The organism is Micromonospora sp. NPDC051543 (genome assembly GCF_044454415.1).
Lineage (GTDB): Bacteria > Actinomycetota > Actinomycetes > Mycobacteriales > Micromonosporaceae > Micromonospora.
The window spans coordinates 225,014-277,840 of sequence record NZ_JBITDT010000009.1 but is presented as its reverse complement, the minus strand read 5'-3'; the positions used below and the strand labels follow the sequence as shown (position 1 = coordinate 277,840).

Sequence of the window (52,827 nt, the reverse complement as noted above, 5' to 3'; positions counted from 1 at the left end):
CGATCATGGTAGTCATGCGATCTGCTCCGCAGCCGTGGGGGGGGGGGGTCCCCCCGCCGTTGGTTTGGCGGGGGGGGGGGGGAGCGCCGGGGGGGGCCCCCCCGCCCGCCCCCCCGTCTCGGGTGCCGCTCAGGTGGTCTGGCGGCGGGTCTTCAGGGCGGTGTCGATCAGTTCCCACACCGCGATCCCGGCGGTGCTCAGCGCGATGATGACCGCGAGGATCTCGCGATTGTCCGCGACCGCCAGCCAGTCGAACCGCTCGCCGAGGGCCGGGTTGAGCAGTCGGTCGGAGAGCGCCAGCCACACCACCGGCACCGTGAACGCCAGGTTGAGCAGCGCCTTGGTCGCGAACAGCCGCCAGCTCCAGCGCCCGATCCGGTACTTGACGATCTCGAACACCACGTCGAGGGCCAGCACGCCGATCAGCGCCGGCAGCCAGAACGACCAGAGAGCCGGGTCGAGGAGCGGGATGTTGTCACCGTCGGTGTCGCGTACCCAGGACTGGAAGTGCTGCAAGGGCAGGTAGCCGATGAACACCACCAGCATCGCCACCGCCGCGATGGTGTCGACGAGTGAGACGTCCCGGTGCGCGGGGACGTCGGGCAGTTCGTCGACTGTCCATTCGGGCAGGTCGACGGGCGACTGGGACCGCTCGATGAGGACGAAGACCAGGGTGAGCCAGAAGCAGATGTGCACCGCCACGTGCAGGGCGACGACGAGGCCCGGGCCGATGGCGCCGAAGCCCTTGCCCTCGACGACCGCGACCACCGCGACCACCGTGCCGGCGAGCGCCGGGATGAAGCTGAGCAGCAGCTTCAGCAGCCGAAGCCAGACCAGGTAGTAGGTGGGGCCGAGGAGCTGGAGCCGTCGGTCGGCGTAGCGGGCGGCCAGCCGGTCGGGGTTGCCCAGTTCGGTGAGCACCTCCCGTTCGGCGACTGCCGCGTCCGCGCCGCCCCCCGTCCGGTCCTCGATCATGTCCTCGATGGACGCGCGCAGCTCGGTGGCGATCTCGTCACGGCGCGGGGCGGGCACCGAGCGCAGGGTGGCGGCGAGGTAGCGATCGGTCAGGGTGTTCATCGGTCGACTCCTTGGATCAGGCCGTTGATGGAGGTCTGTACGGCGGCGAGGTCGTCCAGGAGCCGGCTCAGCATCGACTCGCCCTCGTCGCTGGTCCGGTAGAACTTGCGCGGCCGGCTCTCCTCGGTGTTCCACTCGCTGGTCAGCAGCCCCTGGTCCTCCAGGCGGCGCAGCAGCGGGTAGAGGGTGTTGGCGTCCACCGGAAAGCCGTGGTCGGTGAGCCGTTGCAGCAGTGCGTAGCCGTAGTCCGGTCGACGCAGCGCGACCAGGCTGGCCACCACGACGGTGCCTCGACGCAACTCCTGTAGGTGCGTCCGTAGAACGTCCTCGCTAACCATGTGTCACACCATACTGTGTGTCACACAGTGTTGTCCACTGCGACATCATCGTGTGTGTCAAGTCCTGCCTCGATCGCTACGACGTGCGGGGCGCCCGGTCGACACCGGACGCCCCGCCACCTGGTCACACTCAGCAGGACACGCCCTGGCGGAAGTTCCGCTCGACGTAGCTGGCCGGGCCGACCTGGAAGTAGCCCACGCCCGGCCGGATCGGGTGCCCGGTGAACAGCTCCACCCGCGACCCGACGCGAACCAGGTACGCCTCGGCGTCCCCCGCGTCGTTACGGATCAGCGACCCGCGCGGGCCGTAGATCGCCTCCAACTCCGCGAAGGACATGCCGACCCGGGCCCCGGCCGGCGACTGCGGCGGCGCGGTGGCCGTACCGACCTCCACCAGTAGTCCGTCGCGGAAGGCCAGCAGGAGGACACCGGCCCAGGAACCGGTCGCACCGGCGTGGACCACCGTGCCGCAGCCCGGCGCGGTCCAGTCGATGTGGCCGGCCGCGGTGAGCGCGGCCAGGCTGGCGCCGATCCGGTACACGCCGGCCCCGGCGACGCTGAGCACCTGCGGGTGGGTGTGCCCGGCGGCGGTGAGCGGGCCGTGCGCCGAGGCGCCGCCGGCCGGGAGCGCTGCCGCCGCCGGGTCGGCGACGGTCATCGGGACGAGCGTGCCGAGCGCCAGCGCGGCAGTGGTGAGAAGGGTCAGCGGACGTCTCATGGTGGGCTCCTTCGGTGATGGGTCTCCTGCCCTGTTAGTCACCGCGTCGGCCGCAGCGGTTCGTCGGGTTTCGGACCGGACCGGTCTACTGTGGAAGGGACCGTGCTGGCCGGGGGTGACACGGTGACGGCTCCGCAGCGGATCGGGCCCTACGCCATCGAGCGACTGCTGGGCGTCGGCTCGTTCGCGACGGTCTGGTTGGGCTACGACGCGGTGCTCGACACGCGGGTGGCGATCAAGGTGCTGGCCGAGAACTGGAGCCACGACCTGCGGGTCCGGGAACGTTTCCTCGACGAGGCCCGACTGCTGCGCCGTCTGGAGCACGAGCGGCTGATCCGGGTGCACACCGTCGGTGAGTTGCCCGACGGCCGGCCGTACGCGGTCCTGGCCTGGGCGGACCGGGGGAGCCTGCGGGACCGCCTCGCCCACGGCGAGATCCCCGCGCCGACCGCGCTGCGGCTGCTCGGCGAGGTCTGCGCCGGGGTCGCCGTACTGCACCGGCACGGTGTCGTGCACCGTGACCTCACCCCGGGCAACGTCCTGTTCCGCTCTGCCGGTCCGGACGCCCCCGATGCCGAACAGGTGCTGATCGCCGACCTCGGGCTCGCCAAGGCGCTCGCCGCCGCCTCGGGACTGACCGCCCGGGCCGGCACCCCCGGTTACATGGCCCCTGAGCAGGACCATCCGGGGGCGGTGGTGGACACCCGCGCCGACGTGTACGGGCTCGGCCGGCTCGGCGTCCGGCTGCTGGCCGCCGACCCGACGGGCGCGCATCCGGACCGACCCGACCCGCCGCGACCTGCCCCGCAGATTCGACTCCGCGACGGCGTGCCGCCGGGAGTCGCGGCGGTGCTCGCCCGGGCCACCGCATACCACCCGGACGACCGCTATCCCGACGCCGCGGCCCTGCACGCCGCCTTGACCCGCGCGGGGCTGGCCGGGTTCACCGGCCCGGTACGGCGACAGCCATCACCTGCCCCGGCCCGCCCGCACCGGCTACGACGGGCCGGCGCGGCGGTCGTGGCTGTTGCCGCCATGGGCGCGCTGGGCGCCGAACCGGGCGGCACCGTGTCGACCCGGGCCGCCGCTGGCACCTACACGGCCGGGCCGCTGACCGTGGCTCTGCCGCCCGGCTGGTCCGCCGCCGGCGCCACCTGGGCCGGTCAGTACGGCACCGACGGCGAACCGGAGCCGGCGCTGGTGATGTCGCCGCAACCCCGCCGGTGGGCCGCCGACCCCCGACTGCCCGGCGCGTTCGTGGGCCTCTCCGCCAGCACGGCGGCACGCGCCACGCCCGCCGGGTTCCTGGCCGAGCGCACGCACGGCGACTGCACGCCCGCGCCGGCCCGCACCACCCGCCAGGCGGGCGTCGAGTGGACGGTGGTGGCGTACCGCTGCGACCGGGGCCGGGCGCTGATCGTCGAGTCGGCCGCCCTGCACCGGGCCGCCCTCGTGTACGCGCAGATCACGCCGCCGCCGAACACTGCCACCGAGTTCGTCGACACCCTGCTCGCCGGGGTGCGGGTGCGGGTGCGGTGACCGGCCGTCCGCTGCCGGAAAAGGCTCCGATGGCAGGTCCGTCGGTGTGAGGCTGTCAGCGTGATGGAGGACCCGCGTCGGCCGCTCACCCGGGGAAAGGGCGGGCCGCAGCGGGCGGACCTGCTGGAGTTGTTCTTCGACCTCGCCTTCATCGCGAGCCTGACGCTGGCCTCGCAGAAGATGGCCGCCGAGCAGACCTGGACAGGCGTCGGTCAGGCGCTGCTCGCCCTGTCGACGCTGTGGGCGGTGTGGGTGACCACGACGCTGATCACCGACACCTACAGCCCGCGGAGGCGTCCGATCCCGTACCTGATCCTCGGCATCATGTTCGGCGTCATGCTGATGTCCGCCGCGCTGCCGACGGCCTTCCGGGACCACGGCCTGGTCTTCGGTGGGGCCCGCTGACGCCGCGGGTCGACGGTCAGCGGACCACCACGGTGATGGTGTGCTCCCGGCCCTCCTCGGGGATCGTGACGTCGACCGTGCCCGGGCGGACGAAGCGAATGTCCACCACGCCCGCCTCGTACTGCTGGGAGACCAGCTCCGGGCGGTCCACGCTGACGAGCCCTGGACCGATGCCCTGGATCCGCAGCACCGCGCCCGTGGCGAAGCAGAGCGACCGCAGCAGCTCCAGCTCGGTCTCGGCGAGCGGCAGGTCGTAGCGGACGGCACCCCGACAGGCCGGGGTCGCGGCCGTCGGCGGGGGAGTCGTTCGGGGCGTACCCCTTGTGCTCGGTGGTGCGGGCGGACGCCCGCGGGTCGGCGGCGGCCGGGACGGCGACCCGGCGGGCGAGGGGATCGCGGAGGTCGCCGAGGGCGTGGGTGTCGCAGGGGTCGGGCCGGGCGGTTGGACGGGCAGCGGCGCGACGGCGTCGGCGCCGCAGGCGGCGACCCCCACGGCGACCGCGAGGACGACGGCGAGCCGGCGGAACGACGCCGCGCTCGTCGCGCGCCGAGCGGTTGCCGGACCCGCCGGGATCATCCGTCGCCGAGCCGTTGCCGGACCTGCCTCCGGGCCAGGTGCAACCGGGACTTCACCGTGCCCACCGGTAGGTCGAGCAGGGTGGCGATCTCGGGGTAGCTCAGCCCGAGCACGTCGCGCAGGGCCACCACCTCGGCGTGGTCGGGGTGGACCGAGTCGAACGCGTCGAGCAGATCGAGGCGGGTGCCCGCGACCACGCTGGTCCGTCGCGGATCGGGCTGATCGGGCACCGGAACACCGCTGGCCTCCAGTCGGCAGCGGCGACGCAGCGTGCGGTACGTGGAGCGGGCCCGATTGGCGGCCAGCCGGTGCAGCCAGGTACGGAACGAGGAGCGACCCTCGAACCGGGTGATGCCGCCGGCCAGCGCCAGGAGCGTGTCCTGGCAGGCTTCCTCGGCGTCCTGGCGGTTGGGCAGGAATCGGGCGCACAGCCGCAGCGCCTCCGGACGCACCGCGACCAGCAGGGCGTCCAGCGCCGCCAGGTCGCCCTGCGCGGCGCGGCGGGCCAGGGCGTCGAGATCAGCGGGGTCGGGCATGCCGGGTGTCCAATGCTCGCCGGTGGCCGATCCCCAAGCGTACGGCCGTCGGCGCTGGTCCGTCCTCGTCCGATCCGGCACCCGACCCGGGCTACTCGAAGCGGGACACGTCTCCGGCGCCTCGGCGCAGGATCTCCGGCTCCGGCCCGGAAAGGTCGATCACCGTCGTCGGCTCCATGCCGCACTCGCCGGCGTCCAGCACCGCGTCGAGCTGGTGGTCGAGCTGTTCCTTGATCTCCCAGCCCTGCGTCATCGGCTCGTCCTCGCCGGGCAGCGTCAGCGTGCTGGACACCAGCGGTTCGCCCAGCTCGGCGAGCAGCGCCTGGGTGACGGTGTGCCGGGGGACCCGCACGCCGACGGTCCGCTTCTTCGGGTGCAGCATCCGGCGGGGCACCTCCTTGGTGGCCGGCAGGATGAACGTGTAGCTGCCCGGCGTGGACGCCTTCACCAGCCGGAACACGGCATTGTTGATCTGGACGAACTGGCCGAGCTGCGCGAAGTCGTGGCAGACAAGCGTGAAGTGGTGCCGATCGTCGAGATGGCGGATCTGGCGGATCCGGTCCAGCCCGTTCTGGTTACCGAGCTGGACGCCGAGCGCGTAGCAGGAGTCCGTCGGATAGGCGACCAGGCCGCCGCCGCGGACCAGGTCGGCCACCTGCCCGATCACGCGGGGCTGCGGGTTCTCCGGGTGTACGTCGTAGTACCTCGCCATCTCCCGAGCCTATTACTCCTCTACGTGCGGCTGGAGTGACAGGTGGCGGGCTCAGTCGCGCCACTCGTCCTTGAAGGTGGATGGGTAGGCCCCCTCGGGCAGCACCGGGCGCAGCGCTGAGTAGACCTGCTCGGCTGCCGCCTCGGTGTAGTCATCGAAGGTTTCGGCTGCCTGCAGCCACCAGCCGCCACCGGCGAGGTGGTCGACCCGCACGAACGCGCCGGTCTTGCGCAGTCGTTCGGCGCCACCCAGGCGCTCTGCGACTGGTTCCGAGATGATGGTGATCCATGAATAGCCGCGCAGGGTGTCCTCCACGGACCGCACCGTCTCACTCGGGTGCAGGTAAAGCGCGTACTCAAGGCCGGTCTTCAAACTCGTGCCGTAGCTGATGCCGACCATGCCGAAGAGCGCACCGTGCTCGGCGGCCCGACGCAGCAACGCGTGCGCCCGCTCGCTGAACCTGACAAAGACGGCCCGGGGCAGCGTGATTCCGAGCACCGCTCGTCGCCGGCCGTCCATCGGGTACTGCCAGAACTCCACCTCGAGTGACCCCTCGTCGAGCACAGCCACCCCAGGGGTCCCTTGACCGTCGGCGGCACCGACACGCAGGTACTGGAAGTCGTGCGTTCGCCAGTCGACCTGCCCGACGAACGACTGCCATTCCTCGTCGCTAAAGAAGGGAAGTTGCCATGAACGCTGCTCGTCGCCGTCCGCCGCCCCGATGACCGCCTCGACCCCACAGGTGCCTCCGCGAGCTGCCCCGGCGAGCGCATCGGATGGCAGGAGTTCGGCAAAGAAGTTCCGAGCTGATTCAAACCATTCCTGGACGACGCGTCCCTTCTCGTTGTCGCCGTCGGGGAGGTCGATGGTGAGCAGGAGGTCAACGCTCTCCGGCCGTTTCCAGGGCCGGCCATCCGAGGTGGCCCGAGGCGAGGACGGCTGGTCGGCAGCGTCTTCGCTTTCGTACTGGAAACCCAGCAACTTCCGGGAGTCACGGTCCGCCTCGTGGGCGTCGCCGAGCGCCAGGTTGATCGCCAGTCGTTCGTTGATGTCATCCTTGCCGTCGATGCCGAACGCCCGGTACAGCTGGATGCCGTCGTCAGGGCCGCTGCGGACCTCGATCCGCCCGTCCACGTCGAAGTAGCTGGACGCCGTTACACAGTCCTGCTCGAAAATGCCGTTGGGACCGGCCACCACGGGCTTGTCCACGATGCGGACCAACTCGTACGGATTCGCGAGGAGTTGCTCCAGCCGGTTCTGGGCACGTCGCGCTCCCGCCGGGTCGTCGGGCTCGAAGATCCACACCCAGATCTCCTGCGGATGCCCGTCCCAACAGATGAGTTCGGGGCCGGGACGCTCGTCGTAAAGGTCACATGTCAGCAGAGCGTCCGGAAAGCGTCTCCGTAGCTCCGCTACGCGTGTGGCGAGCCCGCCCGCATATGCCGCATGAACCGAGATGTCCCAACCGCTCATTGCCGCTCCTCAGCGCAGTTCGCCGACTATACGAACGGATGTGGCCCCTGCCACCCGTACCGACGCAGGTGCTCTGCCACGGTGCCGGGGTCGCACCTTAATCGATCATGGCCGAACGTCTGCCGTCCGGGCCGCGGAGCTGCCCGCGGGTTCGTGCTGGCGAGCCGGGAGCGGTCGTGAAGATTGCTGGACGAGACGCGGACCACGACCCTCGGCGCGGACGGTGGAGCCGCCGAGATCACCTCGGTAGGGTAGGTGCCGGTCGGCTCCGACCACCTAGATCCACACCGCCGGGGGGCGCCACGCATGGCTGATTCGTTCGCGCATCTGCACGTGCACACCGAGTACTCGATGCTCGACGGAGCGGCCCGGTTGAAGGACCTGTTCGCCGAGGCCAACCGGCTGGGCATGCCGGCGGTGGCGATCACCGACCACGGCAACATGCACGGCGCGAACGACTTCTACAACCAGGCGATGGCCGCCGGGATCACCCCGATCCTGGGCGTCGAGGCGTACGTGGCGCCGGAGTCGCGCTACCACAAGGCGCGGGTCAAGTGGGGTCGGCCGGAGCAGAAGAGCGACGACGTGTCGGGTAACGGCGCGATCACCCACAAGACCATGTGGGCGAAGAACGCGCAGGGTCTGAAGAACCTGTTCACCCTCAACTCGCGCGCCTCCATGGAGGGGCACTACGTCAAGTGGCCCCGGATGGACATGGAGCTGATCGCCGAGCACGCCGAGGGGATCATGGCCACGACGGGCTGCCCGTCCGGCGCGGTGCAGACCCGGCTGCGGCTGGGGCAGTTCGACGAGGCGCTCAAGGTCGCCGCGAGCTACCAGGACATCTTCGGCAAGGAGAACTACTTCCTGGAGATCATGGATCACGGCCTCTCCATCGAGAGCCGGGTCCGCGAGGGGCTCACCGAGATCGCCCGCAAGCTGGACATCCCGCCGGTGGTCACCAACGACTCGCACTACACGCACGAGGCGCAGGCCACCGCGCACGACGTGTTGCTGTGCGTGCAGACCGGCAGCAACATCGACGACCCCAACCGGTTCCGGTTCGAGGGCGGCGGCTACTTCGTCAAGAGCGCCGACCAGATGCGCGCGGTCGACTCGTCCGAGCTGTGGCAGCAGGGCTGCCGCAACACCCTGCTGGTCGCCGAGAAGGTCGACCCGAAGGGCATGTTCGAGTTCCACAACCTGATGCCACGCTTCCCGGTGCCCGAGGGCGAGACCGAGGAGTCCTGGTTCCGCAAGGAGACCTTCGCCGGCCTGGCCCGCCGCTACCCGAACGGCATCCCGGAGGGGCACGTCGTCCAGGCCGAGTACGAGCTGGGCGTCATCAACCAGATGGGCTTCCCGTCGTACTTCCTCGTGGTCGCCGACTTCATCCAGTGGGCCAAGAACCAGGGCATCGCGGTGGGCCCGGGCCGTGGTTCGGCGGCCGGCTCGCTCGTCGCGTACGCGTTGGGCATCACCGACCTGGACCCGATCCCGCACGGTCTGATCTTCGAGCGGTTCCTCAACCCCGAGCGTGTCTCGATGCCGGATGTCGACATCGACTTCGACGAGCGTCGGCGCGGCGAGGTGATCAAGTACGTCACCGACAAGTGGGGTGAGGACAAGGTCGCCCAGATCGCCACCTTCGGCACGATCAAGGCGAAGGCCGCGATCAAGGACTCGGCGCGGGTGCTCGGCTTCCCGTACGCGGTCGGTGACCGGATCACCAAGGCGATGCCGCCGGCCGTGATGGGCAAGGACATCCCGCTCACCGGCATCTTCGACCCGAAGCACCCCCGGTACGCCGAGGCGGGCGAGATCCGGGGCCTGTACGACTCCGACCCGGACGTGCGCAAGGTGATCGACACGGCCAAGGGCATCGAGGGGCTGATCCGGCAGACCGGTGTGCACGCCGCCGGTGTCATCATGTCGGCCGAGCCGATCATCGAGCACATCCCGCTGATGCGTCGCGACGCGGACGGGGCGATCATCACGCAGTTCGACTACCCGACCTGCGAGTCGCTCGGGCTGCTGAAGATGGACTTCCTCGGCCTGCGCAACCTGACGATCATCGACGACGCCGTCAAGAACATCGAGCTGAACCACAACCTCAAGCTCGACCTGTTGGCCCTGCCGCTGGACGACCCGGCCGCGTACGAGCTGCTGGCCCGCGGTGACACCCTCGGCGTGTTCCAGCTCGACGGTGGGCCGATGCGCTCGCTGCTGCGGCTGATGAAGCCGGACAACTTCGAGGACATCTCCGCCGTCCTGGCGCTCTACCGGCCCGGTCCGATGGGCGTCGACTCGCACACCAACTACGCGCTACGCAAGAACAACCTCCAGGAGATCACGCCGATCCACCCGGAGCTGGAGGAGCCGCTGCGGGAGATCCTGGCGCCCACGCACGGTCTGATCGTCTACCAGGAGCAGGTGCAGCGCGCCGCGCAGATCCTCGCCGGCTACACGCTCGGCCAGGCGGACCTGCTGCGCCGGGCGATGGGTAAGAAGAAGAAGGAGATCCTCGACAAGGAGTTCATCCCGTTCCGGGACGGCTGCCGCGAGCGCGGCTACTCCGACGAGGCGATCCAGGCCGTGTGGGACGTCCTGGTGCCGTTCGCCGGGTACGCCTTCAACAAGGCGCACTCCGCCGCGTACGGCCTGGTCTCCTACTGGACGGCGTACCTGAAGGCGCACTACCCGGCCGAGTACATGGCCGGGCTGCTCACGTCGGTCGGTGACGACAAGGACAAGATGGCGCTGTACCTGTCCGAGTGCCGCCGGATGCGCATCCAGGTGCTGCCGCCGGACGTGAACACCTCGGCGGGCCCGTTCACCCCGGTCGGCAAGGACATCCGCTTCGGCCTGGCGGCGGTCCGCAACGTGGGCGCGAACGTGGTCGCCTCGATCATGCGGTGCCGCGAGGAGAAGGGCGAGTACGCCGAGTTCTACGACTTCCTGTCCAAGGTGGACGCGGTGGTCTGCAACAAGAAGACCATCGAATCGCTGATCAAGGCGGGCGCGTTCGACTCCATGGAGCACCCCCGCAAGGGGCTGCTCGCGGTGCACGCCGACGCGATCGACGCGTACGCCGACGTCAAGCGCAAGGAGGCCGTCGGCCAGTACGACCTGTTCGGCGCCGGCTTCGGCGACGCGGACACCGGCAGCACGACGGTGATGCCGGTGATCGGCGACAGCGAGTGGGAGAAGCGCGACAAGCTGGCCTTCGAGCGCGAGATGCTCGGCCTGTACGTCTCCGACCACCCGCTGTTCGGCCTGGAACACATCCTGGGCGCGGCCGCCGACACCACCATCGCGTCCCTGGCCGAGGACGGCGCGGTGCCCGACGGGGCGGTCGTCACCCTCGCCGGCATCCTCTCCGGCGTTCAACGGCGGGTCACCAAGCAGGGCCGGGCCTGGGCCTCGGCCACCCTGGAGGACCTGGCCGGCGGCGTGGAGACGTTGTTCTTCCCGAACACCTACGAGGTGATCGGCCAGTACATCGCCGAGGACGCCATCGTGGTGGTCAAGGGCCGGGTGGACCGCCGCGACGACACCCCGCGCATCATGGCGATGGACATGTCCATGCCGGACGTGAGCACCAGCGCCACCAACAAGCCGGTCACCCTCACCATCCCGGTGCACCGGTGCACCCCGCCGCTTGTGGAACGGCTCAAGGAGACCCTGGTGCTGCACCCCGGCGACACCGAGGTGCACGTGAAGCTGCTCAACGGCGGCCGTACCACCACCCTGCGGCTGGGACCGTTCCGGGTGGCGGCGACGACCGCGCTGATGGGTGACCTCAAGAGCGTCCTCGGCCCAGCGAACGTGAGCTGACCCGCCCTCGGTCCGGCCGGCACGCGCCGGCCGGGCCGTCGGGCTCAGCCCTGGTCGGGGGCGGCGATCTCGCGTAGCTGGCCGTCGGTCAAGCGCAGCCACCGCTGCACGCCGATCTCGGCCAGGAACCGTTCGTCGTGGCTCACCACCACGAACGCCCCCTGGTACGCGGACAGCGCGCTCTCCAACTGGGCGACGCTGACCAGGTCCAGGTTGTTCGTCGGCTCGTCGAGCAGCAGCAGTTGCGGCGCCGGCTCCGCGCACAGCACACAGGCCAGGGTGGCGCGCAGCCGTTCCCCGCCGGAGAGCACCCCGACGGGCAGGTTCACCCGGGCGCCCCGGAACAGGAACCGGGCCAGCAGGTTCATCCGCTTGGCGTCCGGCAGGCTCGGCGCGTACGCGGCGAAGTTCTCCGCCACCGTCCGGTCGGGATCCAGCAGGTCGAGCCGCTGCGACAGGTACGCGATCCGCCCGTCGGCCCGGCGGATCTCGCCGCCGGCCGGTTCGAGGTCGCCGTTGACGAGGCGCAGCAGCGTCGACTTGCCGACGCCGTTCGCCCCGGTGAGCGCGATCCGCTCCGGCCCCCGGATCACCAGGTCGGCGCCGTCGCCGCCGAACAGGTCCCGGTCGTCGAACCGGGCCCGCATCCCCTGGCCGGAGAAGACCGTCCGTCCGGACGGGACTGTGGTGTCGGACAGGTCGACGGTGATCGTGTCCTCGTCGCGGACCGCGCGACCGGCCTCGTCGAGTCGGGCCTTGGCCGAGCCGAGCCGGGCGGAGTGGGTTTCCTGCGACTTGCCCGCCGACTCCTGCGCGCTGCGCTTCAGCCCACCGGCGACGATCCGTGCCAGCCCGGCGTTCTTCAGGTTCTTCGAGGCGTTGCTGGCCCGCCGGTCGGCCCGTTCCCGGGCCTGCTGCATCTCCCGCTTCTCCCGCTTGACCTCCTGCTCGGCGTTGCGCAGGTTGCTCTCGGCCACCTCGCGTGCCGCCCGTACCGCCTCCGTGTACGCGGTGAAGTTGCCCCCGTACCAGTTGATCTCGCCTCGTTCGAGGTCGGCGATGCGGTCCATCCGGTCCAGCAGCTCCCGGTCGTGGCTGACCAGCAGCAGACACCCGGACCAGTCGGTGAGCACGTCGTAGAGCTTGTGCCGGGCCGCCAGGTCCAGGTTGTTGGTCGGCTCGTCGAGCAGCAGGACGTCCGGACGGCGCAGCAGCTGCGCCGCCAGCCCGAGGGAGACCACCTGGCCGCCGCTGAGCGTGCGCAGCGGCCGGTCGAGCGCCAGGTCGCCCAGACCGAGGCGATCCAGCTCGGAGCGGGTGCGCTCCTCGATGTCCCAGTCGTCGCCGATGGTGGCGAAGTGCGTCTCGCTGGCGTCCCCGGCCTCGATGGCGTGCAGCGCCGCGATGCGTTCGGCGACGCCGAGCACCTGCGCCACGGCCAGGTTCCCGGCGAGCGGCAGGGTCTGCGGCAGGTACCCGAGCAGACCGTCGACGGTGACGCTGCCGCCGCTGGGCCGCAGCTCTCCGGCGATCAGCCGTAGCAGGGTGCTCTTGCCGGCGCCGTTGGGCGCGACCAGGCCGGTGCGACCGCCGGGCACGCTGAAGGACAGATCAGAGAAGACCGGGGTGTCGTCCGGCCAGGAGAAGGACAGGTTGGAGCAGACGATGAAAGCGTCAGACATGGTGCGTGACCTCAAGGGTGGGCTGGGCGTGCGTAAGCCGCCCGACGACGAACCGGGACCGGTGGAGCGACGAATGGCCACCTCGGCCGCGCACACGCGCGCCGAACCGATGGCCGAACATGTCCGGTCTCACCCGGAGATGTCGTCGTCACCCGCCATGTCTGGTCTCCCTGCTCGTACCGCTGACCCAACGGCCCGAGTCTAACAACGGATCACCGCCGCGCCACGGAGTTCCCGCCCACGCCCGTGGGGTGAAGTCAGGTAACGTCGAAGAGGCGCAGCCCGTCATACTCGGCGAAGTCGGCGTAAACCTTGCCGTTGAACGTCGCCAGCGGCAGCCGGTCGACGAGGCAACACGCCGCGATCCACGAGTCGTTGGTCGGCCGTGGCCGCCCACGGTGCTGAGCCCTCGCCTGGAGATGCCCCCAGGTCACCGCGACCGCCTCGTCGAACGGAAGCAGGACGATCCCTGACCGCCATTCGGCGAGATCAGCCAGCTTGCGCGGCCCCCAACTCCGCAGCGCCGTCCATTTGGTCAGCTCTCCGAGCGTCACGAAAGTGATGCACAGGGTCTTACCGGCCAATCGTGCCCGGAGGCGGTCAGGCAGCCGCCCTCGGAGAATTGCTGATGCCACATCGGTGTCGAGGACGACGAGGCTCACGCGGCACCGGCCCGCCGAGAGGTGTACAGGTCGGTGAGAAATTCGTCCAACTCGTCGTCCGACTCGAAAAGATCGGGGCGCGCCAGGTCGTCGACGGAGGTGACGGGCCGAATGCCCTGACGGCGGGCCAACTCCTCGGCCGGCACGTGCTCAGCCTCCGGCCATTGTGGCATCCGTTCGGCGTTACTCGACGTCACGGGCACACCTCCTGGATATCGGCCTGTCGTCGATTCTTCCACCTATCCCATCGGTGGACCGCATTTCAGGGCTGGTGTCGTCGGCTCAGCGGGGGCGGTACTCGACCTCGGGGCGGCCGGGGGTGCCGTAGCGCGGGTGGCGGACGGCGCTGTCGATCGTCACCAGGTACTCCAGGTAGCGGCGGGCGGTCACCCGGGAGATGCCGGTCGCCGCGCTCACCTCGGTCGCGGAGAGCCCCGTTCCGGGAGTGGAGCCGTCGGCCAGCGCGGCGCGTACCCGGGTGAGGGTCTGCGCGTCGAGCCCCTTGGGCAGGCTGTGCCCGGTCGCGCCGCGCAGCGTGGCGAACATCCGGTCCACGTCGTGCTGGGCGGCCACCTCGCCGTCGGCGAGCGCCTGTGCCCGGTAGTCCGCGTAGCGGTCCAGCTTGTCGCGGAACGCCGCGAACGTGAACGGCTTGAGCAGGTAGTGCGTCACCCCGAGGGAGACCGCGGTCCGCACCACCGCGAGGTCCCGCGCGGACGTCACCGCGAGGACGTCGACGCTGCTGCCGGCCGCGCGCAGCGCCCGGCAGACGTCCAGGCCGTGCAGGTCGGGCAGCCGAAAATCCAGGAGTACGAGGTCCACGTCGCCGCCGTCGTTGGCGCGCAGGGCCGCCATCGCCGCCCGTGCCGTGTGTGCCACCCCGACCACCGCGAAACCGGGCACCCGCTCGGTGTACGCGGCGTGCGCCTCGGCCAGCAGCGGCTCGTCCTCGACCACGAGCACCCGGATGTCGTTCACGGCCGTGTCCCTGGGAGCCGGACGGTGAACAGGCTGCCGCCGGCGTCCGAGCGGGTCACCTCGGCGCTTCCGCCGTGACGGCGGACCACCTGCCCGATCAGCGCCAGCCCGAGCCCCCGCCCGGTGCTCTTGGTGGACCAGCCGCGCCGGAAGGCGTCCGCCACCCGCTCCTTCGCCAGCCCGGGTCCGCTGTCGGCGACCCGAACCACCAGTTCGTCGTCGATGGTGCCGACGAAGACCCGCACGGTGCGCGGCGGGGGCGTACCGGCGACGGCCTCCAGGGCGTTGTCGACGAGGTTGCCGACGACGGTGAGCAGGTCGTTGGTCGGCAGCGGGCTGTCGTCGAGGCGGCAGTCCGGCTCGATCACCAGGTCCACGCCGCGCTCGCCGGCCTGCGCAGACTTGCCGAGCAGCAGCGCGGCGAGCGCCGGTTCGGTCACCGCGTCGACCACCCGGTCGGTCAGTTGCTGGGCGAGGGCCAGGTCCCGGGTGCCGAGTCGGACGGCCTCGTCGGCGCGGCCCAGCTCCACCAGCGTGAGGACGGTGTGCAGCCGGTTGGCCGACTCGTGCGTCTGCGCCTGCAACGCCTGGGTGAGCGCACGCACCGAGTCCAGCTCGCTGGCCAGGGTCCGTAGCTCGGTCTGGTCGCGCAGGGTCAGCACGGTGCCGAGCGCCGCCCCCTCGAAGCGGGCGGTCCGCTGGTTGGCCACCAGCACCCGGTCACCGGCCAGCAGGGGCTCGTCGAGGGCGTCGCGGCCGGCCGCGAGCAGCTCGGCCACCGCCGGTGGCAGGTCGATGTCGGCCACCGGCTGGTCGGTGACCGGCTCGTCGGCGTCGAGGCCCAGCAGTCGCCGGCCCTCGTCGTTGATCAAGGCCACCCGCCGGTCGGTGGTCAGCACCACGAGCCCCTCGCGCACCGAGTGCAGGACCGCGTCGTAGTACTCGTACATCCGGGTCATCTGTGTCGGTCCCAGGCCGTGGGTCTGGCGGCGCAGCCGGCGGCTGAGCAGCCAGGAACCGGTCGCGGCGAGCGCGAGGGCCGGTGCCGCGACACCGAGCAGCACGGGGAGTTGGCCCAGGAGCTTCCGGTTGATCGCGCGGGTGGTGATGCCCACCGAGACCAGGCCGACGATGCGCCGCTGCTGGTCGTACACCGGAACGACCGCGCGCACCGACTCGCCGAGCGTCCCGACGTTGGTGGTGGTGAACGCGTGGCCCGCCAGGGCGGGCCCGATCTCGCCGACGAACGGCTTGCCGATCTCCTGCGGCGTGGGATGGGAGAAGCGCGTGCGGTCGGGGGCCATCACGACCACGAAGTCGGTGCCCGTGCCCTTGCGCGTCGACTCGGCGTACGGCTGGAGGGTGCGGGCGGGATCGGCGGTCGTGAGGGCGGCGCGGACGTCGGGCGAGTTGGCCACGGTCTGCGCCACCGCGAGCACCTCCTCCTGAGCGGCCTGACGGGAGTCGGCGCGGGCCAGCCAGACGGCGCCCGCCGCGCCGGCCAGCACGAGCAACGTCACCACCACCGCCTGGAGGGCGAAGAGTTGCCCCGCGATGCTCCACTGCCGTCGGGCCACCTCGGGCACCTCCTCGGACTTCTCCCGGTCAGCGGTGAACAGAATGACCGCAAGGCTGTCAACGGGTGAGACGCGCTTCACATTGTCGACATGGACACCACCGCATCCACCACCACGGCGGAACCGTCGGTCCGCCGGGACCGTACCCGTTACCTGTACCTGGCCGTCATCGTGGCCGTGCTCGCCGGCATCGTGGTCGGCCTGGTCGCCCCCGATTTCGGCAAGGAACTCAAGCCCATCGGCACGGGCTTCGTCAACCTCATCAAGATGATGATCAGCCCGGTCATCTTCTGCACCATCGTGCTCGGCGTCGGCTCGGTCCGGCAGGCCGCGAAGGTCGGCAAGGTCGGCGGCCTGGCCCTCGGCTACTTCCTGACCATGTCGACCGTGGCGCTCGCCATCGGCCTGGTCGTCGGCAACCTCATCCACCCCGGCTCCGGCCTCAACCTGGGCCAGGACCTCGCGGGGGCCGGCAAGGCCGCCGCCGGAGACGAGGCCGGCGGTACGACGGAGTTCCTCCTCGGGATCATTCCGACGACGCTGCTCTCCGCGCTCACCGAGGGCGAGGTGCTCCAGACGCTGCTGGTCGCGCTGCTCGTCGGGTTCGCCGTCCAGGCGCTGGGCCGACGCGGTGAGCCCGTCCTCGGCGCGATCGCCGTCATCCAACGGGTCGTCTTCAAGGTCCTCGCGATGATCATGTGGTTGGCGCCGGTCGGCGCGTTCGGCGCGATGGCCGCCGTGGTCGGCGCTACCGGCGTCGACGCCCTCAAGAGCCTCGCCCAGATCATGGTCGGCTTCTACGCCACCTGCCTGATCTTCGTGCTCGTGATCCTGGGCGCGCTGCTCTGGTTCATCGCCCGGATCTCGATCTTCTCGCTGCTGCGCTACCTGGGCCGGGAGTTCCTGCTGATCCTGTCGACGTCGTCGTCGGAGTCGGCGCTGCCCCGGCTGATCGCCAAGATGGAGCACTTCGGCGTCAGCAAGCCGGTCGTCGGCATCACCGTGCCGACCGGGTACTCCTTCAACCTCGACGGCACGGCCATCTACCTCACCATGGCGTCGCTGTTCATCGCCGACGCGCTGGGCAAGCCCCTCGCGGTCGGGGAGCAGATCTCGCTGCTGCTGTTCATGGTGATCGCGTCCAAGGGCGCCGCCGGTGTCACCGGCGCCGGGCTGGCCACGCTGGCCGGTGGCCTCCAGTCGCACCGCCCGGACCTCGTCGACGGGGTCGGCCTGATCGTCGGCATCGACCGTTTCATGTCCGAGGCGCGGGCGCTGACCAACTTCGCCGGCAACGCGGTGGCGACCGTGCTGGTGGGCACCTGGACCGGTGAGTTCGATCGGGAGCGGGCGGCCGAGGTCCTCCGCGGCGACGACCCGTTCGACGAGGCGACAATGCTCGACGACCACGACGACGAGGAGTCCGAGCCGCGGCGGTCCGACGACGACGAGGCGATTACCGCAGGTGTGAGAGCCTGATCCGGAGCTTGGAAGCCCTCTGCGGTCGCCTGCTCATCGCTGACGAGGTCGTGTCCGCGTTGCGTGGCGGGTGGCGCGACCGCAGGGGGTTCCACCGAAGCCGACCACTATCGGGAAGGCCGGTCCGGGAGCGCGAACGGATCCGCCAGGCCGAGCATCCGGTGTAGGTGAGTGACCTGCTCACGCGCGGGCGCGACCGGTTCGCTGGGCACACCGCGCTGAACAGCGCGCAGCAGTCCTGCTGCGAGCGTTGGCCCATCATCCTCGCGCGCTGCCACCGTGATGACAATCCGTTCGCTCTCCGTCGGGTTGCTCACGAGGTCGTCCATGGTGAGGCGTCCGAAGATCTTCCTCAGGTTCGCCGCGGAGAAACCCGGAGCATCGTCAGCCAGTTGCCGGATGAGCAGGCTCCGCTGCCGTGGCAGAGGCGTGAGGGCGAAGGCCCAGGTGTACTGGTCGGCCCGCGTGTCGCGCCGTTGCGGATCCGCTGGCGACAGCAGTAGTTGCAGAAAGAGCGCCGCCTCGGACACCAGGAACGGCTCACCGTCGATCTCATGCAGACCGGGAACGCCAGCTTCTTGCCAGTACGGCATCAGGTCGTAGAGGCACTCCCGAACGTCGTGTCCGGTCTGCACGAACGCCGACCGACGCAGGGACCGCCCGATGCGGCTGTCCGCCGCGACGAACACGTCCGGCGCCATGGCAGATACCCGACCATCAAGCGGCTGGGTGCCCGGACGGGCATCCGGTGGCCAGGGCAGCGACTCGTAGACGCTGATATCGGCGCCGTCCTCGGGGCGTACCTCCAGACGGGTGGGAGACACATCAAGCCGCCATGCCACGCGAAGTGTCTGCCACATCCGCTTGCGGTCCTCGGCGTCGAGTTGGCTCTGCCACAGCAGCGCCAGCCGTCGCCAGCTGTCGACGACCGGCTCCCCGACCAACTCGACCGCGTCCACGGGGCCGTCCGACACCAACAGCACGAAGCAGGCCAGGTTAGCCGAGAACGCCGCCTGCCGTACGGCGGCCGGTGTCCGCCGAGGTTCGTATTCGCCTCTCGTCCAGGTGGGGTGCGGATATCCGACGTCAGGCAGGAGCTCCAGAGCCAGCTCGCGGCACATCCCACGCTGCCGTGGGTCCATTCGCGCGAACATTCCCCGGCAGAATTCCCACAACGGAGTTCGCCGGGTGATAGTGACGAATGATGTCGCCCCGTACAAGGGGCCGGGATCGATCACACCCTGACGCCGTCGTTGGTGGACGCGTTCTTCGGCGAGATCGACAAGGGCGGAGACAATCTGTCGGGCGGCCAGAAAATCGCCGAAGGTGGCGTGCAGGAATTCGAAGCTGCGTTCCGGTCCGCTGGTGTCCCGGGTCGCTCGCGACTCGTGGATGAAGAAGAACCGACCGACCATCAGCTGGCTCATGGTGAGCGCCCGGTCGGCAGACTCGGCCGACGGCGAGCGGAGGTCTTCATTCCACAGCAGGTGCGGGATGTCAGCATCCAGCTCGGCCTCCAGGATCACATCACCGCCCCGGTTCAGGATGGCGATGGCGACCGCCATCAGACGGCGCCACTCCGCAGCGATCTCGTGAGCGCGTTGGTCGTCGGTGTAGCCGCGCTCCTGTTTGTCGACCTCGCGTTCGACGAAATCAGCGAAGAGTCGTTCGTAGAGTTCCACGCGGCGCATGTCGCCCTCGGCGTTCTGCAAGCCGTTGTCACCTGCGTCATAGAGCGCCAGCAGGAGAAGCAGCAGTGGCTGACTCGCCAACTCGCCATGTGCGAGGGCTGTTTCGGCGGACAACGGCCGCAATCCCCGGGCGGTGAGGCTGGCACCGTTGTGGTCGTTCCACACGTCGAGCCACGCCCGGATCTGCGGTTCTCCGAACGGTTCGAGTCGCAGCACCACGGAGTTGTCCGGGAACCGCGCTCGGTCGGCGACCACGGTACGGCTGGTGACGAGCACGGCGACCGGGCGGTCAAGTTCCTCCTCGCGCTGCTGAAACAGCCGGATCTGGTCGAGGTAGTCCGCGTGGTTGATCCCGGTGGCTTGCAGCAACTCGTCGAAGCCGTCCAGGACGACGACGGGCAGCGCGTCGCCCGCGCGGCGGGCGAGGTCGGGCCAAAAGACCCGTTCGCCGAGCATCTGCACGAGCGCCTCTTCGATCTGCCCCTGGATCGAGGAGTCAGCGGGAACGTTGCGTAGTTCGACTCGGATGACCAGGAAGTCGGCCGGAGGAAGCCGGGCGGCGAGAACCCTCGTCATCGCGGATTTGCCCGAGCCGGGCTGACCCAGTACGACGAGCGGGCTCTCGACGGCGTGCGGTCCGGTCAGGTGCGCCAGCAGGAAGGCATGGACGTCATCGAGGCGGGTGGCCCGTGACCACCACGTCTCGGTGGCGGGAAGATCGTAGGGCCCGGCCACCGCGACCCGGCCGTGCGGGTTGACGTAACCCTTGCCCAGGCTGGGAAGCACGACGTGGCGAGGCGCATGCGCGGAGGCCAGGATGGCTCGGTCCAATCCGGCCCGGTACCGCCGGCCGAGACCGGCCAGGACGGCGTCGACGGCGGTCGCAGCCGACACCGCGCGCAGATCGGCAAGTTGTCTGGACAGGCCGGCGACCGAGTCTCGTAGCAGCGCGCGGGTGGCCTCGGTATCGACCATGCTCGCCCAGACCCCGAACTCGGGGGCCTGCGTGATGAGTGCCCGATACGCCTGCGTGTACCGGTCGATCGCGATCCGGCGTACGTCTCCTTCGATGGCCGCGATGGTCTCGGTGACCCGATCGTCGCGTCCCTCGAATGCGTTGAGGCCGTGCAGGAAGTCCCGCAAGGCTGCTGCCGCTGATCCGAAGTAGGCGCCGAGTGCGCCGATGGTCGTCTCGAAGGGTTGGTGCGGCGCGGGCATCGGAGGCGGTGTATCGATGAGAACCCGCACCAGGTCGGCGTAGCGGTCGACGACCGCGGTTGAGGTGGTGATGGCGACCTGTTCGCCGGCGGTCAGTGCGGCATCTGCCAGGTCGACCTCTGGATGGTCGGCCAAGGCGATCTCAAGTGCCTCGTAGAAGGCGGTGACGACGATGATCGCGTGGGCGGCTACGAGACGTTGCGTGCGGTCGAAACGCCGGAGGCCGGCGATCCGCTCGTGCAGGCCGGCCATTGCCGCGTTGCCCCAGGTGATCACTTCGCGGCCCAGGGAAAGGAAGTCGGCTCCGCCGAGGCCAGCCGCGGTCAGGCCGGCGGCAATCATGCCGCTTGTCGCGCCGACTGCTCGTATCACGGGATTTTCCGGGCTGCCAAGCAGACGGGCCGCGTCGGCATAACAGAGCGGGCGAGAGCGCATGTGCCGCACGGTAGTGCAGCGACTACGGGCGGGCAACGCTGGCCTTCTCCGCTTTGGGATGTTCGAATATGTTTTGGGGCCTGGCAGGCAACCGAATTCCCATCGGTAATCGATGCCGATACCCTCGTCTCCATCCAGTCGGGAGTTGAGCTGCCACATCCTCACAAAATTGGTATTCATGACTGATTCACCGCGCCGCCGATATCTGACGTGCCTAATGCTCCCCAACAGTTGATCGCCGATCATTACCGACTGGTCCGTCCCCCCGGGTAAAGCGGGATGGTGCTCGGCTCGCCGGCATTCCTCGTGCCTGAGCGAGCCGCCGACGGGACCTATCCCGACATGGACTCGGAATCGAAGGTCGCCTTGCCTCGGTGGCGCAGCGGTATCGGCCGGCGGACCAGCTAACCCCAGTGCGCCCGGAAACCCCTCGTCGCGCGGAGGCGGCGTGGAGAATGGGATGCCGGGGAGGGGCGCCGCGACGACTCGGGGGAGTTAGGCGTGCGCGGACCGAGCCTCGTGGGCCGGCTTCGTCGCCGTGACCCGAACGGCGCCGTCCTGCGACGCGCGGCCCGGCTGACCCTCGTCGCGTCCGTTCTCTTCTACGCCTGCCGCTACGGCGTGGGCAGCCCACTGCTCGCCACGTACGCGCTGTTCGGCACGATCGCCGCCGGGGCGTTCGCGCAACTGCCCGGCCCGGCGTCACAACGGGCGCGGATCCTCGTCACGTCACTGCCGGCGGTCTGGGCGCTGATCGCCGCCGGCACGCTGCTGGCGTGGAGCACCTGGGCGGCGGCCGGCGGGATGCTGGTCATCGGGTTCGTCGTGACGTTCGGCGGCGTCGGCAGCCCGCGCCTCGTGGGTCTGGCCAGCGCGTTCCAACTCTTCTACATCCTGGCGTCGTTCCCGCCGTACCAGCCCGGCAGCCTGCCGCAGCGCCTCGGCGGGGTCACCCTCGCGATCGTGCTGCTCGCCGCGGCCGAGGTGGTGCTCTGGCCCGACCCGGTGCCCGTCTCCTACCGGCAACTGCTCGCCCGAGCGGCGGACAGTGTCGCGGCCTTCGTCGACGCCACCGCCGACGTGCTGACCGCCCCCGGCCACGGGGCTCCGGACGGGCGGCGCGAGCGGGCGTACGACCTGGTGGCCGTGCTCGGCTTGGCCCGCAACCCCCGGGAGTCGTCACCCACGGCGGCCGGGGCCCAGGACCGGGCGCTGCGGATCGCCGCGGCGGCGCTGCGGGAGGTGCTGGCCACGGCGGACCGGCTCGCGACGGACGCCCCGTCGACGCCGATCCCGGACCTGGCGGCGGCGCGGCTGCTGCGCCCGTGCGCCGACGCGACCCGGGCCGCCAGCCGCAGCCTGCTCTCCGACGCGCCCCAGGTGGACCTGCGGGACCTGGACGTCGCGATCGGTACGGCGGAGGCGTCGGTGGGATCGGGCCCGGCGGACGTACCCCGGATGTGCCGGGACGCGACCGCGCTGGCCCTCGCCGACCAGGTCCGGATCTTCGCCGTCGGCACCCGGATCGCCGCCGGGGCGCGCGCCGCCGACGTCGACGCCTACCCCCGGCTCTTCGAGTACGCGCGACACAGCGCGTGGACGCTGTACTGGCGACAGTTCCGCGCCCACCTGGCACCCCGCTCCGCGCACCTGCACAGCGCGCTGCGACTGGCGGTGGCGCTGGCGGTCGCCCGGGTGGCGGCCGGGGTGCTGCACCTCAACCACGGCTTCTGGGTGCTCCTGGCGACCCTCACCGTCCTGCGCACCTCGGCCGCCGACACCCGCACCGCGCTACGACCCGCAGTGCTCGGCACCATCGCGGGCGTGGTCGCGAGCGGCCTGCTGGTGCTCGTCGTGCAGGAGCCGGTCGTGTACGCCGTCGTACTGCCGGTCTCGTTGCTGCTGGCGTTCGGTGTCGGTCGCCTGCTCGGCCCGGTGTGGCAGCAGGCGCTGTTCACCCTGCTGCTGACCGTCGTGTTCACCCAGCTCAGCCCCGAGGGGTGGCGGCTGGCCGAGGCGCGGCTGGTCGACGTCGGGCTCGGCGCGGTGATCGGCGTGCTCGCCGGTGTGGCCATGTGGCCGCGCGGTGCCGGCCACGATCTACGGCACAACGCCGCCCGCTACCTGGCGGTCAGTGGGGCGGCGGTCGAGCGGACCGTCGAGGCGGTGCTCGGCGACGGGCGGGCCCCCGAGCACGACTTCGACCGGGTCGGCCGGCGGATGATCCTGGTCGACTCGTCCTACTGCCAGTACCACTCCGAGCGCCACGACCCACGGCGCGCCCAGCTGAACTGGGACGCCGCCCTGAGCGCCGGACACCACGTGGTGCCCGGGGCCGAGTCGTTGCTGCGCCGGAACCCGCCCGGCTGCCTGGCCGGCTGGCCGGCGGCAGCGGAAATGCTGCGGGACACGGCCGGGCAGCTGCGGTCGGCGTACGACGACCTGGCCGGCGAGGTGACGCACGGTCGGGCGGCCGGGCCGATGCCCGTACCGATCGACTGCGTCGACGAGGTGGATCGGCTCGGCCCCCTGCTCGGCGACGTCGACTCCGCCGCGGTGCGGCACCTGGTGGAGGTCGACAGGTGGCTCGCCGGGCTCGCCGACAGCCTCACCCGGATCCACCCGGACTCCGACGCCACCCGACGACCCTGAGCCGGTCCGGTCAGGGGATGACGGGCAGGCCGCTGTGGTACAGGTGCTCGAACTCCCGGTGAATCCAGAGGATGCGGCCGTCCGGGCGGACGACCTTGCGCAGATCGGCGATGGTGACGTCCTGGGCGCGCAGCGCGGCGTGCAGCGTCCGGAGGGTGGCGCCCTCGGCGATGATCGGCGCCGGCGGTGCGCCCGGGGCCTGCTCCGCCAGGCCTGCGCTGTGGTCGTCGGCGGTGAGGTGGTCGGCGGCCTCCGCCGCAGCGTTCAGTGTTTCGTTGGCCAGCGAGACCTGCTCTTCCACGGCCTTCCACTGCTCGTCGCTGAACTCCAGTTTGAGCTCGGCCACGCCAACGCCGAGCAGAGGCTTCAGGAGCATGGAGGTGGCCTGCAGGAGCGGGACGGCCCGGACCCACCATTCCCGGGCGACGTCGATGGAGTAGACGCCGGCATCGCGTCGGGAGGGCTCCAGGACGTGCACGGGCTGAAGCGAGTGCTCGCAGTACAACGTCAGCCGCATCCGGATGGAGGTCCACTGCGGATTGCGTAGGGAGGACTCGACGGGAGTGAGGGTGAAGAGGCGCGGCCCGTCCGTAGCCTCGTCGTTGAGCTGCCACATCAGGGCCGTCAGCCGGGCGTTCACGCCCGCGAGGTTGGCCTTGACCGTGTCGCTGAGTTCGGTGACCCGTCGACTCAACCCGCGGACGTGCCGGTCTACCAGGGCAACGCCGTCCTGCAGCACCGCGAGCGCGTCGTGGCCGGCGTGCGACCCGCCCAGCAGCGCGTCGATGGCCGGGAAGGCGTCGCAGCTGGAGACGGGACACTGCGCCACGCTCTGCCCGTGCACGTCGCGCAGCTTGACGAGCTTGTCGACGTCGAACAGTCCCGCGCCGGGTGTGGGCAGGCCACACCCGTCACGGCAGGAGACGAGGGCGACGGTGGTCAGGCCGGGCCAGAACCGTTCGATGCAGTAGCGGATCTCGTCGGTGACCTGTCGCAGGTAGGTGACGGCATCCGGGCCACGGACCTGGACCTGGACACCGACTCCGGTACGCACCGTGAGGAGCGCGCGGGCGCCGTACCGGCTCTCCAGGACCACGCCCTGCTGCCAGTGCACGCCCTGCATCGAGTCGGGCTCCGTGTAGCGCTGGTGGTGCAGCCGGACGATGAGCCGGTACATCAGCGATTCGGGAATGACCACGGGACCCGCCGGGCCCTCCGAGATCCGGCACACCTCCAGGTACTCGCGGTCCCCGGGACGGAAGTCGACCCACGCTCCGCGCAGGCCCGGCTGGGCGGCGGGGACGAGCTGCGCGATGAGGCTCACCGGCTCGCGTGAGGCGTCCGATGAGACCTGGTACGTCAGCTCGAAGCGGCCCATGAGCGCCAGGAACAGTCGCTGCTGCTCCCTGGTGTAGCGCGTTCCGTCGGGCGCCTGCGCGGCACCCCAGAGGCGGCCGAGCATGCGGTGCGGGACGAGACCGAGGGCGTCGACGGCGTCCCGACTGTCGAGGACGGCGGCGATCGCGACGTTGAGCCAGTCCGGTTGGAGGATCACGAACGCGGCCAACGCGTCGTCGTCCGCGTAGTAGATCCACTTTCCCAGGTGGTGGGCGTTGCCGGCCAACGCCCGGGCCTGGGCGGCGGTCAGCCCCTGCGCCTCGGCCACCGTCTCGAAGTCGCGGTAGTCGATCACCTGCTGACCGTCGGCGATGACCACCTCGATCGTCCGCTGCCAGCTCGCCGGATAGTTGCGGTGCACGTGCGGGAGCGTGCCGGCGGCGACGGAGATCGCCTCCCGCAGCGCCTCCAGCCGGTCGTCCGGGACGGCGCTGTCGACCTCGTGGAAGCCGATGATCAGATCGCCGAAGCGCTGCTTGAGGTGCTGTTCGTCGATGGCGTCCGCCCGCGAGGTCGGTCCGCCGTGCGACGCGACCACGAGCACCCGGGCGTCCGGGGCCCGGTGGGCGATCATGGCGATCCAGGACTCCACCATGCCGGCCGCGACACCCGGACGTGGCTTCCAGACGACGACGTAGACGGCCGGGGCGCTGAAGAACAACTGGTGCGCCGGCTGGTAGGCCTGCTGGCCGCCGAAGTCCCACCCGTTCAGGGTGATCTCCCGGCCGGCGTGGGTCACCACCAGCGACTTGATGTCCATGCCCTGCGTCTGGTGGCGATCCCGCCAGGGCTCGCCCCGCAGCGCTCCGAGCAGGGAACTCTTTCCCGCCTCGCCGGCGCCCACGAACAGGAGCTTCGCCTCCGAGATCGGGATCCCGTCGGTGGCGACATTCCGGAGAAACGCCAGGAGAGCCTCCATGCCCTCCGCCTCGGCGGCCAGCACCTCGGGCGGGAGTGGGTTGTCGCCCACGACGAGCGTCCGGAGCTCTGCGAGCCGACCGATGGCGTCGGGTAAGGCGGTGAGCTCGTTGTCCTGCAGGTACAGGCCGGTGAGGCTGGTCCAGGCCGGGACGGCATCGGGCAAGGTGGTGAGCTGATTTCTGCCCAGGTGAAGGTCGGCGAGGGCGGTCCAGGCGGCAACGGCGTCGGGTAGGGCGGTGAGCCTGTTGTCGTACAGGTCCAGATTGACGAGGGCGGTCCAGCCCGCGACGGCGTCGGGCAGGGCGATGAGGCGATTGGTTCTCATATGCAGGTCGGCTAGGGCGGTCCAGGCGGCGACGGTGTCGGGTAGGGCGGTGAGCTGGTTGCCGTTCAGGTACAGGACCGCAAGGCGGGTCCAGGCGGCAACGGCGTCGGGTAGCGCGGTGAGCTGGTTGTTGTCCAGGTGCAGCTGAGTGAGGGCGGTCCAGCCCGCGACGGCGTCGGGCAGTGCGAAAAGCTGGTTGCCATCCAGGAACAGGATCTCAAGGCGGGTCCAGGCGGCAACGGCGTCGGGCAGCGTGGTGAGCTGGCTGTGGTCCATGTCGAGCCGTTCCAGGGCGGTCCAGCCCGCCACGGCGTCCGGCAGCTCGCCGAGTTCGTTCCGATCCATGTTGAGGTGCGTCAGGGCGGTCCAGCCCGCGACGGCGTCGGGCAGCGTGGTGAGCTGGTTGCGGTCGAGGTCGAGCTGTTCCAGGGTGGTCCACGCGGCGACGGCGTCCGGCAGCGTGGTGAGCCCGTTGTCGCTCAGGAAAAGCCGTTCCAGGGTGGTCCAGGCGGCGACGGCGTCCGGCAGCTCGCCGAGTTCGTTGTGATTCATGTTGAGGTACGTCAGGGCGGTCCAGCCCGCGACGGCGTCGGGCAGCGTGGTGAGCTGGTTGCGGTCCAGGTCGAGCTGTTCCAGGGCGCTCCACGCGGCGACGGCGTCCGGCAGCGTGGTGAGCCGGTTGTCGCTCAGGATGAGCTGTTCCAGGGCGCTCCACGCGGCGACGGCGTCGGGCAGCGTGGTGAGCCGGTTGTCGCTCAGGGTGAGCTGTTCCAGGGTGGTCCAGGCGGCGACGGCGTCCGGCAGCGTGGTGAGCTGGTTGTCGTTCAGGTCGAGCACGGTGAGAGACGTCCAGGCGGTGACGGCGTCCGGCAGGGTGTCCAGCTTGTTGTTGGCCAGATCGAGGCTGACGACCTCGGCGAAGGCCCGAGTGTCGCGCAGCAACTCGGTGACGTCTTCTGAGGTGAGATCGAGACCGCTCAGGTCGACATGCCCGGTGGTGGAGGCATCAATACGTTGCCGGGCCTCGACAAGCCTGCCGTCGTTCATGCCCCAGCAGCGTAGTCCCTCGTGCACAGTCGGTATCGCCGGTCGGGTCGGCCCCACTGCCTCGGTGCCACGACTGGAGACCACTGGCAGGCCGCCGCTTGCCGATTGGCCGTGGTTCACCGCCGGTGACCAGGCCTAACGTCGGTGGCATGGAGATCGCGCAGGCGCAGCAGTTGTGGAAGCCGGAGCCCGGCTGGTTGAACACCGCCTCGTACGGGCTGCCGCCCGAGCCGGGCTGGACGGCGTTGCAGGACTCCTTGGCCCAGTGGCGTGTCGGCAGCACCTCCTGGGAGGGCTGGGGCGAGTCGGTGCAGCGGTCCCGGACGGCGTTCGCCGGTCTGATCGGGGTGCCCGACGTCGACGTGGCCGTCGGGGCGACGGTCTCCCAGATGCTCGCGCCGGTGGCGGCGTCCCTGCCGGCCGGCGCCACCGTGGTCGTTCCGGACATCGAGTTCACCTCGAACCTGTTCCCCTGGCTGGTGCAGCAGGAGCGCGGCATCACGGTCCGCACCGTGCCGGTGGACGGGCTCGTCGACGCGATCGACGCCGATACGGACGTGGTCGCGTTCAGCCTGGTGCAGTCGTCCGACGGCGCCGTCGCCGCGTACGACGAGATCGTGGCCGCCGCCCGCGCGCAGGGCGCGCTGGTGGTGGTGGACGCGACCCAGGCGTGCGGGTGGCTGCCGTTCGACGGTAGCCGGGCCGACGTGGTGGCCGTGGGCGGCTACAAGTGGTTGATGAACCCGCGTGGCACCGCGTACGCCTATCTGGCCCCCGCCCTGCGCGAGCGGCTGCGTCCGGACGCGGCCGGCTGGTTCGCCGGTCAGGACCCGCACGCCTCCTACTACGGGCTGCCGTTGCGGCTGGCGGACGATGCCCGCCGGTTCGACATCTCGCCGGCCTGGTTCAGCTGGGTGGGCGCGGCCCCCGCCATGGACCTGGTCGCCGAGATCGGCGTGCCGGCGATCCAGGCGCACAACGTTGCGCTGGCCAACCGGTTCCTGACCGGCCTGGGCCGGCCGGCGGGGGACAGCGCCATCGTCGCCGTCGACGTGCCGGACGCGGAACAGCGCCTCGCGGCGGCTGGCATCCGGGCGGCGGTCCGCGCCGGCCGGGTCCGCGCCTCGTTCCACCTCTACTCGACCGAGGCGGACGTGGACGCGGCGCTGACGGCGCTCGTCGGCTGAGGCCGCAAGGGCCGGCCGCGCCCCGCTGCGGGGCACGGCCGGCCGGTGTTCAGGAGCAGACGCTGAAGCTCGCGTACGTGTACGCGAGGGGCTTCCACTCCAGATCAGGCCCGAGGCTCATGTCCCACTTGCCGTCGGCAAGGCGCCCGAAGTAGACGAAGTTGCTGCCGAGCCCGTCGTAGTAGAACCAGTCGTCACCCTCGTACGTGGTGAGGCGGGTTGCCGCCTTGGCGAAGGTTCTGGAGCCGACGATGCCGTCGCTCACGAGTCCCCGGTCGGTCTGCCACCGTTTGGTCGCAGCCGTCGTCGCCGGCCCGAACCGGCAGTCGACTCCGGAGGCGGCGAGGTAGCCGTCGGCCACCAGGATCTTCTGCCACATCGCGACCACGTTGTTGTACGAGCGGGTCGACGCGGAGATCGGGCCCTCGTCGCCCCAGTCGTCGGTCCAGGTTCCCGAGCCCATGACGTAGCCCTGACTGACGTTGGCCGACGCCGGCGCGGCCGGAACCGCGACGGCGCCGATCGTGGCGACGACCATCGCCGTCGCGACGGCCCTGATTCGTAGGTGCATGAGCATTCCCCTCTTGGCTGGCGGGCAGCTGTCAAAGGGGTAGATGCTCGGCCGGGTCAGGGAGTTCACGGCGGGCTGACATTCGGGCTCAGGCCAGGTGACCGCCGATCTTCGTGTACCCGCGCAGCAGGTCCCGGGAGATGATGAGCCGCTGCATCTCGTCGGTGCCCTCGAAGATGCGGTAGAGCCGGACCTGCCGGTACCAGCGTTCGATGGGCAACTCCCGGGTGTAGCCCATGCCGCCGTGGATCTGGAGCACCCGGTCGACGACCCGGTTGACCATCTGCGCGCCGTAGAGCTTGCCCATGGAGGAGGCGTGTCGGGCGTCGAGGCCCTGATCGACGGTCCACGCCGAGCGCAGGATCAGCCAGCGGGCCGCCTCCAGTTCGGTCTCCGAGTCGGCGATCATCCACTGGATGGCCTGGTTGGTGCCGATCTTCGCGCCGAACGTCTCCCGGGTGTTGGCGTACTCGATGGCCATCTGCAGGACCCGCTCGGCGATGCCGACGGCGTGCGACGGGATGGTGTAGCGGCCCTTGCCGATCCACTCCATGCCGAGGGCGAAGCCCTGCCCGATCTCGCCGAGGATGTTGCGGTGCGGCACGCGTACGCCGTCGAAGATGAGTGACGCGGGGCCGCCCTCGCCCATGGTCTGGATGAACTCCGAGCGCCAGCCCATGGCCCGGTCCACCAGGAACGCGGTCGCGCCGCCGTTGCGGGCGCCCTTCTCCCGGTCGGTCACCGCGACGACGATGGCGAAGTCGGCGTCGTGACCGCCGGTGATGAAGGTCTTCTCGCCGTCGAGGATCCAGTCGTCGCCGTCCCGGCGGGCGGAGAACCGGATGTTGGCGGCGTCCGAGCCGGCGCCCGGTTCGGTGATGGCGAAGCAGGACCGGCGCTCACCCTCGATCGTCGGGACGAGGAACTCCTGCTTCTGCTCCTCGGTGGCGCGGAACAGGATGTTGTCGGCCTCGCCGCCGAAGCGGAACGGCACGAACGTGTGGCCCAGCTCGGTCCAGATCAGCGACTGGAGGACGGCCGGCAGGTTCATCCCGCCGTACTCCTCGGGGGTCGCGAGACCCCAGAAGCCGAACTTGCGGGCCTTGAGTTGCAGCTCGCGGACCTCGGAATGGTCCAGACTCGGCTGGTGGGCCCGCTCCCGGCGAAGCACCTCCGCCTCCAGCGGCATCACCTCGCGTTGGATGAACGACCGGGCGGTGTCCCGCACCGCCCGCTCCTCGTCGGTGAGCGAAAAGTCCACGATGGTCCTCCTGGCGTCGGCGCGGCCGGTCACCACTAAACTAGCGGTGTAAGTTTTGGTGCGTCCAGACCTACCGCCCAGACCGAACGAGGAGCGCAGTGCCCCGACCCCGCCAGCCCCGGCTCACCCGGCAGCTGATCGTCGAGACAGCCACCGCGCTGATCGACGCCGAGGGCCTGCCCGCCTTCTCCACCCGCCGGCTCGCCGCCGCGCTGGACGTTCAGGGGCCCTCGCTCTACAACCACTTCGCCACCAAGGACGAGATCCTCGACGCGGTCGCCGACGGGGTCACCGGCACCGTCGACACCAGCGGATTCGCCAGCCGCGACTGGGCCGCCGCGCTGCGCGAGTGGGCGTGGTCGTACCGGCGGGCGCTCACCGCGCACCCGAACATCGTGCCGTACCTGGCGCAGGGGCCGGGTCGACGTCCGGCCGCGCTCGCCATGGCCGACGCGGTCTACGGCGGTCTCGTCCGCGCCGGCTGGCCACCGGCCCGGGCCACCCACGTCGGCGCGGCGCTGCGCTACTTCGTGGCCGGGTCGGCGCTCGGCTCGTTCGCCCGCGGCTTCGTCGAGGACCCCGAGCTGTACGCCGCGCACTACCCGCACCTGCGCCAGGCGCACCGGCTCGCCGAGCACCAGCAGAGCGTCGACGAGGGCGCCTTCGCCCTCGGCCTGGACGCGCTGCTGCACGGGCTGGCCGCTGAGTACGACCGCGCCGTCGGTCCCCTCGGGGCGGTGGAGTCCGGCCAGTCCAGCGGGTAGCGTCCAAACTCCCAGCGCTAGTTTCATCGTCCGTCCGCCGCTGAGCCGTCCGCCGCTGAGCCGCCCGCCGCCCACCTCCGAAGGGACGCCATGGACCTCGCCGCACCGCCGTCGACGCTCCCCGACATCCTGCGCCTCCGGCGTCACCTGCACATCGGCGGCGAGTGGACGCCTCCCGCCGGCACCGACGTGCTCGACGTGGAGAATCCGAGCACCGGCGACACCGTCGGCCAGGTCCCCGCCGGCACGGCCGCCGACGTGGACGCCGCCGTCGCCGCCGCCCGCGCCGCCTTCGCGGGCTGGGCGGCCACCGCGCCCGCGGAACGCTCCGCGCACCTCGACCGGCTGCACACCGCGCTCGCCGCCCGTGCCGACGACCTCGCCCGCACCATCGCCGTGGAGCAGGGCTCGCCGCTCAAGCTCGCCACCCGCGTGCAGGTCGGGCTCCCGCTGACGGTGCTGCGCGAGCACGTCGCGCTCGCCGCCCGTCCGCCGGTCGAGGAGAGCATCGGCAACTCCCTCGTCGTCCGCGAGCCGATCGGCGTGGTCGGCGCGATCACCCCGTGGAACTACCCCCTGCACCAGGTGATGGCCAAGGTGGCGTCCGCGCTCGCCGCCGGCTGCACGGTCGTGCTCAAGCCGAGCGAGCTGACCCCGCTGACCGCGTACCTGCTCTTCGACGCGGTCACCGAGGCCGGCCTGCCGCCGGGCGTGCTCAACCTGGTCCCCGGCACCGGCGCGGTGGCGGGCGAGGCGCTCGCCGGGCACCCGGACGTCGACCTGCTGTCGTTCACCGGCAGCACCGCCACCGGCAGCCGGATCATGCGACTCGCCGCCGACCGGATCACCCGGGTCGCGCTGGAGCTGGGCGGCAAGTCCGCCAACGTGATCCTCGGCGACGCCGACCTGACCGCCGCGGTCAAGGTGGGCGTGGGCAACGCCCTGCTCAACTCCGGGCAGACCTGCACGGCGTGGACCAGGATGCTGGTGCACCGCGACCGGTACGACGAGGCGCTCGATCTGGTCGCGGCGGCGGTCTCCGGTTACCGCCTCGGCGACCCGTTCGACCCGGCCACCCGGCTCGGCCCGCTGGTCTCCGACGCGCAGGCGCAGCGGGTACGCGGTCACGTCGACCGGGCGCTCGCCGACGGCGCGCGGCTGGTCGTCGGCGGCCCGGACGCCCCGGTGCCGGCGCGCGGGCACTTCGTCGCCCCGACCGTCTTCGCCGACGTGCACCCGGACAGCGCGCTCGCCCAGGAGGAGGTCTTCGGCCCGGTCCTCGCGGTCATCCCCTTCGACGACACCGACGAGGCTGTGGCCATCGCCAACAACTCGCGGTACGGGTTGGCCGGCGCGGTCTGGTCCGCCGACACCGACGCGGCGCTCGCGGTGGCGCGACGCCTGCGCACCGGGGCCGTCGACATCAACGGCGCGCCGTTCAACCCGCTCGCCCCCTTCGGCGGCTACAAGCAGTCCGGCCTCGGCCGGGAGCTGGGCACGCACGGGCTCGCCGAGTTCTGCGAGCTGAAGGCGATCCAGCGATGACCGGCCCCGAGCTGACGTCGGCCGCGCCGGGCGGTGCCGCCGAGCCGGCGTCCGCGCCGGTCGTCGTCCGCGCGCTGGTCGCCCGCGAACGCGGGGCCGAGCTGCGGATCGAGCGGGTACGACTGCCCGCGCCCGGCCCCGGCGAGGTGCGGGTGACGATCCGGGCGGCGGGTGTCTGCCACTCCGACCTGTCCATGGTGAACGGCACGATCGCCGCGAGGTTCCCGCTGGTGCTCGGGCACGAGGCGACCGGGGTGGTGGCCGAGGTCGGGCCGGGTGGCGCGCTGACGGTCGGCACACCGGTGGTGCTCAACTGGGCGCCCGCCTGCCGGGCCTGCTGGTGGTGCCGACGCGGCGAGCCGTGGCTCTGCGCGGACACGACGGCCCCGACGGTGCCGCGGGGCGAGACCGAAGACGGGGTTCCGCTGCACCTGACGCTCGGTCTCGGCGCGCTCGCCGAGGCGGTGGTGGTGCCGGAGAGCGCCGTCGTACCGATCCCCGTCGGCCTGCCGGTCGACCAGGCCGCGCTGCTCGGCTGCGCGGTACTCACCGGCCTCGGAGCGGTCCGGAACACCGCCCGGGTGTCGTCCGGCGAGTCGGTCGCCGTCGTCGGGCTCGGCGGGGTCGGGCTGGCCGTGCTCAGCGCGGCACGCCGCGCGGGTGCCACGACGATCCTCGCCGTGGACGTGGCCGAGGCGAAGCGTGACCTGGCCCTGGCCGCCGGAGCCACCGACTTCCTGCTCTCCGACGACCGGCTCTCCAAGGAGGTGCGGGCTCGCACCGAGGGGCGGGGCGTCGACCACGCCTTCGAGTGCGTGGGCCGGGCCGCCACCATCCGTGCGGCCTGGCGGCTCACCCGGCGCGGGGGCTCGGTCACCGTGGTCGGCATGGGCGCGAAGGACGACATGGTCAGCCTCGGCGCGCTCGACATCTTCCACTCCGCCCGTACGCTGCGCTCCTCGGTGTACGGCTCGTCCGACCCGGACCGCGAGGTGCCGGTGCTGGCCGCCGAGTTGGCCGACGGCACGCTGGACCTGGGGGTGCTGGTGAGCGGCACGATGTCGCTGGACGAGGCGCCGGTCGCGTTCGAGAAGTTGGCGCGGGGCGAGGGTGCCCGCTGGGTCGTCACGCTGGACCAAGCCGTGGTGTGATCAACGTGTCGACGCCAAGGAGGGCACGGTGGGACGGAACGCGATCATCTTCCACGGCACCGGCGGTAACCCGGACGTCGTCTGGTACCGCTGGCTGGCCCGGCGGCTGGAGGCCCGGGGTTACGCCGTCGAGGTGCCGTACCTGCCGGGCGTCAACGTCGAGCCGATCGCGACGTTCCTGCCGACGGTGCTGGCCGGGCACCACTTCGACGAGGACACCGTCCTGGTGGGCCACTCCGGCGGCGCGGCCCTGCTCCTGGCGCTCCTCGAGCATGTCGACGTGACGGTGGCCCAGGCGATCCTGGTCGCCGGCTACTGCACCCGGCCGAACACGAGCGACGAGCCCGTCCTGCAGGAGCGCTACGACTGGGCCGCGATCCGGTCGCACGTGCGCGACATCTACTTCGTCAACTCGCGCAAGGATCCGTACGGCTGCGACGACCGGCAGGGACGCGCGATGTTCGAGCGGCTCGGCGGCACCCAGATCGTGCGCGACGACGGCCACTTCGGCGACTACGACCAGCCGTACGAGCGGTTCGAGCTGCTCGACCGCCTCATCCCCTGACGCTCGTCACATCCGCGCCCGCAGCACGTCGACCTCGCAGCCGGGTGCCGACGGGTCGAAGCCGTGCTCAGCCAGCCAACGGATCACCACCAGGCTGCGCCACGACCACCACCCCCGGATCACGTCGAGGTCGACATCGGCGCCGTAGCCGGCCACGACGTCGCCGAGGTGCTCCTCGTGCCCGAGGGTCAGGATGGCGAGGTCGAACAGGGCGTCGCCCCGGCTCGCCTCGGACCAGTCGAGCACGCCGGTTACCTCGTCACCGTCGACGAACACGTGGTCCGCCTGCAGGTCGCCGTGCGTGAAGACAGGTGTCCACGGGCGGAGCGCCGCCTCGGCGATGTGCCGGTTGCGGGTGACCAGGTCGGCGGGGAGAACGTCGTTCGCGACGAGCCACCCGCACTCGCGGTCGAGCCGCGTGGCCAGCTCGTCGAGGCTCGGACCGGACCAGGGCGGCAGCGGCGCGTCGTGCAGCGTCCGTACGGCGGCGCCCGCCGCGGCCCACGCCGTCGCCGGCGCGGTCGACGGCTCGCCCAGACGGCCGAGCGCCCGCCCGCGCAGGGCGGCGAGCGCGAGCACGGGCGGATTGCGCCAGAGGACCTCCGGGGTCGGCACGGGTGCCAGCGCCATCGCCGCCACCTCGACGTCCGCGTGATCCGGATCAGCGTCGATCTTGAGAAACACGTCCCCGGCACGTACGGTCGCCCGCTCGGAGTGGGCGACGACGACCTCGATCTCCGGCACGTCGGCCATTGTCGCGGGATCGACCGCGATCTTCGACGGGTTTTCGTGTCGGAGTCGTTGCGGCGGGCAAATACCTAGCAGTACTATGCATCGTACTTCTAGGGTTGGACGGGAGGTCCCGTGAAGGTCGCCAAGGACCTGGTCGCCGCGTCGGCGACGCCGATGGTGCTCGGCATCCTGGCCGAGGGGGACAGCTACGGCTACGCCATCCTGCGGCGGATCAACGAGCTGTCCGGGGGTGAGCTGGACTGGACCGAGGGGCTGCTCTATCCGTTGCTGCACCGTCTCGAACGGCTCGGCTCCGTGGAGTCGAGCTGGCAGGCGGTCGCCGGCGAGCGCAGACGCAAGTACTACCGGATCACCGACCGGGGCCGGGCCGAGCTGGCCGAGCAGCGCCGGCAGTGGGACACGGTCGTGGGCGCGCTCAAGGCGGTCTGGCACGACCGCGCGCCGCTGACGCCGCGTCCGCTGGAGGGTCTCGCGTGACGGCGTACGACGGTCCACAGGAGTTGGAGGCGCAGGTGACGCAGTGGCGTCGGTACGTGCTGCGCCGCGGGACGCTGAGCCCGGCCGACGCCGACGAGCTGGAGGACCACCTCCGCGGTTCCGTCGACACGCTCGTCGCGGCGGGCCTCAGCGCGGACGAGGCGTTCCTGGTCGCCGTGAAACGGATGGGCAGCCTCGACGAGCTGTCCCGGGAGTTCGCCCGGGAACACTCGGAGCGGCTCTGGAAGCAGCTCGTGCTCACCGGCGACTCCGGCGCCCCGGACGCCGGCACGCGTTCCCGACGGGACCTCTGGGTGATGCTCGCCGCGGCGGCCGGTGCGGTGGCGTCGGTCAAGGCGCCGGCGCTGTTCGGGCTGAGCTTCGACGACGACGGCTCGTTCTACACGCGCAACTTCACCCTGTTCGCGCTGCCCTGGTTGGCGGCCTTCCTCGCCTGGCGTCGCCGAGCCCGGCCGGCGGTGGTCGTGGCGCTGGTGGCGCTGTTCGTCCTCGGCGCGCTGGCGGCAAACGTCTACCCCCTGGCGGGCGACTCGCAGTCCCTGGTCGTCACCAGCGTCCACCTGCCGATCGCGCTGTGGCTCGTGGTCGGCCTGGCCTACGTCGCCGACGACTGGCGTTCGACCCGTCGACGCATGGACTTCATCCGCTTCACCGGTGAGTGGTTCATCTACTTCGTACTGATGGCCCTCGGTGGCGGGGTGCTCGCCGCCTTCCTGTTCAACACCTTCGAGGCCATCGGCATCGTCCCGGAGGCGTTCGTCTCGCAGTGGCTCCTACCCTGCGGTGCGGCGGCCGCGGCCGTCGTGGCCGGGTGGCTGGTCGAGGCCAAGCAGAGTGTCGTCGAGAACATCGCGCCGGTCCTCACCCGGCTGTTCACCCCGCTCTTCACGGCCGCGCTCCTCGCCTTCCTCGTGGCCGTCGTCTGGACCAGCCACGGCATCGACGTCGAGCGCGAGGCGCTGATCCTGTTCGACCTGCTGCTGGTCGTGGTGCTGGGGCTGCTGCTCTACTCGCTGTCGGCCCGCGACCCGCTGGCCCCGCCCGGCGCGTTCGACAAGCTCCAGCTGGCGCTCGTGCTCAGCGCGCTGGCCATCGACGTGCTGGTGCTGTTCGAGATCACCGGGCGCATCACCGACGACTACGGGGGCACGCCCAACCGGGCGGCGGCCCTCGGCGAGAACGTGGTCCTGCTGGTCAACCTCGCGTGGTCGGCCTGGCTCCTACTGAGCTTCGTGCGTCGGCGTACGCCGTTCGCGGCCCTCGAGCGCTGGCAGACCGGCTACCTGCCGGTCTACGCCGGCTGGGCCTGGATCGTGGTCCTCGTCTTCCCGCCCCTGTTCCGCTACGCCTAGCGAGCTGCGGGACAGGAGGCGTCCGACCAGCGCGGCGGCCAGGCCGGCGAGCCCGGCCGCCGCGAAGCCGCCGGCCGGCACCCAGAGGTCGATCGCCACGCCGACGAGCGGGGACCCCAGGGCGAACCCGGCGCTCTGCGCCGACGACTGCAGACCTGTCGCCTCCCCGCGTACGCCGGGCGGTGCCAACCGGCTCACCGCGTCGGCCACCGTGGCAAGGGTCGGCGCGGTGAGGAGCCCGCTGCCGACGACGGCGACACACAGCCAGGGCCAGGTGTCGGCGAGCCCGGCGGGAATCGTCACGAGTCCGAGCGCGCCGAGGAGGAGCCACGTGGGCAGCGGCCGGGCCCGCGCCCCGTAGACCAGGCCACCGACGACGGAGGACACCCCGAACACCACGACCACCACGGCGGCCCAGGACACCTGCCCGGCCTCTCGAAGCGTGGCGATGATGGCGAGGTCGACACCGCTGAGCAGCGTCGTCGTGCCGAGCGCCATCGTCAACGCGGCGATCATGTCGCCGTTCAGCCACTGCCGCCGGGCAAGCCGTCCGGTGGTGGCGGCGTCCCCTTCGCCGTAAGGACGCATCGGCGGGTCGAGCAGCGCGATGCCGGACCCGCCGGCCAGGATCGCGCCGCCGACCCCCCACGCCACCACCTCGGGGGACACGGTCGCCGCACCCAGGATCACGACCGCCGGCCCCACGATGTACGACAGCTCGCCCTGCACCGATTCCAGCGCGAAGGCGGTCCGGCGCAGCTCCGCTGTCGTCATCGCGGCGATCGCCTGCCTGGTCACCGCCTGTACGGGAACCATCAGCAGACCCGCCACGACGCTGGCCGCCAGCAGCAGCTCGTAGCGCAGGAGCGGCACACTCAGCCAGAACGCGACCTGCGCCAGGAGGGTGACCAGCAGTACGGCGCGCAGGCCCCGCGAGTCGATCAGGCGACCGAGCAGCGGCCCGCCCAGTGCCACCCCGGCCGTCAGGGCCGCCGCGACACCGCCCGCCGCCACATAGCCCAGCTTCAGGCTCAGCACGACGTACAGCGTCAGAGCGGTCACGTCGGCCGTGATCGCGGTGCGGGCCAGCAGCGAGACGCCCAGCAGGGGCGCCATGCCGGGCACCCCGAGCACCTGCCGATAGCTGGTCACCTGTCCGACGCTAGGCCGGTGCCCAGCCCATAAGAAGTGGTCATCTGCTTGGGTAAGGCATAATGAGGCCTTATGGCGAGGGACTTGGAAACGGGCCTGCTGCGGTCGTTCGTCACCGCCGTACGGGCTGGCAGCATCAGCCGCGCCGCGAGCGCCCTCGGCCAGACCCAACCCGCTCTCAGTCAGCAGGTGCGCAGGCTGGAGAGCGTCGTCGGCCATCCACTGCTGCACCGGTCCCCGTCCGGCGTCTCTCCCACTAGGGCGGGTGAGCAGCTCCTGCCGTACGCCGAACGCATCCTCGCGCTCTCCGGACAGGCCCTGACCGAGACCGGGCGTGCGCTCACCGGCCACTGTGGCGTCGGGTTGCTCGAAGACCTCGCCGCGTCCCAGCTGCCGCAGGCGCTCGCCGACCTCGCCCGACTGCACCCCCGCGCGACGCTGGAGGTCCTCAGTCTGTCCAACTCCGCCATGCGGGAGGCCTACGACGCGGGTCGCGTCCAGCTCGTGCTCGACGCCGTACCGGACATCCCCGGTCCGCCGCGCTGGACCGTACGCCGATCGCTGGTGTGGGCGGTCGGTCAGGGTGTGGACGTAACCGCCGATCCGCTGCCCGTCGTGCTGTTCTCGACCCCGTGCTCCTGGCGTACGGCCGTGCTCGACGCGATGGGGCGTGCCGATCGGCCTTGGCGGGTGGCCTTCGAGAGCAACAGCCTGGTCGGGGTGCTCGCGGCGGTCCGGGCCGGGCTCGGCGTGGCCGCGCTCATGCCGGCGAACCTCGAACCGGGCATGTCGTCCCACCACGCCGACGCCCTACCCGCCCTGCCGGACGTCGAGTTCGGGCTGACCCGGCATCCGGCGACGGAGGGTGATCCGTTGACGGACGCCGTGGAGAACGCGCTGCGTCGGATGGTCTGAGCTCCGCCCCGGGTCACTTGCCGGTGACGATGCCCGGGTTGATGCACAGGCCCGGGTTCGCGCCGTTCTTCTCGGCGATCTCCAGGCACCGGGTCACCTTGTCGACCTTCGCGTTGGTCTCGGTGATCTGCTTGGAGATCTCGGCGTTCTTACGGTCCTGCTCCAGGTTGCGGGTCTGCGCCAGCTTGTCCTGGAACGCCTTGATGTTGCCCTCGGTCTTGTCGTCGTGGTTGACCCGGGTGATGGTCACCGACAGGATGTCGACGTCCGTGGCGAGGCGGCTCTCCGCGCTGGTCTTGATGTTCGCCGCGAACGGTTTGAGGTCGACGTTGAGGTCGCCGGTGCGCGCGTCGATCTTCTCCAGCGGGTTGTACGCGGCGAACGCGTCGTTGACCGCGCTGTCGAGCTGCACGCCCACCCGCTGTCCCCGGAAGCTGTCGAAGTCTCCCTTGTAGTCCATGAACTGCTTGGGGGCGTTCTCCGGTTTGACCTGCCACTCGATGAGCACCTCGACGCAGGCGTCGGCGAGCGTTCCGGTACGGACCCGGACGCAGTCGTTGCCGCCGATGTGGTCGTACTTCTGCCGGCCCGCGTCCCACTCACCGACCTTCTGCCAGGGGGCCACCCACTTCAGGCCCGAGCCGGTCACCTCGCCGGTCGGCTTGCCGAAGCTGGTCACGATGCCCACCGAGCGGATCGGCACCGAGTGGGCGCTGGAGGCGATGCCGACCACCAGGCTGAGGGTGAGGAAGCCGAGCGCGGCGAGGGCGGCCACCCGCTTCAGCGAGCGGGCGGGGGCGAGGAGCGCGGCGACGGCGCTGACGACCAGGGCGACGGCGAGGACGATCGCCATGGTGAAGCCGACGGGCATGGGGTGGGGGCCTTCCGCTGGGCTGTGTGGATCTTCAAGTTAGGCGATCCGGTCAAGTCGGGCCGCGCCGGTCGGCGTCGGTCCTCCGCCGGTAAATTCCGCGCCGGGCGCATCCGCCGCGCCCGGTCGCGGCGAACCCTGGGTAGAGAACACCGACCCGGGGGTACGTCTGTGCTGACCGATCCGATGCCGGCAGACGCCGTGCAGACCGCGCTCAAGCGGGTCTCGCTGGCGGCCGAGGACCTGGACGGTAACCGTGTCGCCGCGCTGATGCTGGAGTTGGCGGCCGAGTGGGGCGTGCCGGCGCTCTGGGAGCAGGTCTGCCAGCCGCTGCTGGCGCCTCTGTCGGGGCGCGACGCCGGGGAGATCGCCGTGGAACACGCCCTGTCCGAGGGCGTCCGCGTCGGGCTGGACGTGTATCGCCGGGATCCCGGGCGGTCCCTGCCGACCGGCGGGGTGTTGCTGGCCGGCGCCGAGCGGGAGGCGCACTCGCTCGGTCTACACGCCCTCGCCGCGGCCCTGCGGGAGCGCGGGCGTGGCTGCCTGCACCTGGGGCCGGCCCTGCCGTGGTCCGCGTTGGGCAGCGCCGTGCGCCGCGCTCGCCCGTACACCGTCGTGGTGTGGTCGCAGACGCCGGTCACCGGCCGGGCGTACCGCCTGGTGCGTTTCGCCCGCGATTTTCCCGGCCTGCGCGTCTACGGCGCGGGGCCGGGCTGGATCGAACCGCTCACCGCGCCCGCGGTCCACCTGAGCGCGCTGCCGGCGGCCGTGGCCGCCTGTCTGAGCGTGCCGGAGCCGGGGGAGCGGCGTCGCGCCGAGACGTGACGCCGACCACTTCCAATACGAAACAGTTCCGTATCGTTAATGGCGGTCGTAGTCTGTTCGCCGTTACGAGTCTGGCCCGTATCGTATTGCGGACGGGTGCAACCGGGGGGAGAACCGGGCATGGAGCTGCACGACAACACAGGACACCCGAGGAGGTGGGCGATCCTCGGGGTGCTGGTGATCAGCCTCCTCGTCGTCGTCCTCGACAACACGATCCTCAACGTCGCCCTACGCACCCTGGCCGACCCGGTACACGGTCTCGGCGCCAGCCAGGGCGAGCTGGAGTGGGCGATCAACTCCTACACGCTGGTCTTCGCCGGCCTGCTGTTCACCTTCGGCGTGCTCGGCGACCGCGCCGGCCGCAAGCGCTTCCTGATGATCGGATTGGCGCTGTTCGGCCTGGCGTCGCTGCTCTCGGCGTACGCCGACAGCCCCGCGCAGCTCATCGCGGCCCGCGCCCTGATGGGGGTCGGCGGCGCGGCCATCATGCCGGTGACGCTCTCGATCATCTCCAACGTCTTCGATCCCCGCGAGCGCGGCCGGGCCATCGGCATCTGGGCCGGCGCGGTCGGCCTGGCCGTGGCGATCGGCCCGATCCTCGGCGGCACGCTGCTGGAGCACTTCTGGTGGGGCTCGGTCTTCCTGATCAACGTCCCGGTGGTCGTCGCCGGCGTGATCCTGGTGGCGCTGCTCGTCCCCGAGTCGCGTGACCCGCGCCCCGGCCGCGTCGACCTGCTCGGCGTCCTGCTCTCCGTGGTCGGCCTGGTGGCCCTCTCCTACGGCATCATCGACGGCGGCGAGCACGGCTTCGACCGTCCGGTGGCCTGGGGTTCGATCCTGGTGGGCATCGCCGTGCTGGCCTGGTTCGTGCGGCACGAGCTCCGCTCCGACCACCCGTCGCTGGACGTCCGCCTGTTCAAGGTGCCCCGTTTCGCAGCGCCGGTGGCCATCGTCGGCCTGGTGTTCTTCGCCGCGATGGGCGTGATGTTCTTCAGCTCCTTCTATCTGCAGCTGGTTCGCGACTACAGCCCGCTGCAGACCGGTCTGCTCTTCCTGCCCTTCGCCGGGGCCCAGCTGATCTTCGCGCCGCGCAGCGCCGCGATGGTCCGCCGCTACGGCGGCCGGGCGGTCGCCGCCGTCGGGCTGGGGCTGACCGTGGTGGCGCTGGCCGCGTTCGCCTTCATCGACGCCTCCACCCCGATCTGGATGGTGCTGGTCGTCTTCTTCCTCCAGGGCGTCGGAATGGCCAACATCATGCCGCCGGCCACCGAGTCCATCATGTCGGCGCTGCCGCGCGAGAAGGCCGGCGTCGGCTCTGCGGTGAGCAACACCGTCCGCCAGGTGGCCGGCGCGCTCGGCGTGGCGGTCCTCGGTTCGGTGCTCAGCGCGGTCTACCGCAGCGACGTGGGCGACGCGCTGACCGGCCTGCCCGCCCAGGCGCAGGACGCGGCCAACGAGTCGATCTCCGGGGCGTACGCGGCGGCCGGGCAACTCGGCCCGGCGGCGCCCACGCTGATCTCGGCGGCCAACGACGCCTTCGTCACGGCCATGCACTGGGCGGCGGCGCTGTCCGCGATCGTCGCGGCCCTCGGCATGGTGGTGGTGCTGCGGTGGATGCCGGGCCGCGACGCCCTGCCGCCCGCGTCGGCCGCACCCGCCACCGAGCCCGAGTTGGCCGGGACGGCTTAGGTTCGGGGACATGTCCGACATGAGGTCCACCGCCGATGCTCCGCGGTCGCCCGGGCGACCGCGGAGCATCCGCGCCGACGAGGCGATCGTCGAGGCCACCCTCGACCTGCTCGCCGAGGGCAGCACCGTCGAGGCGCTCTCGATCGAGGCGATCGCCACCCGCGCCGGCGTCGGCAAGGCCACCATCTACCGCCGCTGGGCCGGCAAGGACGCGCTGCTGCTCGATGCGCTGCGCCGACTCAAGGGCATCATGCCCCAGCCGGCCGGGCACTCCGTGCGTGACGACCTGCTCCTGCTGGTCGGCGCGGTCGGGCAGAACGTCGACCCGCGCGCGGCGAAGATCATGCCGTGCCTGGTGCCGGCGGTGAACCGCAGCCCGGACCAGTTCCAGCTCTACCAGAACATCATCGCGCCCCGGCGGCAGCTCATGCGCGAGGTGCTGCGACGCGGCATCGACGAGGGCCTGCTGCGGCCCGACATCGACGTCGAGGTGACCATGGCGCTGCTCACCGGGCCGATGCTGATCCAACGCGTACTCCAGTGGAACCCGGAGCTGGACGACCGCAAACTGCCGGCGCAGGTCGTCGACGCCGTCCTCGACGGCATCCGCGCCCGCTGACCCGACCCCGCCCTGGCCGGGCTCTCTCGACCGTGTGTCGGGTCAGCCCGCCGGGGCGCGCAGCCGGTGCAGGCGCAGCGCCAACTGCACCTCCAACGCCCGCTCGGGCCGCTGCCAGTCCGCGCCGAGCAACTGCCCGACCCGCTCCAGCCGCTGGGTGACCGTGTTGACGTGCACGTGCAGCTGCTCGGCGGCCCGGGCCAGACTGCCGCCCACCCCGAAGTACGCCTCCAGCGTCTTCACCAGCGCCGTCCCGCGCCGGGCGTCGTAGTCGACGACCGGCCCGACCGTCGTGGTGAGGAACCGCGCCACGTCCTTGTCGCCCTGGTCACCCACCGTGCCCAGCAGCAGCCCGACGAAGCCCAACTCGGCGGTGCTCGCCCCCTGACCGGCGCGGCCCAGCGCGCCGAGGGCGGTGAGGCAGCGGTCCGCCTCGTGGAACGTCCCCGCCAGCGCCCCCGGCCCGGTCGCCGGGCCACTCGCCCCGGCGGTCACCGGCCGGCCCGTCACCCGCGACAGGTCCCGCGCCACCGCGCGGGCGCTGCCGCCGGCGTCCTGGCCCGGCAGCATCAGGACCACCCGACCGTCGCGCGCCGCCGCCAGGCCACCCCGCGTCGAGGCGTACGTGGTGGCCCAGGAGAGCACCCGTTGCCGCGCCGAGCCGGTCGCGGCGATCGCGTCGTCGCCCACCGTCACCAGCACGTGCGGCGCGTCCAGGTCCACCCCGAGCCGACGGGCCCGGCTGCGCAGCGCGTCGGTGTCGCGCAGCGGCCGGGCGATCAGGTCGTCCAGCAACTCGCCACGAACCCGACCCTCCGCCTCGGCGACCGTCCGGCGGAACAGCAGCAGCAGGGCGGTCACCAGCGCGGCCCGCTCCAGGATGCGCTGGTCCGCGTCGACCAACTCGTCGTTGGGACGCAACACCAGCGCGCCCAGGTTCTCCGTACCGGCGACCACCGCCGCGTACCACAGTGGACCACGGCGGACGCTGCGCCCCTCGGTCCGGGACGCGGCCACCGCCTCGACGATGTCCGCCCGCTCCGGCTCGTCGATCTCGCCGACCCGGGCCAGCAGGCGACCCTCGGCGTCCAACGCCAGCAGCGCCCCGCCCAGCACGTCGGTCACCGCCGCCGCCACGTCCTCCACGCCACCGCCGCGCAGCACCAGCGCCGTCATCCGGTCGTGCGCCGCCGCGGCCCGCTCCACCGAGCTGCTGTGCGCCCGGATTGTCGTGTTCGCCGCCGACAACTCGGCCAGCGCCGAACGGGTCTCGGCCAGCAGCCGGGCCGTGTCGATCGCCACCGCGGCGTGCGCGGCCAGGGAGACCAGCAGCGCGACCTCCTCCCGGGCGAACGGCCGGGCCGAGCGGTTGGCCGAGTAGAGCACCCCGATCGAGGTGGAGCCGAGGCGCAGCGGCACTCCGAGGATCGCCACCAGGCCCTCCTCGCCCACGCCGGCGTCGATCTCGCCGGTGTGGTGGAAGCGCGCGTCCTCGCCGTAGTTGGCCGTGACGTACGGCGCGCCGGACTGGGCCACCAGACCACCCAGGCCGGCGCCCATCGGCAGCCGCAACCGCTGGAAGCGGGCCGACACGGACCCGTCGGTCACCCGCATGTACGTGTCGCCGCGCTCGTCGTCGTTCAACGTCATGTACGCCACGTCCGCGCCGAGCAGGTTGCGCGCCCGGTGCACGATCGCCCGCAGCACGTCGTCCAGGTCGCGCAGCCCGGCCAGGTCACTGACCGTGTCGTACAGGCCGGACAGCTCGGTCTCCCGGCGACGACGGCGCTCCAGCAGCGCGCGGACCCGCAACGCCACCGTCTTGGCCTGCTCCAACTCGGCAAGCCGGGCCGGCGGCACACCCGCGGCCCGCGCGGCCACCAGCGGGCCTTCGAACTCCACCGCGGCGGCCTCGCGGGCGAGCAGCTCCAGGAACTCCACCGGCGACGACATGGTCGACATTGTGCGCGGACCCACTAGTTGGCCGTCCAGCCCCCGTCGAGCGCGATCGACGCGCCGGTGATGAAGGCCGCCGGCGGCGAGCAGAGGTACGCCAGCAACTCGGCCACCTCCTCCGGTTCGATCAGCCGTTTCACGGCCGCCCGGGCCAGCATGATCTTCTCGATGACCTCGGCCTCCTCGATACCGTGGCTGGCCGCCTGGTCGGCGATCTGGCTCTCGACCAGGGCGGTCCGCACGTACGCGGGGTTGATGCAGTTGGCGGTCACCCCGTGTGCGGCACCCTCCAGCGCCACCACCTTCGAGAGCCCTTCGAGGGCGTGCTTCGCCGAGACGTACGCCGCCTTGTACGGCGAGGCGCGCAGACCGTGCACCGACGAGATGTTGACGATCCGACCCCAGCCCCGGGCGTACATGTGCGGCAGCGCCCGGCGGATCAGCAGGAACGGCGCCTCCACCATCACCCGCTGGATGTACTCGAAACGCTCGACGGGAAAGTCCTGCACCGGCGCCACGTGCTGGAGCCCCGCGTTGTTCACCACGATGTCGACGTCCACGTCGAGGGCGTCCACGGCAGCCGCGTCGGCCAGGTCCACGCCCTCAGCGCGTCCGCCGGCCTGGGCGGCCACGGCCTTGGCCGCCTCCAGGTTGCGGTCCACCACGAGCACCTTCGCGCCGGCCGCGCCGAGACGCAGGGCGCACGCCCGCCCGATGCCGCTGCCGCCGCCGGTGACCAGGGCGGTCCGACCGGCGAGGTCGAGCTGTACGACGTGGGGGACCGCCACGGGTTCTGCCGTCATGGCGCAAGAAGTTACGAGCTGTGTGTCCGTCGGCACATGGGCCGGAGCCACATACTCCCGGGCAAAGGTGTGTGCCCCTCCGTCCACCGCCGTTGCCCGCTGGCCCGCCGCGCTGCCCGCTGGGGTGCCGGCCCGTCCGCTGAGGTGCCGGCCCGTCCGCTGGAAGGCCGCCCCGCCCGCTGGGCCGCCGGTCCGGCCGCTGGGCCGCCGGTCCGCCCGCTGGGCCGCCGGTCCGCCCGCTGGGCCGCCGGTCCGCCCGCTGGGCCGCCGCGCCGGCCGCAAGATCGCGCTGCATCCAGGATGTAGTGGCGTCAGCGGGGCGAGAGGCCACTACATCCAGGATCGAGCGTGACCTTGGGCCGTGCAGGCCCGGCCGGTCCGCCCGCCAGGCAGCCCGCAAGATCGTGCTGCATCCAGGATGTAGTGGTGTGGGCGAGGTGAGAGGCCACTACATCCAGGATCGAGCGTGACCTTGGGCCGTGTAGGCCCGCCCGCGCCGCTGCCCTGCTGGCCCGCAGATCGGCGCCGGGCGGTGATCGTGGGTGGCACGCGCCGTCAAGATCCGCGCAACTTCGGGGATGTTGCTGTCTCCGGCGCGGCTGAGGCAGCAACTTCGGGGATCTTGTGAGGATCTTGGGCGCGGGCGCGGGCGCGGGCGCGGGCGCGGGGCGCGGGGCGCGGGGCGCGGGGCGCGGGGCGCGGGGCGCGGGGCGCGGGGCGCGGGGCGCGGGGCGCGGGGCGTGAGGCGTGTCCCGTGGGGGCGGTGGGGAGGGTGGGGGTTAGGGTGTCGAACACACGTACTGGGGGAGGGGGCGGCGTGCGGGTGCTGGGGGTCGACCCGGGGTTGACGCGCTGTGGGGTGGGCGTCGTCGAGGGCGTGCCCGGCCGGCCCTGCACGCTGGTCGCCTACTACGTGGTCTACACCGATCCGGCCGACGACCTGGCGTTGCGGCTGCTGCACCTGGACCGGTCGCTGACGGAGTTGGTGGCCAAGCACGAACCGGAGAGTGTCGCCGTCGAGCGGGTGTTCAGTCAGCACAACGTCCGTACGGTGATGGGCACCGCCCAGGCCAGCGGCATCGCGGTGCTGGCCGGGGCGCGGGCCGGGTTGCCGGTGCAGACGTACACCCCGAGCGAGGTGAAGGCGGCGGTGACCGGTTCCGGTTCGGCCGACAAGGCGCAGATGACCGCGATGGTGACCCGGCTGCTGCGGTTGGCCGAGCCGCCGAAACCGGCGGACGCCGCCGACGCGCTCGCCCTGGCCATCTGTCACGTGTGGCGTGGCGGCACCCGCTCCAAGCTGGCCGCCGCTGCCGACCGGGCACGACGAGGAGGAGCACGATGATCGCCAGCGTGCGCGGCACGGTGACCGCGACGGGTCCGGATCTGGCCGTGATCGAGGTCGGCGGGGTCGGTCTGGCCGTGCACTGCGCTCCCGGGACGCTCGCCGAGCTGCGGGTGGGGCAGCCGGCGCGGCTGGCGACCAGCCTGGTGGTCCGGGAGGACTCGCTGACCCTGTACGGGTTCGCCGACGACGATGCCCGGGCGCTGTTCGAGCTGTTGCAGACCGCCAGCGGGGTCGGCCCGCGGCTGGCCCAGGCCGTGCTGGCGGTGCACACGCCGGACGCGGTGCGCAAGGCCATCGCCAACGCCGACACCGCCGCGCTGACCCGGGTGCCCGGTATCGGTAAGAAGGGCGCCGAGCGCCTGGTGCTGGAGTTGCGCGACCGCATCGGCCCGGTCTCGATCGGCGCCGACGGGGCCGGTGGCGTGACCGGTGGCGCGTGGCCCGACCAGGTCCGGCAGGCGCTTGTCGGGCTGGGCTGGACGGCCGGGCAGGCGGACCAGGCGGTGGCCGCCGTGGCGGAGACGATCGACGGGGCCACCCCGCCCGTGCCGGTCCTGCTCAAGCAGGCCATCCGGCTGCTGGGCCGGACCCGATGAGCGAGACCGACGGGCTCGTCTCGGCGTACGTCAGCGATGCCGAGCGGGACGCGGAGGCGACCGTACGGCCTCGGCGGCTGGCGGAGTTCATCGCCCAGGACCGGGTGCGTGACCAGCTCGACCTGCTGTTGCAGGGCGCCATGCGGCGGGGGTCGCCGCCGGACCACATCCTGCTCTCCGGGCCGCCCGGGTTGGGCAAGACGAGCCTCGCCAACATCGTCGCCGCCGAGCTGGGCGCGGGCATCCGGGTGACCAGTGGCCCGGCGATCGAACGGTCGGGTGACCTGGCGGCGATCCTGACCAGCCTCGCCGAGGGCGACGTGCTCTTCATCGACGAGATCCACCGGATCGCCCGACCGGCGGAGGAGCTGCTCTACAGCGCGATGGAGGACTTCCGGGTCGACGTGGTGGTCGGCAAGGGGCCGGGCGCGACCGCGATCCCGCTGGACGTCGAGCCGTTCACCCTGGTCGGCGCGACCACCCGCTCGGGTCTGCTGACCGGGCCCATGCGGGACCGGTTCGGCTTCGTCGCGCACCTCGACTTCTACGCCCCGGCGGATCTGGAGACGTTGCTGCACCGTTCGGCGCGCATCCTCGGGGTGCCGATCACTCCGGACGGCGCGGCCGAGATCGCCGGCCGCTCCCGGGGCACGCCCCGGATCGCCAACCGGCTGTTGCGCCGGGTCCGTGACTACGCGGAGGTCCGCGCCGACGGTGTGGTCACCCTCGGCACCGCCCGCAAGGCCCTGACGGTGTACGACGTCGACGCGCTGGGCCTGGACCGGTTGGACAAAGCGGTGCTGAGGGCCCTGGTGGACTCGTTCCGGGGTGGTCCGGTCGGGTTGTCCACCCTCGCCGTGGCGGTGGGGGAGCAGCCGGACACGGTCGAGGAGGTCTGCGAGCCGTTCCTGGTGCGTGCCGGCCTGTTGGCGCGTACGCCCCGAGGGCGGGTGGCCACGGAGGCCGCCTGGCTGCATCTGGGGCGTACTCCACCGAATGGTACATTTGGGGCGGATGTCCCGCCAGCACCCGATCTGTTCTCCGTGGATACCGATCAGCCGTAATGTGAACGTGATCTGTGCCGCATTCGGTGTTCTCAGGTGCAGGGATTAGACTTCGCCGCGGTCTGTACAGGACGTGAGAATCCGCCTCCGCTCCGGCACCCCCCGTGCCGGTCAGGAGACCAATCGGAAGGCAGTAACCGTGCAATACCTTGCAGCGGGTGGTGGGGCCGGCGGCTTCACGCCGATCCTGATGATCGCTCTGCTCTTCGGCGTCATGTACTTCATGATGATCCGTCCCCAGCAGAAGCGTCGTCGCGAAGCCGAGTCCATGCAGTCCGCGCTCGGCCCGGGCGACGAGGTCGTCACCATCGGAGGGCTCTACGGCACGGTCACCGGCGTCGAGGACGACGCGGTCCTGCTCGAGATCGCTCCGGGCGTCCAGACCCGGTACGCCCGCCCGGCCATCGCCCGGGTGGTCACCCGCGCCGAGCTGCCGAGCGAGCCGGTCACCGAGGACGCGGACACCGTCAAGGAGTGACCTTCCCGCGGGGGTCGACGGTTTCGGCGGTACGGCCGGCCGACCGGCTCCCCGGGGCGCCGCGCCCGACGGGGCAGCGGACGTGACGTGAAAACTGGATAGTTGGGTCGACGCCGGGCGTCGGCACGTTCCCGTGGCCGTCGGCGTCCCCGTGCCGGCGTGTCCGGCCACTGTGTCGGCACCCCGCCGACTCAGGTCAGATCGTTGGCCGGGACCCCCGGCCCGACACTCGCCGCCGCCGCCGAGCGCAGCGGCGCGACCGTACAGGGAGACAGGACAACCGTGGCACCACCTCAGGGACAGATGCGCCCCGGCCGGCAACTCGCCGTGCTCGGGCTCATCTTCGTCGTCCTCTACCTTCTGGTGTTCTTCGCGGGCGGTGCCAGCGGCAGCTTCAAGGACCGGCTGGAGCCACGGCTCGGCCTGGACCTGATCGGCGGCACCCGGGTCACGCTGGAGGCGACCAACTCCGTCGACGGTAAGCCCCCGACGGCGGAGAACCTCGAGGAGGCCCGCCAGATCATCGAGAGCCGGGTCAACGCGTTCGGCGTGGCCGAGGCCGAGGTGGTCACCGAGGGCAACCGGAACATCGTCATCTCCCTGCCCGGTGAGAACCGGGACCTCACCGACGTGGGCAGCGCCGCCGAGCTGCGCTTCCGCAAGGTGCTCAAGGCCGCCGACGGCAGCGGGGCGGCCACCGCGCCGCCGGCCGCCGCGCCGACCGCGAGCGCCGCGCCGCCGTCCGGCGCCCCGTCGGGCAGCGCCGCGCCGAAGGTGACCCCGTCGGCGACCGGCGAAGCGAAGGTGAGCCCGTCGGCCAGCGGAGGACAGGGCGGGATGGCTCCCGCGCCGTCCGCCAGCGCCACGCCGACCCCGTCGGCCTCCCCGAGTGCGAGCGCCGCGCCCTCCGCGAGCGCCAGCGCCGAGCCGGTGCCGGCGAGCATCGAGGAGCAGCGCAAGGCCGTCGAGCAGAAGGTCGGGGCCGCCGCCTGGCAGGCCGCGAGTGGCCTGCAGGCCCCCGCCGACCTGAGCGCCGACCCGTCACTGGGCGACAAGCTCAAGCCGTTCAGCACGCTCACCCCGCAAGAGGTGGCCGTGCTGCCGGCGCAGATGCAGTTCAACGTGCCGACGATCGGCTGCGCGCAGCTCGACAAGCGCCCGCCGGCGTCGATCTCCGACCCGAAGCAGCAGGTCGTGTCCTGCGAGGACGGCGCATCGAAGTACCTGCTCGACCAGGCCAAGGTGCTGGGTACCGACGTGGACGACGCCGACGCGGTGCTCGACCAGTCCAACTCCTGGGTGGTCAGCCTCGACTTCACGGGCGACGGCCAGGGCAAGTGGACGGCGCTGACCCGCGAGTCGTTCAACAACGAGGGTCAGGCGTGCGACGCCACGGCGCTCGGCCAGGACGGCAAGTGCCGGGTCGCCGTCGTGCTGGACAACGAGATCGTGTCCTCGCCGGAGATCCAGGGTGTGCTCACCGGCAACTCGCAGATCACCGGCCAGTTCACCCAGAAGGACGCCAGCACCCTCGCCAGCCAGCTCCGCTACGGCGCGCTGCCGGTGACCTTCGAGCAGCAGGAGGCGCAGAACGTCACCGCGACCCTGGGTGCCAGCCACCTGCGCGCCGGTCTGCTCGCGGCCGGCATCGGCATGCTGCTGGTCATCATCTACGCGTTCTTCTACTACCGGCTGCTCGGCTCGGTCATCTTCCTGAGCCTGATCCTCTCCGCGCTGCTCGTCTTCGGCGCGCTGGTGGTGCTCGGCCGGCAGATCGGCTTCACGCTCACCCTCGCCGGCATCGCCGGCATGATCGTCTCGCTCGGTGTGGCGGCGGACTCGTTCGTCATCTACTTCGAGCGACTCAAGGACGAGATCAGAGAGGGTCGCAGCCCACGCAGCGCGGTGCCCCGCGCCTGGATCCGGGCCCGCCGGACGATCATCTCGGCCAACGCGATCACGTTGCTCTCCGCGGTGGTGCTCTACGTGGTCTCGGTCGGCACGGTCAAGGGCTTCGCGTTCGCGCTCGGCCTGGCCACGGTGCTGGACCTGGTCGTGGTCTTCCTCTTCCGGCACCCGATCATGACGATGTTCGCCCGGACCCGGGCGTTCCTGTCCCCGCGGGTCAGCGGCCTGGGCCGGGCTCTTCCGGCCCGCAGCCAGCAGACTCAGCCCCGCAACCCGCGCGCCAAGGAGGCCTGAGATGGCTCAAAACGGTTTGGCGAGCCGCCTCTACAACGGCGAGGCCGGTCTCAACATCGTCGGCCGCCGCAAGCTGTGGTTCGGTGTCGCCGGTGCTTTGATCCTGGTCGCGATCCTCAGCTTCGCGCTCCGCGGTTTCAGCCTCGGCATCGAGTTCGCCGGCGGTAACTCGTTCCAGGTGCCGGCCAGCGTCGGCACCCTGGACGACGCCGAGCGTGAGGTCAACTCGGCCCTTGCTGCCGAGAACACCGGCGTCAAGGTCGCCACCACCCAGAAGGTCGGCGGCCCGGGCGGGGACTCGTACGAGCTGCGGACGCCGCAGCTCACCGTCGAGCAGGCCAACGCGGTCAAGGCCCAGATCGCCGAAGACCTCAACATCAACGTCAACGAGATCAGCGGCAACCAGGTCAGCGAGGCGTGGGGCAGCCAGGTCACCGAGCGGGCCGTGCTGGGTCTGATCATCTTCATCGCGCTGGTGATGGTCTACCTGATCCTGCGCTTCGAGTGGCGGATGGCCGTCGCCGCGGTCTCGTCGCTGTTCATGAACCTGATCCTGACCGCCGGCATCTACTCGCTGGTCGGCTTCGAGGTCACCCCGTCGACGATCATCGGCTTCCTGACGATCCTGGGCTTCGCGCTCTACGACGTGGTGGTGGTCTTCGACAAGGTGCAGGAGAACACGCGGGGCATCACCGCCAACAACAACATGACGTACGGCGAGGCGGCCAACCTGGCCGTCAACCAGAGCCTCATGCGGTCGCTGAACACCTCCGTGGTGGCGCTGCTGCCCGTCGGTGGTCTGCTCTTCATCGGTGCCGGCCTGCTCGGCGCGGGCACCCTGAAGGACCTCGGCCTGGTGCTGTTCGTCGGTATGGCGGTGGCGTTCCTGACCTCAATCCTGGTGGCGACGCCGCTGCTGGCGCTGCTGAAGAACTACGACCCGCGTATCCAGGCGCACAACAAGCGGGTGCAGACCCGCCGAGGTGCGTTGGGCCGTGGTGAGGCCACCGGCAAGGTCACGCCGACGCCGGTCGACGGTGACGCGGTCGACGTGATCGACCCGGACTCGGCGGCGCTGGCCGGCGCGGCCCCGAAGGTGGGTTCGCGGCCGGCGGGCAAGCGGCCGACCGGCGCGCGGGGCGGTCGCCCCGGCGGCGGCGGTAACCGGCCCGGTGGCGCGAAGCGTCGCTGACAAGCCCGGCACCCGAGCGCCAAGCGGCGCTGACAAGCCCGGCACCCGAGCGCCAAGCGGCGCTGAACGCCCCCGGGGCTGACCCGGGAGGAAACGCCCGAACGGCGGGGGGGCGGGGGGGGGGGGGGCGAGAGGCGTGGGGCCGGCGGCGGGTGGGCGTGGAGAGCGCGCGGGCACTCGCGACCACACCCCG

The 52,827-nt window shown here is 71.4% G+C and carries 42 protein-coding genes and 1 pseudogene; 22 read left to right on the top strand and 21 right to left on the bottom strand.

Going from position 1 to position 52,827, the window contains the following annotated elements; all coding sequences use genetic code 11:
* Positions 1-129 precede the first annotated feature (129 nt).
* From ACIA3K_RS18640 to ACIA3K_RS18630, 3 genes are all read right to left on the bottom strand, one after another.
* Complete coding sequence (locus tag ACIA3K_RS18640; protein WP_396802447.1) at positions 130-1,077, bottom strand: permease prefix domain 1-containing protein; 948 nt, start codon at positions 1,075-1,077, stop codon at positions 130-132.
* Complete coding sequence (locus ACIA3K_RS18635) at positions 1,074-1,415, bottom strand: PadR family transcriptional regulator (RefSeq protein WP_396802445.1); 342 nt, start codon at positions 1,413-1,415, stop codon at positions 1,074-1,076. The genes ACIA3K_RS18640 and ACIA3K_RS18635 overlap by 4 nt, the downstream gene beginning before the upstream one ends.
* 130 nt (positions 1,416-1,545) lie before the next feature.
* Positions 1,546-2,133, bottom strand: coding sequence for a hypothetical protein (locus tag ACIA3K_RS18630; protein WP_396802444.1), 588 nt, complete (start codon positions 2,131-2,133; stop codon positions 1,546-1,548).
* 123 nt (positions 2,134-2,256) lie between these two features.
* Here ACIA3K_RS18630 and ACIA3K_RS18625 point away from each other — a divergent pair, with 123 nt between their 5' ends.
* Together ACIA3K_RS18625 and ACIA3K_RS18620 are read left to right on the top strand one after the other, a co-directional pair.
* Positions 2,257-3,672: a serine/threonine-protein kinase gene (locus tag ACIA3K_RS18625; protein ID WP_396802443.1), complete on the top strand. Its 1,416-nt coding sequence runs from the start codon at positions 2,257-2,259 to the stop codon at positions 3,670-3,672.
* Positions 3,673-3,735: 63 nt separating this feature from the next.
* On the top strand, positions 3,736-4,077 hold the full coding sequence (locus ACIA3K_RS18620; protein ID WP_396802526.1) for a low temperature requirement protein A: 342 nt from the start codon (positions 3,736-3,738) through the stop codon (positions 4,075-4,077).
* A gap of 16 nt (positions 4,078-4,093) precedes the next feature.
* Here the strand turns inward: ACIA3K_RS18620 and ACIA3K_RS18615 are convergent, their stop codons facing one another.
* The 4 genes from ACIA3K_RS18615 to ACIA3K_RS18600 form a co-directional block, all read right to left on the bottom strand.
* Positions 4,094-4,654, bottom strand: coding sequence for a hypothetical protein (locus ACIA3K_RS18615; protein ID WP_396802441.1), 561 nt, complete (start codon positions 4,652-4,654; stop codon positions 4,094-4,096).
* A complete protein-coding gene (locus tag ACIA3K_RS18610; protein WP_396802439.1) occupies positions 4,651-5,190 on the bottom strand; it encodes an RNA polymerase sigma factor in 540 nt (179 codons plus the stop codon). The genes ACIA3K_RS18615 and ACIA3K_RS18610 overlap by 4 nt, the downstream gene beginning before the upstream one ends.
* 91 nt (positions 5,191-5,281) lie before the next feature.
* Complete coding sequence (locus ACIA3K_RS18605; protein WP_396802438.1) at positions 5,282-5,902, bottom strand: L-threonylcarbamoyladenylate synthase; 621 nt, start codon at positions 5,900-5,902, stop codon at positions 5,282-5,284.
* A 51-nt stretch (positions 5,903-5,953) separates the two neighbouring features.
* The gene (locus tag ACIA3K_RS18600) at positions 5,954-7,375 is read right to left on the bottom strand and encodes a hypothetical protein (RefSeq protein WP_396802437.1); all 1,422 of its coding nucleotides are present in this window, start codon (positions 7,373-7,375) and stop codon (positions 5,954-5,956) included.
* A gap of 306 nt (positions 7,376-7,681) precedes the next feature.
* Between ACIA3K_RS18600 and dnaE the strand changes: the two genes are divergently transcribed.
* Positions 7,682-11,212 (top strand): DNA polymerase III subunit alpha, encoded by a 3,531-nt coding sequence (gene dnaE, locus ACIA3K_RS18595; protein ID WP_396802435.1) that lies wholly within the window; start codon positions 7,682-7,684, stop codon positions 11,210-11,212.
* 44 nt (positions 11,213-11,256) lie between these two features.
* On the opposite strand, the gene abc-f is transcribed toward dnaE, so the two are convergent.
* The 5 genes from abc-f to ACIA3K_RS18570 form a co-directional block, all read right to left on the bottom strand.
* Complete coding sequence (gene abc-f, locus ACIA3K_RS18590) at positions 11,257-12,894, bottom strand: ribosomal protection-like ABC-F family protein (RefSeq protein WP_396802433.1); 1,638 nt, start codon at positions 12,892-12,894, stop codon at positions 11,257-11,259.
* Between the two features lie 257 nt (positions 12,895-13,151).
* Entirely contained in the window at positions 13,152-13,556 is a 405-nt protein-coding gene (locus tag ACIA3K_RS18585) for a type II toxin-antitoxin system VapC family toxin (protein ID WP_396802432.1), read from the bottom strand.
* A complete protein-coding gene (locus tag ACIA3K_RS18580; RefSeq protein ID WP_396802431.1) occupies positions 13,553-13,753 on the bottom strand; it encodes a hypothetical protein in 201 nt (66 codons plus the stop codon). Before ACIA3K_RS18580 ends, ACIA3K_RS18585 begins: the two co-directional genes overlap by 4 nt.
* Before the next feature lie 85 nt (positions 13,754-13,838).
* On the bottom strand, positions 13,839-14,534 hold the full coding sequence (locus tag ACIA3K_RS18575; protein ID WP_396802430.1) for a response regulator: 696 nt from the start codon (positions 14,532-14,534) through the stop codon (positions 13,839-13,841).
* A complete protein-coding gene (locus ACIA3K_RS18570) occupies positions 14,531-16,111 on the bottom strand; it encodes an ATP-binding protein (RefSeq protein ID WP_396802428.1) in 1,581 nt (526 codons plus the stop codon). Before ACIA3K_RS18570 ends, ACIA3K_RS18575 begins: the two co-directional genes overlap by 4 nt.
* A 90-nt stretch (positions 16,112-16,201) precedes the next feature.
* Here ACIA3K_RS18570 and ACIA3K_RS18565 point away from each other — a divergent pair, with 90 nt between their 5' ends.
* Positions 16,202-17,590, top strand: a complete 1,389-nt coding sequence (locus tag ACIA3K_RS18565; RefSeq protein WP_396802427.1) for a cation:dicarboxylate symporter family transporter — start codon at positions 16,202-16,204, stop codon at positions 17,588-17,590.
* 107 nt (positions 17,591-17,697) lie between these two features.
* Here the strand turns inward: ACIA3K_RS18565 and ACIA3K_RS18560 are convergent, their stop codons facing one another.
* A complete protein-coding gene (locus ACIA3K_RS18560) occupies positions 17,698-20,934 on the bottom strand; it encodes an NACHT domain-containing protein (protein WP_396802426.1) in 3,237 nt (1,078 codons plus the stop codon).
* Between the two features lie 501 nt (positions 20,935-21,435).
* Between ACIA3K_RS18560 and ACIA3K_RS18555 the strand changes: the two genes are divergently transcribed.
* Positions 21,436-23,586: an FUSC family protein gene (locus ACIA3K_RS18555; RefSeq protein WP_396802424.1), complete on the top strand. Its 2,151-nt coding sequence runs from the start codon at positions 21,436-21,438 to the stop codon at positions 23,584-23,586.
* A 10-nt stretch (positions 23,587-23,596) separates the two neighbouring features.
* On the opposite strand, the gene ACIA3K_RS18550 is transcribed toward ACIA3K_RS18555, so the two are convergent.
* Positions 23,597-27,277, bottom strand: coding sequence for a COR domain-containing protein (locus tag ACIA3K_RS18550; RefSeq protein WP_396802422.1), 3,681 nt, complete (start codon positions 27,275-27,277; stop codon positions 23,597-23,599).
* A 149-nt stretch (positions 27,278-27,426) separates the two neighbouring features.
* On the opposite strand from ACIA3K_RS18550, the gene ACIA3K_RS18545 reads away from it, so the two are divergent.
* A complete protein-coding gene (locus ACIA3K_RS18545; protein ID WP_396802421.1) occupies positions 27,427-28,464 on the top strand; it encodes an aminotransferase class V-fold PLP-dependent enzyme in 1,038 nt (345 codons plus the stop codon).
* Positions 28,465-28,513: 49 nt separating this feature from the next.
* On the opposite strand, the gene ACIA3K_RS18540 is transcribed toward ACIA3K_RS18545, so the two are convergent.
* Positions 28,514-29,035, bottom strand: a complete 522-nt coding sequence (locus ACIA3K_RS18540; RefSeq protein ID WP_396802420.1) for a peptidoglycan-binding protein — start codon at positions 29,033-29,035, stop codon at positions 28,514-28,516.
* Between the two features lie 88 nt (positions 29,036-29,123).
* Positions 29,124-30,296 carry an acyl-CoA dehydrogenase family protein gene (locus tag ACIA3K_RS18535; protein ID WP_396802419.1) on the bottom strand — a complete coding sequence of 391 codons (1,173 nt, stop codon included), beginning with the start codon at positions 30,294-30,296 and terminating at the stop codon, positions 29,124-29,126.
* A 98-nt stretch (positions 30,297-30,394) separates the two neighbouring features.
* On the opposite strand from ACIA3K_RS18535, the gene ACIA3K_RS18530 reads away from it, so the two are divergent.
* From ACIA3K_RS18530 to ACIA3K_RS18515, 4 genes are all read left to right on the top strand, one after another.
* Entirely contained in the window at positions 30,395-31,060 is a 666-nt protein-coding gene (locus tag ACIA3K_RS18530) for a TetR/AcrR family transcriptional regulator (protein WP_396802418.1), read from the top strand.
* Positions 31,061-31,150: 90 nt separating this feature from the next.
* Positions 31,151-32,605: an aldehyde dehydrogenase family protein gene (locus tag ACIA3K_RS18525; RefSeq protein WP_396802416.1), complete on the top strand. Its 1,455-nt coding sequence runs from the start codon at positions 31,151-31,153 to the stop codon at positions 32,603-32,605.
* Positions 32,602-33,756, top strand: coding sequence for an alcohol dehydrogenase catalytic domain-containing protein (locus ACIA3K_RS18520; protein WP_396802414.1), 1,155 nt, complete (start codon positions 32,602-32,604; stop codon positions 33,754-33,756). The genes ACIA3K_RS18525 and ACIA3K_RS18520 overlap by 4 nt, the downstream gene beginning before the upstream one ends.
* A gap of 28 nt (positions 33,757-33,784) precedes the next feature.
* Positions 33,785-34,321 carry an RBBP9/YdeN family alpha/beta hydrolase gene (locus ACIA3K_RS18515; RefSeq protein WP_396802412.1) on the top strand — a complete coding sequence of 179 codons (537 nt, stop codon included), beginning with the start codon at positions 33,785-33,787 and terminating at the stop codon, positions 34,319-34,321.
* 6 nt (positions 34,322-34,327) lie between these two features.
* On the opposite strand, the gene ACIA3K_RS18510 is transcribed toward ACIA3K_RS18515, so the two are convergent.
* Positions 34,328-35,074, bottom strand: coding sequence for a phosphotransferase family protein (locus tag ACIA3K_RS18510; RefSeq protein ID WP_396802411.1), 747 nt, complete (start codon positions 35,072-35,074; stop codon positions 34,328-34,330).
* Positions 35,075-35,185: 111 nt separating this feature from the next.
* On the opposite strand from ACIA3K_RS18510, the gene ACIA3K_RS18505 reads away from it, so the two are divergent.
* The gene (locus tag ACIA3K_RS18505; protein ID WP_396802409.1) at positions 35,186-35,551 is read left to right on the top strand and encodes a PadR family transcriptional regulator; all 366 of its coding nucleotides are present in this window, start codon (positions 35,186-35,188) and stop codon (positions 35,549-35,551) included.
* Complete coding sequence (locus ACIA3K_RS18500) at positions 35,548-36,924, top strand: permease prefix domain 1-containing protein (RefSeq protein WP_396802407.1); 1,377 nt, start codon at positions 35,548-35,550, stop codon at positions 36,922-36,924. Before ACIA3K_RS18505 ends, ACIA3K_RS18500 begins: the two co-directional genes overlap by 4 nt.
* 21 nt (positions 36,925-36,945) lie before the next feature.
* Here ACIA3K_RS18500 and ACIA3K_RS18495 read toward each other — a convergent pair.
* Positions 36,946-37,440: pseudogene (locus ACIA3K_RS18495) on the bottom strand (MFS transporter); the annotation flags it as partial.
* A gap of 708 nt (positions 37,441-38,148) precedes the next feature.
* Between ACIA3K_RS18495 and ACIA3K_RS18490 the strand changes: the two are divergent.
* Positions 38,149-38,991, top strand: coding sequence for a LysR family transcriptional regulator (locus ACIA3K_RS18490; protein ID WP_396802406.1), 843 nt, complete (start codon positions 38,149-38,151; stop codon positions 38,989-38,991).
* A gap of 13 nt (positions 38,992-39,004) precedes the next feature.
* Here ACIA3K_RS18490 and ACIA3K_RS18485 read toward each other — a convergent pair whose 3' ends face one another.
* Positions 39,005-39,862: an SPFH domain-containing protein gene (locus ACIA3K_RS18485; protein WP_396802404.1), complete on the bottom strand. Its 858-nt coding sequence runs from the start codon at positions 39,860-39,862 to the stop codon at positions 39,005-39,007.
* Positions 39,863-40,033: 171 nt separating this feature from the next.
* On the opposite strand from ACIA3K_RS18485, the gene ACIA3K_RS18480 reads away from it, so the two are divergent.
* The 3 genes from ACIA3K_RS18480 to ACIA3K_RS18470 all read left to right on the top strand — a co-directional run bounded on the left by ACIA3K_RS18480 (position 40,034) and on the right by ACIA3K_RS18470 (position 42,995).
* Positions 40,034-40,687: a transcriptional regulator gene (locus ACIA3K_RS18480; RefSeq protein ID WP_396802403.1), complete on the top strand. Its 654-nt coding sequence runs from the start codon at positions 40,034-40,036 to the stop codon at positions 40,685-40,687.
* A gap of 120 nt (positions 40,688-40,807) precedes the next feature.
* Positions 40,808-42,376, top strand: coding sequence for an MFS transporter (locus ACIA3K_RS18475; RefSeq protein WP_396802402.1), 1,569 nt, complete (start codon positions 40,808-40,810; stop codon positions 42,374-42,376).
* A gap of 10 nt (positions 42,377-42,386) precedes the next feature.
* Positions 42,387-42,995: a TetR/AcrR family transcriptional regulator gene (locus tag ACIA3K_RS18470; protein WP_396802401.1), complete on the top strand. Its 609-nt coding sequence runs from the start codon at positions 42,387-42,389 to the stop codon at positions 42,993-42,995.
* Between the two features lie 42 nt (positions 42,996-43,037).
* On the opposite strand, the gene ACIA3K_RS18465 is transcribed toward ACIA3K_RS18470, so the two are convergent.
* Positions 43,038-44,957, bottom strand: a complete 1,920-nt coding sequence (locus tag ACIA3K_RS18465; protein WP_396802400.1) for a helix-turn-helix domain-containing protein — start codon at positions 44,955-44,957, stop codon at positions 43,038-43,040.
* A 14-nt stretch (positions 44,958-44,971) separates the two neighbouring features.
* Positions 44,972-45,754, bottom strand: coding sequence for a 3-hydroxybutyrate dehydrogenase (locus ACIA3K_RS18460; RefSeq protein ID WP_396802399.1), 783 nt, complete (start codon positions 45,752-45,754; stop codon positions 44,972-44,974).
* An 817-nt stretch (positions 45,755-46,571) separates the two neighbouring features.
* On the opposite strand from ACIA3K_RS18460, the gene ruvC reads away from it, so the two are divergent.
* From ruvC to secF, 6 genes are all read left to right on the top strand, one after another.
* Positions 46,572-47,099, top strand: a complete 528-nt coding sequence (gene ruvC / locus ACIA3K_RS18455; protein ID WP_396802398.1) for a crossover junction endodeoxyribonuclease RuvC — start codon at positions 46,572-46,574, stop codon at positions 47,097-47,099.
* Positions 47,096-47,698, top strand: coding sequence for a Holliday junction branch migration protein RuvA (gene ruvA, locus ACIA3K_RS18450; protein ID WP_396802397.1), 603 nt, complete (start codon positions 47,096-47,098; stop codon positions 47,696-47,698). The genes ruvC and ruvA overlap by 4 nt, the downstream gene beginning before the upstream one ends.
* Positions 47,695-48,762: a Holliday junction branch migration DNA helicase RuvB gene (gene ruvB, locus ACIA3K_RS18445; RefSeq protein WP_396802396.1), complete on the top strand. Its 1,068-nt coding sequence runs from the start codon at positions 47,695-47,697 to the stop codon at positions 48,760-48,762. Before ruvA ends, ruvB begins: the two co-directional genes overlap by 4 nt.
* Positions 48,763-48,901: 139 nt before the next feature.
* A complete protein-coding gene (yajC, locus tag ACIA3K_RS18440) occupies positions 48,902-49,240 on the top strand; it encodes a preprotein translocase subunit YajC (RefSeq protein WP_396802395.1) in 339 nt (112 codons plus the stop codon).
* Positions 49,241-49,522: 282 nt separating this feature from the next.
* A complete protein-coding gene (secD, locus tag ACIA3K_RS18435; protein WP_396802393.1) occupies positions 49,523-51,442 on the top strand; it encodes a protein translocase subunit SecD in 1,920 nt (639 codons plus the stop codon).
* Position 51,443: 1 nt separating this feature from the next.
* Positions 51,444-52,634 (top strand): protein translocase subunit SecF, encoded by a 1,191-nt coding sequence (secF, locus tag ACIA3K_RS18430; protein ID WP_396802391.1) that lies wholly within the window; start codon positions 51,444-51,446, stop codon positions 52,632-52,634.
* The last annotated feature ends 193 nt before the right edge of the window (positions 52,635-52,827 follow it).

Bases quoted from the DNA above. Each gene is read 5' to 3' on its own strand.
- ACIA3K_RS18630 (WP_396802444.1), bottom strand. From the start codon at position 2,133: ATGAGACGTCCGCTGACCCTTCTCACCACTGCCGCGCTGGCGCTCGGC.
- ruvB (WP_396802396.1), top strand. From the start codon at position 47,695: ATGAGCGAGACCGACGGGCTCGTCTCGGCGTACGTCAGCGATGCCGAG.
- ACIA3K_RS18640 (WP_396802447.1), bottom strand. From the start codon at position 1,077: ATGAACACCCTGACCGATCGCTACCTCGCCGCCACCCTGCGCTCGGTG.
- ACIA3K_RS18620 (WP_396802526.1), top strand. From the start codon at position 3,736: ATGGAGGACCCGCGTCGGCCGCTCACCCGGGGAAAGGGCGGGCCGCAG.
- ACIA3K_RS18520 (WP_396802414.1), top strand. From the start codon at position 32,602: ATGACCGGCCCCGAGCTGACGTCGGCCGCGCCGGGCGGTGCCGCCGAG.
- ACIA3K_RS18470 (WP_396802401.1), top strand. From the start codon at position 42,387: ATGTCCGACATGAGGTCCACCGCCGATGCTCCGCGGTCGCCCGGGCGA.
- abc-f (WP_396802433.1), bottom strand. From the start codon at position 12,894: ATGTCTGACGCTTTCATCGTCTGCTCCAACCTGTCCTTCTCCTGGCCG.
- ACIA3K_RS18510 (WP_396802411.1), bottom strand. From the start codon at position 35,074: ATGGCCGACGTGCCGGAGATCGAGGTCGTCGTCGCCCACTCCGAGCGG.
- ACIA3K_RS18600 (WP_396802437.1), bottom strand. From the start codon at position 7,375: ATGAGCGGTTGGGACATCTCGGTTCATGCGGCATATGCGGGCGGGCTC.
- secF (WP_396802391.1), top strand. From the start codon at position 51,444: ATGGCTCAAAACGGTTTGGCGAGCCGCCTCTACAACGGCGAGGCCGGT.
- ACIA3K_RS18615 (WP_396802441.1), bottom strand. From the start codon at position 4,654: ATGATCCCGGCGGGTCCGGCAACCGCTCGGCGCGCGACGAGCGCGGCG.
- ACIA3K_RS18565 (WP_396802427.1), top strand. From the start codon at position 16,202: ATGGACACCACCGCATCCACCACCACGGCGGAACCGTCGGTCCGCCGG.
- dnaE (WP_396802435.1), top strand. From the start codon at position 7,682: ATGGCTGATTCGTTCGCGCATCTGCACGTGCACACCGAGTACTCGATG.
- ruvA (WP_396802397.1), top strand. From the start codon at position 47,096: ATGATCGCCAGCGTGCGCGGCACGGTGACCGCGACGGGTCCGGATCTG.
- ACIA3K_RS18635 (WP_396802445.1), bottom strand. From the start codon at position 1,415: ATGGTTAGCGAGGACGTTCTACGGACGCACCTACAGGAGTTGCGTCGA.
- ACIA3K_RS18460 (WP_396802399.1), bottom strand. From the start codon at position 45,754: ATGACGGCAGAACCCGTGGCGGTCCCCCACGTCGTACAGCTCGACCTC.
- ACIA3K_RS18550 (WP_396802422.1), bottom strand. From the start codon at position 27,277: ATGAACGACGGCAGGCTTGTCGAGGCCCGGCAACGTATTGATGCCTCC.
- ACIA3K_RS18525 (WP_396802416.1), top strand. From the start codon at position 31,151: ATGGACCTCGCCGCACCGCCGTCGACGCTCCCCGACATCCTGCGCCTC.
- ACIA3K_RS18465 (WP_396802400.1), bottom strand. From the start codon at position 44,957: ATGTCGACCATGTCGTCGCCGGTGGAGTTCCTGGAGCTGCTCGCCCGC.
- ACIA3K_RS18485 (WP_396802404.1), bottom strand. From the start codon at position 39,862: ATGCCCGTCGGCTTCACCATGGCGATCGTCCTCGCCGTCGCCCTGGTC.
- ACIA3K_RS18560 (WP_396802426.1), bottom strand. From the start codon at position 20,934: ATGCGCTCTCGCCCGCTCTGTTATGCCGACGCGGCCCGTCTGCTTGGC.
- ACIA3K_RS18475 (WP_396802402.1), top strand. From the start codon at position 40,808: ATGGAGCTGCACGACAACACAGGACACCCGAGGAGGTGGGCGATCCTC.
- ACIA3K_RS18610 (WP_396802439.1), bottom strand. From the start codon at position 5,190: ATGCCCGACCCCGCTGATCTCGACGCCCTGGCCCGCCGCGCCGCGCAG.
- ACIA3K_RS18540 (WP_396802420.1), bottom strand. From the start codon at position 29,035: ATGCACCTACGAATCAGGGCCGTCGCGACGGCGATGGTCGTCGCCACG.
- ACIA3K_RS18490 (WP_396802406.1), top strand. From the start codon at position 38,149: ATGGCGAGGGACTTGGAAACGGGCCTGCTGCGGTCGTTCGTCACCGCC.
- ACIA3K_RS18545 (WP_396802421.1), top strand. From the start codon at position 27,427: ATGGAGATCGCGCAGGCGCAGCAGTTGTGGAAGCCGGAGCCCGGCTGG.
- ACIA3K_RS18605 (WP_396802438.1), bottom strand. From the start codon at position 5,902: ATGGCGAGGTACTACGACGTACACCCGGAGAACCCGCAGCCCCGCGTG.